36 protein-coding genes and 1 pseudogene (1 of these 37 only partly in view) are annotated in these 40,395 nt (G+C 69.3%); 21 read left to right on the plus strand and 16 right to left on the minus strand.

Annotated features, from left to right (window positions below; all coding sequences use genetic code 11):
- A protein-coding gene (locus QSK45_RS23170) for a lysozyme (protein WP_285559868.1) crosses the window boundary here: on the minus strand, positions 1-236 show its 5' portion. The gene continues 589 nt to the left of window position 1, outside the view; only the first 236 of its 825 coding nucleotides appear in the window; the start codon lies at positions 234-236; its stop codon lies beyond the left edge, outside the window.
- A 241-nt stretch (positions 237-477) separates the two neighbouring features.
- On the opposite strand from QSK45_RS23170, the gene QSK45_RS23175 reads away from it, so the two are divergent.
- Positions 478-969: a MarR family winged helix-turn-helix transcriptional regulator gene (locus QSK45_RS23175; protein ID WP_285559869.1), complete on the plus strand. Its 492-nt coding sequence runs from the start codon at positions 478-480 to the stop codon at positions 967-969.
- Positions 970-987: 18 nt separating this feature from the next.
- Here QSK45_RS23175 and QSK45_RS23180 read toward each other — a convergent pair whose 3' ends face one another.
- Positions 988-1,776, minus strand: a complete 789-nt coding sequence (locus tag QSK45_RS23180) for a hypothetical protein (RefSeq protein WP_285559871.1) — start codon at positions 1,774-1,776, stop codon at positions 988-990.
- 384 nt (positions 1,777-2,160) lie between these two features.
- On the opposite strand from QSK45_RS23180, the gene QSK45_RS23185 reads away from it, so the two are divergent.
- The 5 genes from QSK45_RS23185 to QSK45_RS23205 are packed head-to-tail and all read left to right on the plus strand — an operon-like array spanning position 2,161 to position 7,882.
- A complete protein-coding gene (locus QSK45_RS23185) occupies positions 2,161-5,064 on the plus strand; it encodes a sensor histidine kinase (RefSeq protein ID WP_490993603.1) in 2,904 nt (967 codons plus the stop codon).
- Positions 5,061-5,552 (plus strand): roadblock/LC7 domain-containing protein, encoded by a 492-nt coding sequence (locus QSK45_RS23190; protein ID WP_285559873.1) that lies wholly within the window; start codon positions 5,061-5,063, stop codon positions 5,550-5,552. The genes QSK45_RS23185 and QSK45_RS23190 overlap by 4 nt, the downstream gene beginning before the upstream one ends.
- Positions 5,549-5,965, plus strand: a complete 417-nt coding sequence (locus QSK45_RS23195; protein WP_285559876.1) for a DUF742 domain-containing protein — start codon at positions 5,549-5,551, stop codon at positions 5,963-5,965. Before QSK45_RS23190 ends, QSK45_RS23195 begins: the two co-directional genes overlap by 4 nt.
- Positions 5,946-6,605, plus strand: a complete 660-nt coding sequence (locus QSK45_RS23200) for a GTP-binding protein (protein WP_285559877.1) — start codon at positions 5,946-5,948, stop codon at positions 6,603-6,605. Before QSK45_RS23195 ends, QSK45_RS23200 begins: the two co-directional genes overlap by 20 nt.
- A 23-nt stretch (positions 6,606-6,628) precedes the next feature.
- Positions 6,629-7,882: a styrene monooxygenase/indole monooxygenase family protein gene (locus QSK45_RS23205; protein WP_285559878.1), complete on the plus strand. Its 1,254-nt coding sequence runs from the start codon at positions 6,629-6,631 to the stop codon at positions 7,880-7,882.
- A gap of 14 nt (positions 7,883-7,896) precedes the next feature.
- Here QSK45_RS23205 and QSK45_RS23210 read toward each other — a convergent pair whose 3' ends face one another.
- From QSK45_RS23210 to QSK45_RS23220, 3 genes are all read right to left on the minus strand, one after another.
- Positions 7,897-8,922: a C40 family peptidase gene (locus QSK45_RS23210; RefSeq protein WP_285559880.1), complete on the minus strand. Its 1,026-nt coding sequence runs from the start codon at positions 8,920-8,922 to the stop codon at positions 7,897-7,899.
- Between the two features lie 115 nt (positions 8,923-9,037).
- Positions 9,038-9,340 carry a DUF8847 domain-containing protein gene (locus QSK45_RS23215; RefSeq protein ID WP_490993606.1) on the minus strand — a complete coding sequence of 101 codons (303 nt, stop codon included), beginning with the start codon at positions 9,338-9,340 and terminating at the stop codon, positions 9,038-9,040.
- A 4-nt stretch (positions 9,341-9,344) separates the two neighbouring features.
- A complete protein-coding gene (locus QSK45_RS23220; RefSeq protein ID WP_285559884.1) occupies positions 9,345-10,004 on the minus strand; it encodes a TetR/AcrR family transcriptional regulator in 660 nt (219 codons plus the stop codon).
- 163 nt (positions 10,005-10,167) lie between these two features.
- On the opposite strand from QSK45_RS23220, the gene QSK45_RS23225 reads away from it, so the two are divergent.
- Together QSK45_RS23225 and QSK45_RS23230 are read left to right on the plus strand one after the other, a co-directional pair.
- Positions 10,168-10,743 carry a HutD/Ves family protein gene (locus QSK45_RS23225; RefSeq protein WP_285559886.1) on the plus strand — a complete coding sequence of 192 codons (576 nt, stop codon included), beginning with the start codon at positions 10,168-10,170 and terminating at the stop codon, positions 10,741-10,743.
- A 109-nt stretch (positions 10,744-10,852) separates the two neighbouring features.
- A complete protein-coding gene (locus tag QSK45_RS23230; protein WP_285559888.1) occupies positions 10,853-11,521 on the plus strand; it encodes a hypothetical protein in 669 nt (222 codons plus the stop codon).
- Between the two features lie 72 nt (positions 11,522-11,593).
- Here QSK45_RS23230 and QSK45_RS23235 read toward each other — a convergent pair whose 3' ends face one another.
- Positions 11,594-12,532 (minus strand): AurF N-oxygenase family protein, encoded by a 939-nt coding sequence (locus QSK45_RS23235; protein ID WP_285559890.1) that lies wholly within the window; start codon positions 12,530-12,532, stop codon positions 11,594-11,596.
- A gap of 124 nt (positions 12,533-12,656) precedes the next feature.
- On the opposite strand from QSK45_RS23235, the gene QSK45_RS23240 reads away from it, so the two are divergent.
- Complete coding sequence (locus tag QSK45_RS23240; protein WP_285559891.1) at positions 12,657-13,781, plus strand: ferritin-like domain-containing protein; 1,125 nt, start codon at positions 12,657-12,659, stop codon at positions 13,779-13,781.
- A gap of 113 nt (positions 13,782-13,894) precedes the next feature.
- The gene (locus tag QSK45_RS23245) at positions 13,895-14,809 is read left to right on the plus strand and encodes a hypothetical protein (RefSeq protein ID WP_285559950.1); all 915 of its coding nucleotides are present in this window, start codon (positions 13,895-13,897) and stop codon (positions 14,807-14,809) included.
- On the opposite strand, the gene QSK45_RS23250 is transcribed toward QSK45_RS23245, so the two are convergent.
- The 6 genes from QSK45_RS23250 to QSK45_RS23275 all read right to left on the minus strand — a co-directional run bounded on the left by QSK45_RS23250 (position 14,793) and on the right by QSK45_RS23275 (position 20,833).
- Positions 14,793-15,278, minus strand: a complete 486-nt coding sequence (locus tag QSK45_RS23250) for a DUF3291 domain-containing protein (protein ID WP_285559892.1) — start codon at positions 15,276-15,278, stop codon at positions 14,793-14,795. The two genes, QSK45_RS23245 and QSK45_RS23250, sit on opposite strands and share 17 nt — an antisense overlap.
- 43 nt (positions 15,279-15,321) lie before the next feature.
- Positions 15,322-16,779, minus strand: a complete 1,458-nt coding sequence (locus tag QSK45_RS23255; protein ID WP_285559952.1) for a penicillin-binding transpeptidase domain-containing protein — start codon at positions 16,777-16,779, stop codon at positions 15,322-15,324.
- Between the two features lie 41 nt (positions 16,780-16,820).
- Positions 16,821-18,182, minus strand: a complete 1,362-nt coding sequence (locus QSK45_RS23260; RefSeq protein WP_285559893.1) for an FtsW/RodA/SpoVE family cell cycle protein — start codon at positions 18,180-18,182, stop codon at positions 16,821-16,823.
- Between the two features lie 48 nt (positions 18,183-18,230).
- Complete coding sequence (locus QSK45_RS23265; RefSeq protein ID WP_285559894.1) at positions 18,231-19,481, minus strand: sensor histidine kinase; 1,251 nt, start codon at positions 19,479-19,481, stop codon at positions 18,231-18,233.
- Entirely contained in the window at positions 19,478-20,206 is a 729-nt protein-coding gene (locus tag QSK45_RS23270) for a hypothetical protein (RefSeq protein ID WP_285559896.1), read from the minus strand. Before QSK45_RS23270 ends, QSK45_RS23265 begins: the two co-directional genes overlap by 4 nt.
- Before the next feature lie 120 nt (positions 20,207-20,326).
- A complete protein-coding gene (locus QSK45_RS23275) occupies positions 20,327-20,833 on the minus strand; it encodes a protein-tyrosine phosphatase family protein (protein WP_285559898.1) in 507 nt (168 codons plus the stop codon).
- 99 nt (positions 20,834-20,932) lie between these two features.
- Here QSK45_RS23275 and QSK45_RS23280 point away from each other — a divergent pair, with 99 nt between their 5' ends.
- Positions 20,933-21,736 (plus strand): nuclease-related domain-containing protein, encoded by an 804-nt coding sequence (locus QSK45_RS23280; protein WP_285559899.1) that lies wholly within the window; start codon positions 20,933-20,935, stop codon positions 21,734-21,736.
- A gap of 12 nt (positions 21,737-21,748) precedes the next feature.
- Here the strand turns inward: QSK45_RS23280 and ligD are convergent, their stop codons facing one another.
- Positions 21,749-22,636: a non-homologous end-joining DNA ligase gene (ligD, locus tag QSK45_RS23285; RefSeq protein ID WP_285559901.1), complete on the minus strand. Its 888-nt coding sequence runs from the start codon at positions 22,634-22,636 to the stop codon at positions 21,749-21,751.
- A gap of 53 nt (positions 22,637-22,689) precedes the next feature.
- Between ligD and ku the strand changes: the two genes are divergently transcribed.
- Complete coding sequence (gene ku / locus QSK45_RS23290; protein ID WP_285559903.1) at positions 22,690-23,718, plus strand: non-homologous end joining protein Ku; 1,029 nt, start codon at positions 22,690-22,692, stop codon at positions 23,716-23,718.
- Between the two features lie 256 nt (positions 23,719-23,974).
- Here ku and QSK45_RS23295 read toward each other — a convergent pair whose 3' ends face one another.
- The 3 genes from QSK45_RS23295 to QSK45_RS23305 form a co-directional block, all read right to left on the minus strand.
- On the minus strand, positions 23,975-24,499 hold the full coding sequence (locus tag QSK45_RS23295; protein ID WP_490993604.1) for a YrdB family protein: 525 nt from the start codon (positions 24,497-24,499) through the stop codon (positions 23,975-23,977).
- 313 nt (positions 24,500-24,812) lie between these two features.
- Positions 24,813-26,384, minus strand: a complete 1,572-nt coding sequence (locus QSK45_RS23300; protein ID WP_285559906.1) for a M48 family metalloprotease — start codon at positions 26,382-26,384, stop codon at positions 24,813-24,815.
- A 9-nt stretch (positions 26,385-26,393) separates the two neighbouring features.
- A complete protein-coding gene (locus QSK45_RS23305) occupies positions 26,394-27,125 on the minus strand; it encodes a hypothetical protein (RefSeq protein WP_285559908.1) in 732 nt (243 codons plus the stop codon).
- A gap of 835 nt (positions 27,126-27,960) precedes the next feature.
- Between QSK45_RS23305 and QSK45_RS23310 the strand changes: the two genes are divergently transcribed.
- The 9 genes and pseudogenes from QSK45_RS23310 to QSK45_RS23350 all read left to right on the plus strand — a co-directional run bounded on the left by QSK45_RS23310 (position 27,961) and on the right by QSK45_RS23350 (position 39,703).
- Complete coding sequence (locus QSK45_RS23310) at positions 27,961-28,545, plus strand: hypothetical protein (protein ID WP_285559910.1); 585 nt, start codon at positions 27,961-27,963, stop codon at positions 28,543-28,545.
- A 23-nt stretch (positions 28,546-28,568) separates the two neighbouring features.
- A pseudogene (locus QSK45_RS23315) lies at positions 28,569-28,667 on the plus strand (NERD domain-containing protein); the annotation flags it as partial.
- Between the two features lie 204 nt (positions 28,668-28,871).
- The gene (locus QSK45_RS23320) at positions 28,872-29,294 is read left to right on the plus strand and encodes a hypothetical protein (protein ID WP_285559912.1); all 423 of its coding nucleotides are present in this window, start codon (positions 28,872-28,874) and stop codon (positions 29,292-29,294) included.
- 801 nt (positions 29,295-30,095) lie between these two features.
- Positions 30,096-31,841 (plus strand): type I restriction-modification system subunit M, encoded by a 1,746-nt coding sequence (locus tag QSK45_RS23325; RefSeq protein ID WP_285559914.1) that lies wholly within the window; start codon positions 30,096-30,098, stop codon positions 31,839-31,841.
- A complete protein-coding gene (locus QSK45_RS23330) occupies positions 31,838-33,037 on the plus strand; it encodes a restriction endonuclease subunit S (protein WP_285559917.1) in 1,200 nt (399 codons plus the stop codon). Before QSK45_RS23325 ends, QSK45_RS23330 begins: the two co-directional genes overlap by 4 nt.
- On the plus strand, positions 33,037-36,180 hold the full coding sequence (locus QSK45_RS23335; protein WP_285559919.1) for a type I restriction endonuclease subunit R: 3,144 nt from the start codon (positions 33,037-33,039) through the stop codon (positions 36,178-36,180). The genes QSK45_RS23330 and QSK45_RS23335 overlap by 1 nt, the downstream gene beginning before the upstream one ends.
- 840 nt (positions 36,181-37,020) lie before the next feature.
- Positions 37,021-37,806 (plus strand): endonuclease domain-containing protein, encoded by a 786-nt coding sequence (locus QSK45_RS23340; protein ID WP_285559920.1) that lies wholly within the window; start codon positions 37,021-37,023, stop codon positions 37,804-37,806.
- Positions 37,807-38,036: 230 nt separating this feature from the next.
- Positions 38,037-38,693 (plus strand): class I SAM-dependent methyltransferase, encoded by a 657-nt coding sequence (locus QSK45_RS23345; protein ID WP_285559921.1) that lies wholly within the window; start codon positions 38,037-38,039, stop codon positions 38,691-38,693.
- The gene (locus QSK45_RS23350) at positions 38,690-39,703 is read left to right on the plus strand and encodes an HNH endonuclease family protein (RefSeq protein WP_285559923.1); all 1,014 of its coding nucleotides are present in this window, start codon (positions 38,690-38,692) and stop codon (positions 39,701-39,703) included. Before QSK45_RS23345 ends, QSK45_RS23350 begins: the two co-directional genes overlap by 4 nt.
- The last annotated feature ends 692 nt before the right edge of the window (positions 39,704-40,395 follow it).

Here is a 40,395-nt window from a genome sequence, read left to right on the forward strand (position 1 = left end):
CCCTGGTAGCCGGAGACGTCCACGCCCTCGGTCTGGGTGGCGTCGGCGCCGGTGGGGGTGCCCTGTGTGCCGTCGTGGGCCGCGACGGTCTCGCCCATGTAGGCGGTGCCGCGGGCGGGCGTCGACGCGGCCTGGGCGGTGGACAGGGGGAGTGCGCAGGCCGCCGCCGCGAGCAGGGCCGTGACCAGGACGGCCAGGGGACGTGGGCGGAGTGAACGGGGTCTGGGCGCGGGCATGACGTGCCTCCGGGGAGGGTGGGGTGTGAGTGGGGGGACCATGGCAGTGACCTCGGAAGAGGCGCACTGTCGTGGGCATGTCATTCAATGCCTGACGAAAAAGCTACGCACGTAGACAGCGGCGTGGGAAGGGGGTCCGGCCGCCGCCGTTGGTCTACGCCTGCGAAATACTTACGGAGCTGCGGCGATGGCGGCGTCGGGCAGAAACTTTCAGGACCGCGAAACCGATCAGGGGTGTGACGTGCACGAGGACGGAAACGGCGCAGAGGCTCGCGTCGCCGGGCAGGTGACGCCCAGTGGTGCGGACCAGGAGTTCCTCGCGCTCGAACGGGAGTTGACCGTACTGCTGCGACGCGCCCGCGCCAACCAGGGCGAGATGGCCCGGGAGGTCCACCCCGACCTGGAGTCCTCCGCCTACGGACTGCTGATCCGGCTGAACGAGCACGGCGGCCGGCGGGCCACCGAACTCGCCGGCTACTTCGGCGTCGGCAAGGCCACCATGTCGCGCCAGCTGCGCGCCCTGGAGGAACTGGGGCTGATCACCCGCGAACCCGACCCCGCCGACGGCCGCGCCTGGCTCGTCACCCTCACCGAGGAGGGCCGCCGCCGCGTCGGCACGGTCCGCGAGGCCCGCCGCGCCCGGTACGTCAGCCAGCTCGCCCACTGGGACCGCCGGGAGGTGGCCGAGCTGGCCCGCCTGCTGCACCAGTTGAACGGGGTCATGGAGAAGTAGCCCGCGCCGTCCGGGGGATCACAGCTCGACGTACACCACCGTCGCGTCGTCGTGCGTCTTGCTCCGGCCCAGGAACGCCCGCTCCTCCCGGTCCGCCGTCTCCAGCCGGCGTACCCGCTCGACCAGTGACCGGGCGCCGTCCTTGGCCAGGACGCCGAACAGGTCCGTCCAGTCGCCCTGGCGGAACGTCTCCGTCCAGCGGGTCGCGCCGTCCGTCAGGGCGGCCAGCGCGCCGACCTCGCCGCGGGGCACGGCGCCGGTCACCGCGCGGGCCGCCACGGCCGGGTCCGCGGCGGCCGTGAAGAAGCCGCCCTCCTTGTTGCGCAGGTTCGCGTCCACCAGGGCGTCGGTAGCGAGGGCCGAGCGGGGGAGCCGGGCGAGCCGGTCGTCCAGGACCGGGGTGACCTCGCCGGCGGGCGAGCGCAGCAGCAGCACCGAGTCGGAGAGCACCAGGTACTCGACCGTCTCGGCGGACCAGCGCGCCAGCACCACGGTTGCCTGCGGGGTACGCGGGTGAGAAAGGTCACAGGTATCCGCGTGGGCGTGCGCGGTGCGCTCGATCGCCCGGGAAAGGATGCCGGCCGGCGTCAGATCTCGGCCGGAAACGGTCAGTTCGGTCAGCGCGCCGCCGAGCCGGGCCGTGAACCAGGGGACGGAATGCAGACAGCCCGTCTCCCCGGCGGGCGGCGTCACCCCGTCCAGCAAGATCACGCAACCGCCCTGTCCGGAGGCGGGTAGTCCGACATCCGCGAAGTCCTCGTTGGGTCGGGTCGCGTCACCGGGTTCCGAAACGAGATCAGTTCGCATCCAGCCAGTCTGCACGAGCCCTTCACGGCATCCCCCAAAGGCTGGCAATCGCCCTCGGAATGGCGCGCTCGCGCAGGTCAGGCGCCTGGTTTGGGCGGGAATGGGATACTCCGAAAAAGCGCGGTGGCGAATACTGCCAAACCCTGCCGCGCGCGTCCAACCGGCCCGCCGTACGACGGCCCCGCACACGCCGGAGGAACTTGCCCGTCAACTCCCCTCCGATGTTCACTCCTTCGGGTGGCGGGTCAGGTGATGCGCGACCACTGCCCACCGGCGCTGGGAGGGTCGGGAACCGTACGAACCGGGTGCACGCACCACTTGGCACCGAGCTGACGGGGCGCCACCCGGGCCCTTGGGTAGACGAGTTCAGGAATGCGAGCACCGGTGCAGATGAAGCGGCCTCGGCGCACAGGCAGGCAGACGGCCCCCGAGAAGGCCGTCCCCGAGACTCCCGTGGGCACCGGCCGGCCCACGCATGTGCGCACCCGGCTGATCGTCGCCGTAGCGGTCGTGGCCGCCGCGGTCGCGGGCGCCGGAGTCCCCTCCCTCCTCACCGCGTCCTCGGACGTCAGCGACTCCCAGGAACTGGTGACGCTGGCCACCCGAACCCAGGACGCCCTCGCCCTCGCCAACTCCCTGGCCGACGAGCGCGACGAGGTCACCTCCTACATCGCGGCCGGGCGCCCCGAGTCCAAGGCGCCCTCCGAGGACCGCAGCACCCGCGTCGACCGCCAGGTGGAGGACCTGCGCGCCGACAGCGGCACCCCCGCGGACCTGCGCGACGACCTCGACCGCATCGCGACCGTCCGGCGTGCCGCCCTCACCGGCAAGAGCACGGCGCTGGAGGCCCACCGGGCGTACTCGGCGACGATCACCGAACTGCACCGGGTCGCCGAGCAACTGGCCGAGCGGATGCCGCCGCGGGCCGGCTCCGGCGCGTACGCCCTCGCCGAACTGGACAGCGCCGTCCAGCAGTCCGCCGCCGCCCGCGGCCTGCTGCTCGCCGCGCTCGACGTCCCGGCCACCACCCAGACGGTGATCAACCCCGTCACCGGCCTGCCCACCACCACCTCCGTGCCCACCGAGGCCGGCCGCAAGCAGCGCGACGCGCTCACCGCCGCCGCCCAGCAGGCCCGGCTGCGCTCCGACGCGGCCCTCGCCGACTTCCGCGAGACGGCGCCCAAGGCGGCCGTCGACGCGTACGACTCCACGGTCACCGGCGCCGACGTCAACTCGGCCGAGAAGTACCTGGACACCTTCACCGCCCAGCCGGCCTTCCCCGACGGCGCGCCGGTCGCCAGCGCCGCCAAGCTGGACGCGGCCCTGTCCGGCCGCATCGACCTGATGCGCGGCGCGGAGTCGGCCCTCTACGAGCACCGCACCCAGGACCTGGAGAAGCTGCGCGACGACGACGTCACCGCGCTGGAGGTCCGCGTCGCCGCCCTCGGCGTGCTGATGCTGGTCGCCGTCGGCCTCGCCACCGCCATGGCCCGCACCCTGACCCGCCCGCTGTCGGTACTGCGCCGCGGCACCGCCCGGCTCGCCGAGCCCGGGGACGCGGCCACCCGCGAACCCATCGCCTTCACCGGCCGCAACGACGAGTTCGCGCAGGTCGTCCGCTCCGTCAACGCCCTGCACGCGCACGCCGTCGCCCTGCACGAGCGGGTCGCCACCCTGGAGACCGACCGCAAGCACCTGGTCGGGCAGCGCCAGAAGATGGCCGACGCCCGCGAGGAACTGCGCGCCGAACTCGCCGAGGCGTCGGCCGCGCTGGGCCGGGTGCGCGCGAGCATCGGCGGCACCTTCGTCAACCTGGCGCTGCGCACCCTCGGCCTGGTCGAGCGCCAGCTCGCCGTCATCGAGGGACTGGAGGACCGCGAGCAGGACCCGGAGCGCCTGTCCACCCTCTTCAAGCTGGACCACTTCGCCACGGTGATGCGCCGGCACAGCGAGAACCTGCTGGTCCTCGCGGGTACCGAGCATGTGCAGCAGCACCACGGACCGGTGCCGCTGGTCGACGTGGTGCGGGCCGCGGTCAGCGAGATCGAGCGGTACGAGCGGGTGCGCATCGCCGCGCTGCCGCCGCACGCGCACATCGCGGGCTTCGCCGCGGACGACCTCTCGCACCTGCTGGCGGAGCTGATGGAGAACGCCACCACGTTCTCCCCGCCGGAGGTGCCGGTCGAGGTCTCGGGCTGGCTGCTGGAGTCCGGCGAGGTCATGCTCTCCGTCCAGGACGAGGGCATCGGCATGGCCGAGGACCGCCTCACCCGGCTCAACGCGCGCCTCGCCGACTTCGACCCCGACTCCGCGTACGACCAGGAGGGCGACGACGGCCTCGGGCTCGGTCTGTACGTCGTGGCCCGCCTCGCCCACCGGCACGGGGTGCGGGTGCAGCTGCGCGAGCAGAAGCAGGGCGGGATCGCCGCGGTCGTGGTCCTGCCGGCCCCGCTCCTCCCCGAGGCCCCCGCCACCGCCGTACCCCCGCGGACCGCCACCTCCACCACCGGGACGTTCACGCTGCCGGGAGCCACCGCCGAGGCCAACTCCAACGTGCTGCCGACGCGGCCGAAGGACGGGGCCGAGCAGCAGGACCCGCTGGTGGCGCTGGCGGAGAAGGCGATGCGGGACGCAGGCGTGGAGCCCGCGCGGGAGGCGGCCCCGGGCGAGGACCCGGCGGCGGAGGAAGCGCCGGCCACGTCCGAGGAGGCGGCCGAGGCGGCCGAGGAAAGCGGGCACGAGTCCGCCGGCCGTCCCGCCGAGGAGACGACGCACGAGCAGGCGGGGCCCGGACCGGAGGAGACGGACGTCCGTCCGAAGGCCCCGGTGGAGACCTTCGCCGAGACCACGATGGAGCTGCTGCTCCCGCTCACGGACGAGCCGGCGGACGAGCCGGCGGGTGTGCCGACGGACGAGTCGGCGGCTTCGGAGTCCGGGGCCTCCGCGCCTTCCGCGGAGCCCACGGCGCGGACGAGCACCGAGCCCGCCGCCGAGCCCCCGGCCCCCGCCGCCGAGCCCGCCGGCCACGCGCGGCCGGAAGCCGAGGACGACGACGGCGAGGCCGAGGAGCGGGTCACCAGCAAGGGACTTCCCAAGCGCACGCCCAAGATCACCGCACCCGCACCCCCGCCCCGCCAGCGCAGCACAAGCGTCGACGCCGAGGCCCTGCGCCGCAGGCTCGGTGGGTTCCGCCGAGGAGCACAGGCCGGCTACCGCGACGTGGAGGCGGAGATCGCGGACCATTCCGAGGAAGCCACGGGGGGCCCTGTCGAGGAGGCAAGCAGTTGACCGCTCCCAGTACCTTCGGGCTGAGCACTGAGGCCCGCAATCTGCACTGGCTGCTGACCAACCTGGTCGAGGAGGTCCCCGGCATCCAGTCCGTCGCCGTGGTCTCCTCGGACGGTCTGCTGCTGCTGTCGTCCGACCCGGGCCACAGCCGGCAGGCCCAGCAGGCCCGGCCCGGCAAGGGACCCCGCGGTTCCGCCGCCGACCTCGCCACGATCGTCTCCGGCATCGGCAGCCTCACCGTCGGCGCCGCCAAGCTGATGACGTACGGCGGGGTGAAGCACACCATGGTCGCCATGGAGGAGGGCAGCCTGTTCGTGATGTCCATCAGCGACGGCTCGCTGCTCGGCGTGCACGGCTCCGCCGAGTGCGACATGAGCGTGGTCGCCTACCACATGGCGCTGTTCGTCGGCCGGGCCGGCCACGTCCTCACCCCGGAACTCCGCAGCGAGTTGCGCAAGTCCATGGAGTCGGCGGGGGGCGCGCTATGAGCGGCGCACCCAAGAAGCTCCCCGTGCGCGGGGGCGAGCGCAAACCCGCCCGCGTGCGCCCCTACTCGCTCACCAGCGGCCGTACCCGCTTCGGCCACGTCCTCCTCGTGGAGACGTTCGTGGCCAGCACCGCGGCCATCGAGGCACCCGAGGAACGCAAAGAGCTGACGAAGGGGTCCCTCGCCGGTGTCATGCCGGAGATGCGGGCCATCGTCGAACTGTGCCGCCGTATGCGCACGGTGGCCGAGATCGCCGCGCTGTTGAAGATGCCGCTCGGCGTGGTCCGCGTGCTCCTCAGCGACCTCGCGGACCAGGGAAAGATCCGTGTGTACGGCACCGGAACCGGTCACGGCACCGGCCGCCCGGACCGCGCTCTGCTGGAAAGGGTGCTGAGTGGACTTCGCCGTCTCTGACGCCACCGCCTCCCAAGGAGGCGCCGCCCCCCTCGTCGCCGGGTTCGCCGAGCCCGACGAGGACCTGAAGGCCTGGCAGACGGACCGGACGCGTGCCCCCGTCGCGACGAAGATCGTGGTGGCGGGCGGCTTCGGCGTCGGCAAGACCACGCTGGTCACGGCCGTCTCGGAGATCACGCCGTTGCAGACCGAGGCGCTGATGACCCAGGCGAGCGCGGGCACCGACGACCTCTCCGACACCCCGGACAAGGTCACCACCACCGTGGCCATGGACTTCGGCCGCATCACGCTCGACGACGACCTGGTGCTCTATCTCTTCGGCACCCCGGGCCAGCAGCGGTTCTGGTTCATGTGGGACGACCTGGTGCGTGGCGCGATCGGCGCGGTCGTCCTGGCTGACACCCGCCGCCTCAAGGACTGCTTCCCCGCCCTGGACTACTTCGAGAGCTGCGGGCTGCCGTACGTCGTCGCGGTCAACCACTTCGACGGCAGTGAGCGGTTCGACATCGAGGACGTGCGGGAGGCACTGACGATACCCGTGCACGTCCCTGTCATGATCATGGACGCGCGCCACCGGATTTCGGCCATCGAGACCCTCCTGGCCCTGGTCGGCCACGCGCTGGACGAAACCCCCGAGTAGTCCTGTTAGGAGCCCCCACCCGCATGCGCAAGATACTCGTCGTCGGAGCCGGCCAGTCCGGACTCCAGATCGCCCTCGGCCTGCAGTCGCACGGCTACGAGGTCACCCTGATGTCGAACCGGACCGCGGACGAGATCCGCTCCGGCCGCGTCATGTCGACGCAGTGCATGTTCCACACCGCGCTCCAGCACGAGCGCGACCTCCAGCTGAACTTCTGGGAGTCCCAGGCCCCGAGGATCCAGGGCCTCGGCGTCTCGGTCGCGGCCCCCGGCTCGCACGACCCGGGCCCCACCCAGCGCGCCGTCGACTGGGTCGGCAAGCTGGACGGCTACGCCCAGTCCGTCGACCAGCGCGTGAAGATGGCCGGCTGGATGGAGACCTTCGCCCAGCGCGGCGGCCAACTGGTCATCCACGGTGCGGCGGTGGGCGACCTCGACTACTTCTCGCGCACCTACGACCTCGTGCTGGTCGCCGCCGGCAAGGGCGAGCTGGTGTCCATGTTCGCCCGCGACCCGGAGCGCTCCCCGTACAGCGAGCCGCAGCGCGCGCTCGCGGTGGCGTACGTCCACGGCCTCGGCCCCCGCCCGGAGCACCCTGAGTTCGACGCGGTCCGCTGCAACCTGGTGCCGGGCGTCGGCGAGCTGTTCGTCATGCCGACGTACACCGTCTCCGGGCGCGCCGACATCCTGTTCTGGGAGGGCGTACCGGGCGGCCCGCTCGACGTCTTCAACGGCGTCAAGGACCCGGCCGAGCACCTCTCCCTGACCCTGGAACTCATGGAGCGGTTCACGCCCTGGGAGTACGCGCGGGCGACGAAGGTCGAACTCACGGACGCCGGGGGCACGTTGGCCGGCCGGTACGCGCCCACCGTGCGCAAGCCCATCGGCCGGCTGCCCTCGGGCGGGCTGGTGCTCGGCGTCGCCGACGTGGTCGTCGCCAACGACCCGATCACCGGGCAGGGCTCCAACTCCGCGTCCAAGTGCGCGGCGTCGTACCTCGCGTCGATCCTGGAGCGCGGCGACCAGCCGTTCGACGAGGCGTGGATGCGGGAGACGTTCGAGCGCTACTGGCAGACCGCGCGGCACGTCACCAAGTGGACGAACGCGATGCTGGCGCCGCCGCCGGAGCACGTCCTGAACCTCATCGGCGCGGCCGGTCAGCTCCAGCCCGTGGCGGATCGATTCGCCAACGGCTTCGACAACCCGGCCGACTTCGAGAACTTCTTCTTCGAGCCGGAGAAGGCGGGGGCGTACCTCACGTCCGTGGCGGGGGCGTAGTCGCCGTCGGGGCGTCATCCCGGGCGTACGGCTCCGAGGACCGGGTTGGACGCCAGGGGTGAGATCTTGATCCGTGCGCCCGGTCTCGGGGCCTGTACCACCTTCCCGCCGCCCACGTAGATGGCCACGTGAGTCGCCTCCGGGAAGTAGATGACCAGGTCTCCCGGGCGGAGCCGGCGCAGGGGCACCCTCTTCAGCCGGTGCCACTGTTCCTGGCTGGTCCGGGGGATCGGGGTGCCCGCGTGTCGCCAGGCCTGGGAGGTCAGGCCGGAGCAGTCGTAGGCCGAGGGGCCCTGGGCGCCCCAGACGTAGGGCTTGCCGAGCTGGTCCAGGGCGAAGCGGACGGCGCGTTCGCCCTGGTGGGAGGGCGGGCGGTCGTCGGAGAGGGAACCGGCGAGGGCCCGCTGGGCGGCGGTGACGCCCTGTTGTTCGAGGCGGTCGACGGCGGCCAGCTGGTCGGCGTCGAGGGTGGCCAGAAGGCGCTCCACGTCGGCGAGTCCGGCCCGGACGGCGTCGCGCTGTTTCCTCTGCTTCCCGGCCAGGGCCAGCTGGGTGTCGAGGGCCTTGCGCGCGGTGCGGGCGACGGCGTCCGAGTGCCGCTCGGCGCCGGTCAGCCGGGCCACGGTACGCGCGCGTTGGCGGGCCAGCTCACCGATGACGTGGCCCTCGTCCAGTGCGCGTTGCGGGTCCGGGGCGAGCAGCAGGCTGATGTAGGGGCCGAGGCCGCCGGAGGCACTCTGGTACTGCTGGCGTGCCAGCCGGCCGGCGTCGGCGCGGCTGTCCCGGAGGGCGAGCCGGGCGCGGCTCAGCTCCTTGTCGAGGCGGGCCACCTCGGCCTTCTGCCGCTTCAGCCGGTCGGCGGTGGCGTCGTAGGCCTCGGTGGCCTGCTCGGTCTGCCGGTACAGCGTCCGCAGGTCCGTCAGCAGCTGGGCGACGGTCCGCCGCTGCGGCTCGGGTGCGGCGGTGGCGGGCACGGGCGCGAGGACGGCCTGGGCCGCCACCGTGGCCGTACAGGCCAGGCGCACAAGCTTTCCTGACACGTCATCACCTCGGGTGCGGAAGGGGTGGGCGCATTGCCGTGCCCTATCGCACCGCGATAATCAGACGTATTTCGGTGGGGCGCGCGCCGCGTGTGCGCGGTTCGGCGCAACCCTGTCACCCGTGCGTGTCCTCCGAGTTGCCGGACGGCCTCGGGTGCGGCTTGGACCAGGGCAGGCGCGGGCGGCCCCCGGAGATGTCCTCGGGGTCGTACGCGTACTTCCACCCCTGGACCAGCCCCAGCCGCCTGCTGTGACCGCGCGGCACCCGCCGGTAGACGTACACCGCGGGCGGGCCGCCGTCAGGGTCGGGCACGGGGATGCGGTACGTCTTCGGGGGATGTCCGGTCGGCCCGAGCAGGACGGGCAGCACGCGTCCGTCCATGGGGCCGCCCTCGAACGGGGTGTCCTGGCTCTTCACGGTCTCAGTCTCGGACATCCCGGCCGAGGGTGCCCACGAGGGCGGCGGTCTGCTGGTCACGGGCCGCGGTGACCGAGAGGACGGCCATGAACTGGTCCACCAGCCAGTCGCGCAGCTCGTCGGCGGGCGGCTGCTTGTCCTCGTCCAGCCAGATCAGCGAGGCCGCCTCGACGGCCGTGATCCACATGCGGATCGTCATGCGCAGCCGGGGGCCGGGGTCGGTGGCGCCGAGGTGGCTGAGGATGTGCTCGGCGGCGGCCCGGCGCACCCCGTCCACGATGGCCGTGGTGCGCGAGGTCTCCACCACGCTGCCGCCCCGCAGCAGCGCGGCGAAGCCGGTGCCGTGCTCGTCCACGAAGGCCAGGTAGCGCTCCAGGGCGCGGCTCAGCCGGGCCAGCGGGGAGCCCGTGCGGGGCTCGTCGAAGCACTGCCGCAGTTCGTCCGCGGCCGACCCCAGCGCGGCCTCGTACAGCTGCTGCTTGCCGCCCGGGAAGTACCGGTACACCAACGGCCGCGACACCCCGGCCGCCTCCGCCACGTCGTCCAGCGACACGTCCTCCGGTGCCCGGTGCGCGAACAGCGACAGCGCGGCGTCGAGCAGCTGGCGCCGACGTTCCTCGACGCTGAGCCGGCGGTAGGCGGGGGTGGCCGTCTGGGGGGTCATGCCACGCAGCGTAACGTGCGCGCCCCGGAACGCGCCGCGTGCCGGTCGGCCCGCCTGACGGCGGTCCGCACCGCGGCGAGCCGCCCCGGCTCCCCCTGGCGACGCTCGACAGCGGGGCGGCTTCCCGGATACACACGGGGACACCGGAGCGGAGGGAGCGCGGATGACCGTGCGTGTGCCGAGGGCCGACGGACGTGCGGCGGCGCCGTGGAAGAACGGGGGCGGGCTGACCCGCGAGGTCGCCGCGGCCCCGGACGGAGCCGGGACGGCGGACTTCGCGTGGCGCGTCAGCCTCGCGGACGTGGCCCGGGAGGGTCCGTTCTCCCGCTTCGAGGGGGTCGACCGGGTCATCACCCTGGTCGACGGCCCCGGCATGGTGCTGACCGTCGACGGGAGCGCGCACACCGTGGCCGAGCGGTACGCCCCCTTCGCCTTCCCCGGGGACGCCGACACCGACTGCCGCCTGCTCGGGGGTCCGCTCGTCGACTTCAACGTGATGACGCGGCGCGGACGGGCCGGCGCGCGGGTGGAGATCCTGCGGGGGCGGGTCGCGCTCCCGGCTCCCGCCGGCGCCACGCTGCTCGTCGTCGTACTGGAGGGCTCCGCCCTCCTCGAAGCGGCGGCCACCGCCCTCGGCCGCTTCGACGCGGCCCTGATCACCGGCGCCCACGGCGAGGTCCTCGACACCACCGGCGTCGCCGCGCTCGTCACCCTCACCGGCGCGGCCGGGACGCTCTGAGGACGTCCGCGCTGTTACCAAGTGCGGACAGAACCGGGTGAACTCCTGCTGTCGGTACGTCATCTGACGGGACGTAGGGAACAGATGACACCCAAGGGGGACCTCGATCATGACCACGCGCAGCGCTCGCCGTACCGTCCGCACCGCCCGTTCCGCCGGCCTGGTGGCCCTCGCCGCCGCGGCGGCGCTCTCGCTGACCGCCTGTGGCGGGAGCAAGGACGCCGCGGCCGGTCCCGGGGTCACCGTCGCCGCCGCACACGCCGCCCCGAGCGGTACCAAGGCGGGAGCCGGGTCCCCGGCCGGCCTGCGGAACGAGACCCCCCTTTCGTTGCGCGCCGGCGCCTCGGCCGGCACGGCCAAGGGGTCGTCCCCGGTGCGCACCCAGACCCTGCCCGACGGCAGCAAGGCCGTGATCTACCGGCTCGGCGCCCAGCACTACCGGGCCAAGATCGTCAACCGGGGTGCGGTCCTGGCCACGCTGGAGGCGAACGGCCGGGACGCCGGGCTCGACGCCAACGACATGTTCATCGTGCTCACGCTGGACGGCCGGGTCCACTCCTGGATGGGCGGCGGCCACCAGGGGCCCGGCACCTTCAGGCTCGCGGGCGGCTGGAAGGCCGAGGTCACGAAGCTCGGCGAACTGCGGTACCGGGCGCGGATCATCGGCCACGACGGCGTGGCCGCCACGATGGAGACGCACCAGCACGACGCCGGGCTCGACGCCAACGGCATCTTCATCGTGCTCAGCGACGGCGGTGTGATCAGCGCCCACGCGTGAGGCCGGTTGCCGCCGGGTACGCCGAAGCTCCCGCCGGACCGGACGTGTTCCGCCGGCGGGAGCCCGGTGCCCCTACGCCAGCAGCCCCGAGGACCGCCACAGCCGCCGTCCGACGCCCCGCAGCACCCCGATCTCGTCCAGGAAGTCGGTCAGCCGCTTCGCGCCGGTCTGCATGACCTCGCGACGGTGGGCGCTTGCCCTGACCTGGGCCATGGCCTCGTGCTTGTCGAGGCCGACATTGGTGTAGACCTCGGGGTTGATGAAGGCGATGGAGAAGACGCGCGCGAACTCGCCGGAAGTGACCCGGGTGAACTCCTGGGACCAGCGCGGGGCGGTCACCATCTGGCGGCGCAACTCCTCACGGGCGTAGCGCACATGGCGGGCCTCCTCGACCACGTGGATGCGCGTCACGCCCCGGATCAGCGGCTGCACCCGCTCGTCCGGGAAGGTCAGCCGCTGCATCCAGTCCAGGACCTCCTCGCCCAGCAGGGTCGCCGTGAAGGAACCCGGGGTGGTGGAGATGGTCTTGAAGAGGCGGCCCAGGTTCTGGTGCACCCGGCCGACCGGGTACCAGGGGGCGCCGTTCCGCGCGATCAGGCGCGCGAACATCTTCGAGTGGCGGCACTCGTCCTCGATCTCGGTGAGGGCGTAGCGCACGTGCGCGCTCGTGGCGGACTTGTCGTAGACGTGCCGCACCAGCAGCTGCATCAGGATGAGTTCGAACCAGATGCCGAGCGAGGCCAGGGCCGCCGCCTCGTGCCGGGACAGCTCGATGCGCTGCTCCTCGCTCATCCGCCGCCACATCGGCGTCCCGTACAGCGAGACCAGTTCCGGCGGCCAGAACCACTTGCCCTCCTCGAAGGGCGCGTCCCAGTCGGGCTCCTTGTCGGGGTCGAAGGAGTGCTTGGCGGAGGAGACCAGCAGCCGTTCGGCCACCTGCTCCCGGTCCTTGAGCAGGCCGAGCGCGTCGCGCAGGCCGTCCAGCGCGTCCGCTTCCGTCAGGGTCGTCATGGCTCCCTCACCTCGTCACCCGGGGGTATGTCGTACACCAACTTATGAGACTGCCTGTCAGCAAGGCCGTCAATCCCCCGCGCACGACTTGTTGACCGCGTGTCTACGTGTGAGTCTGCGTGATATGTCCACCCATGAGCTGTACGCCAACGAACCCGGAGAGCCCGCCTGGCAGGTGCCCGCGTCCGGCGCGGCCAGGTTCAGCTGGGAGTACGACGACGGCCGCGATCGGCTGCTGGCCCTGTACCAGAAGGGCAAGGACAGACAGTGGGACGGGACCAAGCGCATCGACTGGGACCTGGAGGTCGATCCCTACGACGCGCTCGGCACCCCCGACGAGGCGACGGCCCTGTACGGGACGCCGTACTGGGACAGGATGAGCGAGCGCGAGCGGGGCGAGCTGCGCCGGCACTTCGCCTCCTGGCAGTTCAGCCAGTTCCTGCACGGCGAGCAGGGCGCCATGATCTGCGCGGCCCGGATCGTGGAGTCGGTGCCCGACCTGGACGCCAAGTTCTACTCCGCGACCCAGACCATGGACGAGGCCCGGCACGCCGAGATCTACGGCCGGTTCCTGCACGAGAAGATCGGGCTCGTCTACCCGATCGACGACAACCTCCAGTCGCTCCTCGGCGACACCCTGCGCGACAGCCGCTGGGACATGCCCTACCTCGGCATGCAGGTGCTCATCGAGGGGCTGGCGCTGGCCGCCTTCGGCATGATCCGGGACACCACCGACAAGCCGCTGCCACGGCAGATCCTCACGTACGTCATGCAGGACGAGGCCCGGCACGTGGCCTTCGGCCGGATGGCGCTGCGTGACTACTACGGGCAGCTCACCGACGCCGAACTGCGCGAGCGCGAGGAGTTCGTGGTCGAGGGCTGCTATCTGATGCGCGACCGGCTGCGCGGGGTGGAGGTGCTGGAGAACTTCGGCATCGCCCGCGCCGAGGGCGAGCGGCTCCTGGAACGCACCGAGTTCCTCCAGCTCTTCCGCAAGCTGCTGTTCAGCCGCATCGTGCCCTGCGTCAAGGACATCGGCCTGTGGGGCGAACGCCTTCGGCGGGCCTACGTGGACCTGGGCGTGCTGGAGCTGGGCGACTCCGATCTGGAGCGGCTGATGGCCCAGGACGAGGAACAGGCCGACCACCTGGACGCGCAGCGCTTCGCGCGGGAGGAGCGGGCGCGGGTGGCGGAGGTGAGGGAGGCGATCGAGGCGGGGGAGCGGGAGCCGGGCCCGGACGAGGGTTGAGAAGAGCGGCGAAGCGGGCCGCGGCGGCCGCGCGGAGGTGACGGGACGGGGCGGGCCCGGGGCGACTCGGTGCCCTCCCGTTCACCCGCGTGCAGTAGCGTGCTGGCGTGTCCATGCCTCCGTCGCCGCAGCAGCCGCCGTACCCGAACCAGCCCGGTTCCCCCTACGGCCAGCAGCCTCCTTCCGGCCAGCAGTCCCCCTACGGGCAGCAGCCTCCTTCCGGCCAGCAGTCCCCCTACGGCCAGCAGCAGCCCCCTTACGGGCAGCAGCCGCAGAACCCCGGTCCGTACGGCGGCTCGCCGTACCCCCAGCAGCCCCAGCCGGGGGCCGCCGCGCAGCAGCCGCCGTACCAGGGCTGGGGCGGGATGCCCCCGGTCGTGCCGCCGCCCCCGAAGAAGAGCCGGGTCGGCCTGATCCTCGGGATCGTCGGCGGTGCCGTCGTGCTGGTCGTGGGCGGCCTGGTCGCCCTCGGCGCGATCGGCTACAAGGCGGCGACCACCTTCCCCGACGCCAAGAACAAGCTCACGCTGCCGCAGACCCTGCTCGACGGGAAGTACGAGCTGGCCAAGGACCTCTCCGACACCGAGGGCAAGAAGATCGGGGACGAGGCGGACGGCGCCTGGGACGCCAAGGACACCCACGGTGTCGTCGGCAGCTACAGCCTGGGCGGCGACGACACCAAGGGCACCCTGGTGGTGTCCGGCATGTACGGCCGGTTCAAGAACACCGACGAGGCCCGCCGCAACATGATGAAGGGCGCCGCCGAGGGTAACGGCGCCAAGGTCGCCGTGCCGGCGAAGGACTTCGACCTCGGCGGCATCACGATCACCTGCGAGGTGCTGACCCAGGACTCGCTCGGCTCGAAGATCACGCTGCCCATGTGCGCCTGGGCCGACGACAACACCGGCGCCACCATCGCCGTCGTCGACACCCCGCACCTGTCCCAGGACCCCTCGCAGGTCGACCTGGCCGGGCTCGCCAAGCAGACCCTGCGGGTCCGCTCCGAGGCGGTCAAGCCGATCGGCTGACCGCCGTCTCGTCCCCGGGCGCGAACGGCGCCCGCAGCGTGAAGGCGTACGGCGTCGGGCCGTGCGCCCTCAGGTGCAGCAGCCGGTCCTCCGCCTCGGCGACCGTCGGGCGGTGGCCGGCCGGCACCCACCACAGCGCGGTCACCGCCTCGTCGAGACGCTCGAAGAACTCCCGGCGCCGGGCCAGCAACTCCCGGTGCTGCCCCCGGTACATGAACGCGGTGAGCGCGTCCTGGTCCCGCCACACGGACATGTTGACGATCATCCACTCGTCCCCGAGGACCGGTACGTCGGTCGCGTTGCCGGAGTCGCCCTCGAGTCGCCACACGAAGCCGTCCGAGGCGTCGGCGACCGCGTTCACCGGGTCGAGACCATCGACGAAGTCCTTCAGTTCCACTGAGTCCAAGGGGTGTTTGAGGCGGGCGATGTTGACCTGGGCGAGTTCGTACGCGGGTGCGGTATCCGTCATGGTCGAACCCTAAAGAGCACCCGGCTCCCCGGGGAGCCCCGTCTCACCGGCCGAGCACCGCCCGCATCACGTCCCGGGCGATCGGCGCCGCGTCGCCCCCGCCGCTGATCTCGCCCCGGTCCGCCGAGGCGTCCTCCACCACCACCGCGACCGCGACCGCCGGCTCCACCGCGTCCCGGTCCTGCGCCCAGGAGAGGAACCAGGCGTACGGCAGGCCGGTGTTGCCCACCCCGTGCTGGGCGGTGCCGGTCTTGCCGCCGACGACGGCGCCGGGGATGGCCGCCCGGGTGCCGGTGCCCTCCCGGACCACCCCGGTCATCAGCTCCTTCAACTGCTCGGCCGTGTACGGGTGCATCACCTGGCGCACCGGGTGCGTCCCGCTCCCGGAGACCGTCTCGCCGCCGTGCCGGGTCGTCCGCTCCACCAGGTACGGCGTGTGCAGCCGCCCGTCGTCGGCGACGGCCGCCGCGACCATCGCCATCTGCAACGGCGTCGCGCGGGTGTTGTACTGGCCGATCGAGGACAGCGCCAACTGGGCCTTGTCCACATGGGAGTCGAAGGTGCTGGGCGCGACCGGGAACGGGACGCGCACCCCGCTGTCGTTGAACCCGAACGCCTCCGCGGTGGCCTTCATGGCCGGCACCCCGACGTCCACGCCCAGCTTGGCGAAGACGGTGTTGCAGGACCACTCGAAGGCGTCCCGCAGCGAGGTGTCCGCACAGCCGTCCGCCTCGTTGGTCAGCCGGGTCCGGGTGCCGGGCAGCCGATAGGGGTCGGGGGAGTCGGTGCGCGCGTCCAGGTCGGTGATCACGCCCGCGTCCAGCGCCGCCGCCGCGGTGACCACCTTGAACGTCGATCCCGGCGGATAGGTCTGCCGCACCGCCCGGTTGAGCATCGGCTTGTCCGGGTCGCCGTTGAGCCGCGCCCACGCGGAGGCCGCCGCCGCGCCGTTGCCGGACAGCAGCGCCGGGTCGTACGACGGGCTGGTCACCAGCGCCAGGATGCGCCCGGTCGCCGGTTCGATCGCGGCCACCGCGCCCTTGCGGCCGCCGAGCCCCCGGTACGCCGCCTCCTGGGCCGCCCGGTTCAGGGTCGTCACGACGTCGCCGCCCGGATTCAGGCTCCGCGTCACGTCGTTCCACAGCGGCAGCGGCGCGAGCATCGGGTCGCTGCCGGAGAGCACCCCGTCCTCGGCGTGCTCCAGGAACGTGGTGCCGTACGACTGCGACGCGAAGCCGGTCACCGGGGCGTACAACGGACCGTCCGCGTAGGCGCGTTCGTAGCGCAGCTGCTCATGGGTGTCCACGGAGCCGGTGACCGGCTTGCCGCCCACCAGGATGTCGCCGCGCGGCTGCTGGTAACGGGCGATGGCCGCACGGCGGTTGGCGGGGTTGCCGGTGTAGTCGCCGGCCTGGACGAGCTGCACCCGGGCCGCGTTGACCAGCAGGGCCGCCAGCAGCAGGGTGCAGAAGGCGCAGGCGTGCCGGATGTACCGGGCCATCGGCCGGCCGCCCTCGCCGCCGCCCATCCCCGCGTACTCGCTCACGGCGCCTCCCTGCCGTCGTACTGACTGCGTGCCGAGTCGCTCACCCGGATCAGCAGGGCCACGATCGCCCAGTTGGTGACCACCGAGGAGCCGCCCTGGGCGAGGAACGGCATGGCCATGCCGGTCAGCGGGATCAGCCCGGTGACCCCGCCCGCGATCACGAACACCTGGAGGGCCAGGATCGAGGCGAGCCCCACCGCGAGCAGCCGCCCGAACGGCTCGCGCAGTGCGAGGCCCGCCCGGTAGCCGCGCTCCACCAGCAGCGCGTACAGCAGAATGATCGCCGCGAGGCCCGCGAGGCCCAGCTCCTCGCCCGCGGTGGCCAGGATGAAGTCCGACTTGGTGGCGAAGCCGATGAGCACCGAGTGCCCGAGTCCGAGGCCGGTGCCGAGCAGCCCTCCCGCGGCGAACGCGAACAGCGACTGGGACAGCTGGTTGGGGCCACGGCCCGCCTCGATGGTGGCGAACGGGTGCAGCCAGTCCGCGATCCGCGCGCCCACGTGCGGCTCCACCCGGCCCACGGCCACCGCGCCCAGCACCGCGAGCACCAGCCCCACCGCGATCCAGCCGGTGCGCCCGGTGGCGACGTACAGCAGCATGACGAACAGCCCGAAGAACAGCAGCGAGGTGCCGAGGTCGCGCTCCAGGACCAGCACGCCGACGCTGAGCAGCCAGATCGTCACGAGCGGGCCGAGCACCCGCCCGGTCGGGAACTGCATCCGCCAGATCCGGCGGCCGGTGTACGCGAGCGCGTTGCGGTTGGCGGCGAGGTACGCGGCGAAGAACACCGCCAGCAGCACCTTCGCGAACTCGCCCGGCTGGATGGAGAAGCCGGCGACGCGGATCCAGATCCGGGCGCCGTTGACCGCCGGGAAGAGGATCGGCGCCAGCAGCAGGACGAGCGCGGCGACCACGCAGACGTAGGAGTACCGCTGGAGCACCCGGTGGTCGCGCAACAGCAGGACGACGACGATGAACAGGGCCACCCCGAGCGTGGACCACACCAGTTGCGCGGGGGCCGCGTGGTCGCCCGGCGTCTCCAGGTCCAGCCGGTAGATCAGCACCAGACCGAGGCCGTTGAGCAGCACCCCGATCGGCAGCGGCAGCGGATCGGCGTACGGCGCCCGCAGCCGTACGGCGAGATGGGCGACGAGCGCGAGGACCCCGAGCCCGGCCCCGTACGCCAGCGCCCCCGGCGGCACGCGCCCGGCCCGTGCCAGGCCCACCGCGCAGTACCCGTACACGGACAGCGTCACGGCCAGCACGATCAGGGCCAGCTCGATGCCGCGGCGCCGGGGCAGCCGTACGTCGGCCACGGCCGTCGGGGCCGCCGCCGCGGCGGTTCCGGCGTTGCTCATGCCCGGAACCTACCCAAAACACACTATTTGTTCTTGCGTTGTGGGCCGTCAGCGCGGCGAAGCCACCGGCAGGACCAATGTCGCCACCGCGCCCCCGTCCACCGCGTTCCGGAACGACAGCCGCGCCCCGAGGACCTCCGCCTGCCCCACCGCGATGGTCAGCCCGAGCCCGTGCCCCTTCGCGCCGCCCTCGGTCCGAAACCTCTGCGGCCCGTGCGCGACCAGGTACTCCGGATACCCGCCCCCGTGGTCCCGCACCGTCACCACGGGCCCGTTCACCGTCAGCAGCACCGGCGACGCCCCGTGCTTGTGCGCGTTGGCCACCAGGTTCCCCAGCACCCGTTCGAGCCGCCGCCGGTCCGTCTCCACGAGGGCGTCCTGCACGACCCGTACCTCGGTGTCCGTCCCCGACGCCCGCACCACCCGCTTCGCGAGCGCCCCCAGCTCCTCGGCGTCGACGTCCAGCCGCTCCCGCCCGGTGTCCAGGCGGGAGATCTCCAGCAGGTCCTCGGTGAGCGTGCGCAGCGCCGCCACCCGGTCCCGCACCAGCTCCGTCGGCCGCCCCGGCGGCAGCAGTTCCGCCGCCGCGTGCAGCCCGGTGAGCGGCGTGCGCAGCTCGTGCGCCACGTCCGCGGTGAACCGCTGCTCGCTGAGCAGTTTGCCCTGGAGCGAGGACGCCATCGAGTCCAGCGCCGCGGCCACCGCGGCCACCTCGTCATGGGGCCGGGACGAATCCTTCGTCCGGGGGTCCTCCACGCGCGCGTCCAGGTCGCCCGCGCTGATCCGGCGGGCCACCCGAGCCGTGTCGTGCAGCCGCCGCGTCACCCGGGACACGGCGAACACGCCGACCAGCACGGTCGCGCCGATCGCGAGCACGGACGACCACAGGATCGAGGAGTCGAGCCCGGCGATGGTGCGCGACTGCTGCGAGTAGTCGATCTCCACGGCGAGCGCCCGGCGCCCCCGTACCGGGCCCGCCGCCCACATCGTCGGCCGCCCCCGGTGCGTGGACACCATGGTGCCGCGCTGCCCGGAGGCCGCGAGCCGCCGCAGCGAGCCGGGCAGGCCCTCGGGGTCAAGCCCGGCGTTCGGCATCAGCGCGTCCCCCGCCTCGTAGGCGCGGGTGGCGTCCGCGAGCCGGGACAGGGCGAGGCCGCGGGCCTGGCCGACGGTCTGGTTGGTCACCGAGACGTGCACGAGCACGCCGAGCAGCGCGGCCAGCGCGCAGCACATCACGGTGATGAACACGGCCGCCTTCACGGCGAGGGGCCCGGCCCAGCGGGTCAGCGGCAGCCTCATGACGCGCTCGGGGAGGCGGACGGTGACGCGGTGGGCTTGCGCGGGCCGCGGCCCGTGCCGGTGTGCAGGTACTCGTCCCGCGAGAACACCATCGCGCGCTGGCCGGGGTCCCACTCCCAGGTGGTGCGGTACTCGTAGCCCGAGATGTCGGCCGGGTTGCGCTCGATCAGCGCGCGCCCCGCCAGTTCCACGCCGAGGATCGCGTCGTTGTCGGCCAGCACCTGCACCAGGTGCCCGCCCTCGACGGTGTAGACCCGGACGGCCGTCTGGTTGGTCGGGTACAGCCGGAAGCCGAGCGTCAGATCGGGCCGGCCGTCCCCGGTCAGATCCCGGTAGTACGGCTTGAGCAGCGGGCACAGCGCCCGGTCGCCGCCCGGCCGGCACTCCTTCACCCGGTCCACGGTCGCGTGGTACGGCCCCTTGGACCCGTAGTCGTCCGGGTGCGCCTTCAGCTCCGCCTCGACGACGTCCACCGGATCGATCGCGCGGATGTCGTCGCCGCGGACGGTCAGCCCCTTGACGGTCTCGCGGGTCGCCACGTCGTACGGGTAGGCCGGGCTGGAGGCCGGGCGCAGGTCGGGCCAGAGCTTGGCGGGGCTGTCCGCGGCCTGGGTCGGCCCGGCGCTCTGGAGCTGGCCGGCGTCCCCACAGGCCGCCGCCGTCGCCGACAGCAGGGCGACGGCGGCCGCGGCGAGGGCGGTGCGCACAGGGCGACGGAAGGGCACGGTGCTCCTGGGACGGTGGTTTCGCAGGTCAGTAGGCCAGTATGCACATAGATTCCAAGGAAGCCCCTTTTCGTCCGTTCTGCACCCACGGGCTCCGGGCGCCGGGTGCCCCGACAGAGGCTACTCGGCCAGTTCCTCCAGCAGCCGCACGGTATGCAGCCCGGCCCGCAGATACGCCACGAACAGCTCGTTGTGCAGCGCCCACGCCGAGCGCCGGGACCGGATCAGCCGGATGGCCTCGTCCGCCGACCCGCCCTGCTGGACGAGCGCGTGCGCCACCACCAGACCCGAGCGGTTGTACCCGTGGTAGCAGCGCACCAGCACCCGGCGGCCCGCTTCCGACGCCTCGTTCGCCGCCCGCGCCAGCCGGATCACCCCGGCGAGCTGCGTGCCGTCCAGCGGTCCGTCCGGTATCGGCCACACATGGTGCTCGACGCCCGCGTCCGGGCCGTACCCCGGCAGCCGCAGCAGCGACTGCACCACGTCGAACTCGTCCCGTACGACGGCGACCTCCAGTCGCCCCGTACGCCCCCGGTACTCGTGTCCGCCCATCCACAGACCGGGCACGATCTCGCTCCACGGGTTCCGTGGAGCAGGCACGTCGGGCTGCATCCCGCGGGTCCGCACCGGCGCCTCCCCAACTCCCCTGCGCAGGGCCGCTCTCCACGGTAACCGGTCTTGCCCCGGAAGCACCCGGCCTGTTCCCATGGTCGAGGGGTGATGCGCATGAGCGGACTGCGCGTGGTGCCGGCCCACCGGCACGGCCGGGACCGGCTGTACGTCTGCCGCCCGGACGGCGGCAACATCGCCTGGTACGACCGGGACGCCGGCCGGGTCGACCTCCTCGTCGAGGACGAGCGGGAACAGGTACTCGAAGCCCTGAAGCCCTTCCTCAGCGGCCCGGTGACCGTGGGGCCGCCCCCGGTCCCCACACCCGCCGAACTCGCCCGGCTGTCCCTGCACCCGGACGACGACCTCGCGCCCAACCGCCCCGGCGAGGCGCTGCTGATCGCCCTCGACCGCGACCCCGGAGCCGGGCACCGGCTGCGTCCCGACCCGCGCCGGCGCGCCCTGCTGGCCGAGCGGACCGTCGGCGACACGCTCGACGGCCTGGAGGGCGCCGGCTGGCACACCCTGCACTCGCTGCCGCTGCCCGGCGGCGACCGCGTCCACCATCTGCTGATCGGCCCCGGCGGACTGTTCGCCGTGCACGCCCTGTACGCCCGCAGGGCGCGGGTGCGGGTCGCCGACCCGATGGTCACCGTGGGCCGGCACGCGCCCGAGCCCCTGCTGCGCCTGCTGCGCACCCGGGCCGACCGCGCCGCCTACGCCCTGACCGCCGAGGTGCGCCCGGTCCTCGCCCTGACCGACCCGGCCGGGGTGACCCTGACCGCCGCGGCGCGGGGCGTACGCATCCTGTCCGCCGCGGAGCTGACGGGACTGGCCCGGCTGGGCGGGGTGCTGAAACCGGGGGACGTGGAGGCGTTGCACGCGATGGCGCGGGACCGGCGGACGTGGGAGAAGGTCTAGGGGACCGGGTTCTCAGGGCAGGGTCGCGGCTCGTTTCCGGTCCAGCAGGGGTGCCAGCAGGTCGCCGTGCGCCCGCAGCCGTGGTGCGATGTCCTCGGCCTGGAACTCCAGGTGCCCCGCTGACCGGCACTCGGCGACCTCGTCCCAGGTCACGGGCGCGGAGACCAGCGGGGCGCGGCGGGCGCGCAGGGTGTAGGGGGAGGCGGTGGTCTTGCGGGCCGCGTTCTGGCTCCAGTCCACGAACACCTTCCCCGGCCGCAGGCTCTTGGTCATCCGGTGCACCACCAGGCGGGGCAGCGCCCGCTCCGCCTCCACCGCGAGCGCCCTGGCGTACTCGCTGGTCCGCTCCGAGGAGGCGCCGGACACCGCCGCCAGCAGGTGCAGCCCCTTGGACCCGGCCGTCTTCGGGTACGCCTCGATCCCGTCCGCCGCGAGCCGCTCGCGCAGCCACAGGGCGACCTCGCAGCACTGCACGATCGTCGCCGGTGCCCCGGGGTCGAGGTCGAACACCAGTCGGTCCGCCTCGTCCGGCGACCGCACCAGCCACTGGTGCGTGTGGAACTCGGTGACGAGGTTCGCCGCCCAGACGAGGCTCGGCAGATCCTGTACGACGACCATCCGGGCCGGGCTGTCCGCCGACGACCTCGGCACCTCGGCGGTCGTGACCCACTCGGGTGTACCCGGCGGCACGTTCTTGGTGAAGAACAGCTGGCCCCCGGGCCCGTCCGGATAGCGCAGGAACGACACCGCGCGGTCGCGCAGGTGCGGGAGCAGCACGTCGGCGATGGTCGCGTAGTAGTGCACCAGCTCCGCCTTGGTGAAGCCGGTCTCCGGATACAGCACCTTCTCCAGGTTGGTCAGCGGGACCCGCCGCCCCTCCACCTCTGTGATAGGCGTCATAGGATGACAATCCCAGACAAACCGGGACGAATGGGAAAGGAAGGGTGCGGCACGTGCGATCGATATGGAACGGCGCCATCTCCTTCGGGCTGGTCAGCATCCCGATCAAGCTGGTCAACGCGACCGAGAGCCACACGATCTCCTTCCGTCAGATCCACACCGAGGACAACGGCCGCATCCGCTACCGCAAGGTGTGCGAGGTGGAGGACCGCGAGGTCAGCCAGTCCGAGATCGGCAAGGGGTACGAGGACGCGGACGGCACCATCGTCCCGATCACCGACGAGGACCTGTCCCACCTGCCGATCCCGACGGCCCGCACGATCGACATCGTGGCCTTCGTGCCGGCCGAGAAGATCGATCCGCTCCAGATGGGCGCGGCGTACTACCTCGCCGCCAGCGGGGCCCCGGCCGCCAAGCCGTACACGCTCCTGCGCGAGGCCCTGAAGCGCAGCAACAAGGTGGCCATCGCCAAGTTCGCGCTGCGCGGGCGGGAGCGGCTCGGGATGCTCCGGGTGGTCGACGACGCGATCGCCATGCACGCGCTGTTGTGGCCGGACGAGGTACGGGCCCCCGAGGGCGTCGCCCCGGACGTGGACGTCACCATCCGCGACAAGGAACTCGACCTCGCGGACGCGCTGATGGACACCCTCGGCGAGGTCGAGATGGAGGAACTGCACGACGAGTACCGGGAGGCGCTGGAGGAGGTCATCGCCGCGAAGGCCGCCGGCGAGGCACCCCCTCAGGCCCCCGCGCCGGCGGCCGGCGGCAAGGTCCTCGACCTCATGGCCGCCCTGGAGAGCAGCGTCCGCGCCGCCCGCGAGTCCCGTGAGCCCGCATCCGCCGCCGGCGAGGCCGAGGTCAGACCGCTGTCGCGCCGCCGCTCCACCCCCAAGGAGACGGGTGCCAGGAAGTCCGCCTCCACGGCGAAGAAGACCGCCGAGAAGAAGACCACGGCGCGGAAGTCGACCGCCAGGTCGGCGGAACCGGCCGGGAAGAGCACGGCGAAGTCGTCCACGTCCAAGTCGTCCACGGCGAAGAAGACGACGGCGAAGAAGGCGGCCGCACGGAAACGCTCGGCCTGACCGGCGCGCGGCGTTGTCGGTGCCACCCCCTCCTCTTCCCTGCCAACCGCACCCGGTCGCGGGGGAGAGATACCAGCGGGTGGCAACGCAGGGCGGCGGACGGGCCCGTACCACCCGGATCCGGCGGCCGCGTTCCGCGCGGCCCAGGAGCGTGACCGAGCAACGGCTCGGACCGACACGACGGCCACCGGCACCGGCACCGCCCCGGCCGTCAGGCCGAGCACCAAGCCCTGACGAGCCGGGGCCACATCATGGATCAGTCGCGCGCCGGCCCGGCCGGCACCACGCTCGGCGGGGCGGCACGGAAGATCTCGGCCACCGCCGTGTTGACGACCGTCACCACCGCGACGGCACCTGCCGCGGCGGGATGACCCACGCCGTACAGAGCGGCGGCACCGCCGCCGAGCACCAGTGCCTTCACCACCAGGACCAGGGCGAGCCGCGGCCGCAGCCGGGCCCGGGGCGCGGCGAACAACCCCCAGACCACGACGGCCAGCAGAGGCGTTCCCACGCCGAGCAGGACGCGGAAAGCACCCTGGTGCCCCGCACCGAACCCCCACCAGCCCAGAAAACCCAGCGCCGCGAGTTCGAGCAGGAACGCCAGAACCTCGTTGGCGCCGTACCAGGGCCGCCCCCGAGCCCGGCCGCACCACCAGTGCCCCCCACCATCAGACCCTCCCGCTGTCCGGAGCGCCCAGCATGGCACGGTGGGGGGGCGGGACGTGGATGGAGCGGCGACGCCTGATGGGGGCTGTTCGATCCGGACAGGCGCACCGAGCATCGGCCGGCTTGCTCGGCACAGCGGCTTCCCGGTCTCTGGCCATGGCTGACGGCGCTCCCCGGTGACCGCACGCGGCGCGCACAAACGCGAAGACCCCGCACTCAGCGTTTCCGCTGGTGACGGGGTCTTTGGGCACCTGATCCATGGTGCGCCTGGCGGGGCACTCGGAGCTTGGGGACGGGCGGAACCGGTGGTCTCGACGGCGGACAGTTGATGATCGGGACGGTTGTCCGGCTGAACCGGTGGTCGGCGGCGATTGACCCGCGGGAAGCCGCCAGCTCGCCTGGTCACAGAGTCACCGTCGGCAAGCCGCTCAGCGGAATGCAAGGTCCGGTACGGGCAGGGCAAGGCTCAGGGTGACGACGACCACCAGGATCGCGATGACCCGCGGCTTCCCCCACACCCACCTGTCCGGATTCTCGGGCAGGGGAGTGCCGAATTTGCCACCCATCGCTGGGCTGAACGTCGTGAGCAACAGAAGGGCACCCGCCCCGTACCAAATCATTGAGCGCAGCGGATTCCATAGTTCGGGAAACTGTCGATTCGTCAGAACATACATAAAAAGCATCCATTGGGCTCCGAGTGTGAGGACAGTACTGAAAGGGGGCTGCCACCCGGCATAAGAAGGCAGCTTCAAGCGAGCCATGTCGTATCGCCTCTGCCAGTGCGGGTGGTGGTGCCACAGATGGTGCCACTGGCGTGCGAGGCTGCCTCCCTGGCGCCGCTCGGCGTCAGCGGCGCTCTCCCACACCTCCAGGGAGGCGCCCCACATCACGGCCCTCAGATCGGCGCAGTGCTCACGGCTACGTAGTACATCGGTGCGGGCAAGGCGGCCGACCAACAGCAGCGTGAGGGCGAGCAGTGCGGTACCGGCGGCCGTGTGCTCCAGAGCCCAGTAGTACCCATGTGTGCACCGGACCCAGATCCACTGCGCGGCGCACGGCGCGAAGACCAGAGCCAGCCATGTCCGCCACAGGGCTACTGTCGCGTAAGCGATGTCAACGTCCCTGTTACGCAGATGCGCCAGTTCGTGGAGGACTACGGCTTCGAACAGCTCGGGCCGTGCACGGCGCAGGGCGACCAGTCCCCAGTCCAGGCAGATGGTGTAGGAGCCGATGCGGCCGAACACGAGCGCGGAGGCGGTGGTGGCACTGGTGCTGATTACATATTCGGGCTCCAATGCCACACCGCACCGAGTTCGCAATCTTTCCAAGTCCGCGAATAGTCCGGCGTCGGCGGGCTGCGACGGTGATGGGTCGACGCGGCGGGCATACCGCGTGTGGAATCCGTCAGAGAACTGGTTGACAGTAAAGAGTGGCCGCCAGTCCTCGCTCTCCACCGCACGTAACCGAACTCGCTGCCAATACCGAACTCGCCGCGAATACTCGCTCTGACAGGATTCCAGCGGCTGTGGAGCGGCGAGCTCGGTTGCTTGCGGTGACTGGGAGACCTCTGCGGTGATGCGCGTTGTCCGGCGGGGGACAGGGAGCAGGTGACTCCGGCGTCGGCGCCAGGTGGGAAGGAACCAGTAGACGCCGAACGCAACGACAAGGACGACGACCATGCCAAGGATGGCCATGAAGGAGGAAGAGGCGTCAAGGCGTTCCTGGCAGGGCTGCCAGCGCTGCCAGTGGTGCCAGTTCCCGGTATGAGGCCAGGAGGGGTCGAGCACGGCAGCGGGATCGAAACGGCTGCTCGCATGTGCCTCGTAGGAGCGGATACAGGGCTCGTACGCGGCACGCCAGGTAAGCGTCTGCACCGCCGTGTTCAGGAGGAACAGGGCAGACGTCGTCAGTAGCAGCAGGAGAAGAAGGAATCGACGGTTCGTCCCCGCGCTGAGTACCCGGTAGTAGGCCTCCGGCCGGGACGCACGGGCAGGCCGCATGGCGCCGGCCTATTGGTTGCGGACGATGTGGCTGATCACACAGGAGGCGAGCCGGTCGGCTTCCTGCTCTCCCATACCAGTTTCTCGTGCCCGCTCCTTCACGATGCGGTGCAGCCTGTCGAGCTGTTCCCCGTCCAGTTGCGGCAGGACTGTGACAGCAGGCGGAGTTCGGCGCAGCAGCCGCTGCAGCCACGCATGGGCTCGCTGCGTGAGGGTGCGTGCCGAAGCCGCTGTGAGTTCCTGTGCGAACTGTTGGAGAACCATCCACACCAGCGGCGTGACCAGAACGGCGACCGCTCCCGTGCCGAATCCGAGCGGACTGACCTTCTGACGGTGGGCGAATGCTCGTGTCACTTCGTCGGCATCACGCGTGAGCAGTTCCTGGATGTCCTTCAGTTCGTCCGGGGCCCTCTCGGCCGCAACTGCCTGGACGACATGGTCAACCCGAGCACCACCCATGACCCTCTCCCCGTTCTCTGCCGCACCACAGGCGTAGACAGCCAGATCTGATCCAGCGTAGTAGCACTGGGTGACTGGGGCTTGGGGGTTATCCGAACCCGCAGAACTGACGGTGTCAGCTGATGTCGTCGGTGTCGGACCTGGGGGCGGATCCGCGTTGTGGAGGTTGTAGTCGACGAGTCCAGATTGTTCGACGGTGGAGGCGCAGCGCAGTGCCGCGCTGACGGTCAAGCCGAACAGATCGCAGGTCCGGCGAGGATCGCCTCGGGTGCGCGCGTTCACGGACCTGGCAGCGCAGGAGTTCATGAGTGACCTGGTCAGTCCAGTCGTCCGCCAGGGGTGGCGAAGTAGTAGTACGTCGCGCTCTTCTGTACGCGCAGCATCGCGGGGGCCGCCAGGAGCAGGCCGGGATCTGGCTCATCGCCTGTGTGCGGGCCTTGACGGCGCCGCGGCGGGCGATCCGCAGCCCCCGCACCGCCTCGACCACGCCGTCCCGGCTCTCGGGGATACCGGTGGCCCGGCTGGACAGCACAGCCGTCACGGCGGAGGAGGCGTCGATCGGGTCCGACCTCCCCTTCACCGCCGCGTCTTGCGGTCCGGACGGTCCACATCGACGACGGGGACGCCGACGGCGGTACCTGGGCGAGCTCGGCTCCGTAGCGCCGGTGCGCTCCACACCCACCGCGACCAGCGTGCCGTGCGTACGCATCCAGTCCAGCAGATCCCGGTCGCCGCGGATGGTGGCCGGAAGCTCCTGGTCGGCCAGGTGCCGGCCGATCGGGTCGATCACTACGGCGTGGTGGGTCACGCCGTGGGTGTTCGACTCCGCCGGTGATCTCCGGGCCGTCGTGCGTCATGCTGGTCATGTCCGTCCTTGTGGCGTGTCCGTTCCGAGGGCGGCACGCGTCGGTCGGGCGGGTGGACAAGACAGTGACGGGCTTCTGGACCAAGCTCCTTTGGCGCCTACCTGTGGCGATGCTCCGAACGGAGGGACGCGAGCTGAACCGCGTCGCTCGCCCTGCGGACTTATAACTCAGTGTCATGTTGTGGTTCGCTCCGGTCGGCTCAGCTGATAAGAGCTAGCTCGTGCCCCGTCTCGTGCCCCAAAATTCTCGGTGTGGCAGACACGGGACCTACCGAAGAAGAGACACCGGACGGGCTGCTGGGCTGGTGCCTGGTGGCCAACGTGGCGCGAGAAACCGCGCACGGCGAGAGCGGCCTCGACATCCAGCACGGCACGAAGCACTTCCGCGCAGGCGCCCTGCTGTGGATCCCGCCTGTCCGCTGGGACCCGGGCGACGGTCGCTGGCACGCTGTGGGCCGGCACCGGGGCAACAGCCGTCGGTACGTCAACATGGTCGTACGCGCGGATGACCTGGAGAACTTCCGGGTCAAGGGTGTCTACAGCGAAGCTCTGGTGCGCAGCCTCAACGGCTATGACCACGACCCGGCCGCCCCGCGGACCCTGCAGAACCCGTGGACCCGAGAGCGGGCCCAGGAATGGGCGGACGCCCGAAACCACTTCCGGGAGCCGGTATTCATAGAAGGCCACCGTTACGCCCACCCGCGGATCTCCGTTCCCAACCCTCCACCGGCAGAGCTACAGGTCGGCGGTGAAATCCTGCACCTAGCCCACTACGGCACCAGGGGAGCCCACTACAGCCGCATGCCCCCTCCCGTGGAATGGACCCCCGAGTTCTGAAAGGAACTTCGGAAGGTGCGTAGCTGCACGTCACGCGCTGGAAGCGGTACGGGCATGACCGTCTTTACGCCAATCCGCCTGATGGCACCGCGGTCGGTTGGGCGGACGTCACGACTGCCGACCAGGTGGAGCAGGTGTACGGCGTCGCTCGTCATCGCCAGGCTTGGAGCCGGGCCTGAACCGGCGCGTCTCAGCAAGGTGCCGGCCTTCCCTGTGGGACCTGCGAGCGGTCTCCAGGGTGTGACCGTCGTCGGGGCGGGGCCCTGTCAGTGCGGTCTCTTACGCTCCGCTCTTGAACATGCAGTTCGAATTGAGAGGGGACGCGGATGGGCGGCAACGCATGGACTCACACGGGCCCGTATCAGCGTGATCTGACGGCCGCGTTCCGGCAGGCCCAGGAAGACGAGTTGGCGCGGGACAACCACGGCTTCGAGGGACGGTCCGTCGAGGAGCTCTGGTGCGACCCGGAGTGGCATGAGTACATCTTCACCGGCGGCACGGGCTCCGTGCTGGACTTCCCTCTCATGATCGAGGCCGCGGACACCGACGACGGCCCGTTCATGCGCCCGCTGACCGATGACGAGGTGCGTGTGTGGGCTCCTCACGGCCGGCCCACCTACGAGGAGTGGGACGCCGCCCTCGATTCCGAGCGGTTGGACTTCCCAGACCGCGCCCGGGGGAACTGCACAGTGCTCTACCGCGACGGTAGGCCCGTGCAGATCGGCTACTGGGGGGTCACCGCCGACTAGGGGAGTCGGTACCGCCTTGCGCTGTGGCCCACACCTGTTCCGGGTCCGGGGCCACATCGTTTTGCGGGCTTACCTGGGAGAACCCTCCAAGATCCCCGTCCACAGACCCCGACATGCGCCCGCTTCGGGCCGCATACGCCTGCACAAACGCGAAGACCCCGGCCTCAGCGTTTCCGCTGGTGACGGGGTCTTTGGGCACCTCGTGCTGGGTGCCCCCGGCAGGATTCGAACCTGCGCACACGGCTCCGGAGGCCCTTTTGCCTCACAGACAAGGTGCTGGTTCCGAGGCTTGATCGAAGCGAACCAGCTGGTGCCTGTCCACGGATGGTCCACAGGGGTAGCCCTCCTCCGATGGGTCTTCAGGAAGGCCGGATACGCGTTTGCATGGTCCCGTTGCTCAAAGCAACCGTTCGCACGCTATTCTCGCGGAACCCACACATGTCAGGGGAGGGCATGCCGTGAGCGACACCTGGGTTGCCTTCGACTCCGAGGCCGCCGAGGCGCACGGGTGTCCGGTCGGGACCTTCCCGACCGAACCGCTGCCGGACGTGAAGCGCCACCTGGACGCTTGCGCCAAGCCTGGCCGTGACGGTTACGTCTTCCTCGGTCCCGTGGGCGGTCGGCTTCGGCGGACCCGCTTCCGGGATGACTGGATCAATGCCAGGAAGTCCGGAGGGAGACGGTGGTACAAGTCAACGCTTCAGCCCCTGGAGAGGGTCCCATAGCTGAAACCATGGGACGCTGGCTGCTGCCTCTGGCAAAGTGATCGTCACTGCTAGACGTTTCTCGTAAGGAACCTTTGTGAGCACGCTCGGTAGCTTCATCTGGTCAATCGCTGACCAGCTTCGGGGCCCCTATCGCCCCAACCAGTACGGGAGCGTGATCCTCCCGTTCACGATCCTGAGACGGCTCGACTGCGTACTCGAGCCGGACCGCGCGGCGGTACGGGAGCTGGCTGCGAAATACGAGAACCCGAACCGGCTCAAGGTCGAGGTCAAGAAGGCCACGGGACGGACGTTCTACAACACCTCCAACTACGAGTTCGCGAACTTGCTGGCCGATGCGGATGGGCTGGCGGACAACCTCGCTGACTACATCGACCGGTTCTCCCCCGACGTGGATGTGTTCGAGTACTTCGACTTCAAGAAGGAGATCCTTGCCCTGGAGAAGGCCGGGCTCCTTCGCGAGATCGTCAACTCCTTCGGCGCCGTCGATCTCCACCCCGATGTGGTGTCGAACTCCGACATGGGCGATGCCTTCGAGTACATCATCCGCAAGTTCAACGAGGCCGCGAATGAGACCTCCGGAGACCACTACACGCCGCGCGACGCGATCCGGCTGCTGGTCGACCTGCTCTTCGCCGAGAAGGACGTCGACCTCACCGAAGGCGGCATCATCCGCTCGCTGTACGATCCCACCGCCGGCACCGGCGGCATGCTCTCCCTGGCCGAGGAGCACCTGCTCGCGCAGAACCCCGAGGCGAAGCTGAGCCTGTACGGCCAGGAGTACAACCCGCAGTCGTACGCCATCTGCAAGTCCGACCTACTCGCGAAGGGCCACGACGCGACCAACATCGCCTTTGGCAATACGCTCACTGATGACGCCTTTAAGGGCCGCCAGTTCGACTACTGCATGTCCAACCCGCCCTACGGGGTGGACTGGAAGCAGTACGCCAAAGCGGTTAAGGCGGAGCGCGACTCAGCTGGCCCCTACGGCCGCTTCGCACCGGGACTGCCCGCAACCTCCGACGGCCAGATGCTCTTCCTGCTCCACCTGGTCCACAAAATGCGCTCCGCAGAGGACGGCGGCGGCCGCGTCGGTATTGTCATGAACGGATCCCCGCTGTTCAGCGGCGCTGCCGAATCCGGCCCCTCCAACATCCGTCGGTGGCTGCTGGAAAACGACCTCGTCGAGGCGATCGTCGCCCTGCCGACCAACATGTTCTTTAACACCGGTATCGCCACCTACATCTGGATTCTCGACAACACCAAGCACCGCAGTCGCCGGGGCAAGGTCCAACTCATCGACGGCACGTCGTTCTGGACCAAGATGCGCAAGAACCTCGGCTCCAAGGGGCGCGAGATAAGCGACGAGGACCGCACCAAGATTGTGCAGTTGTACGTCGACTTCGAGGACGCCGACCCCGAACTCTCCAAGGTCTTGCGTAACGACGAGTTCGGTTACTGGACCATCACTGTCGAGCGCCCCCTGCTCGATGAGGGCGGCAACCCTGTAGTCGATCGCAAGGGCAACCCGAAGCCCGACTCGAAGAAGCGCGAAACCGAGAACGTCCCCTTCACCTACGGCGGTTCGACCGCAGGTATGGCGGGAGAGCGCCAGGTCATCCAGGCCTACTTCGAAGCTGAGGTGAAGCCCCACGTCCCTGACGCCTGGATCGACTGGGCCAAGACCAAGACTGGCTATGAGATCCCCTTCACCCGACACTTCTACAAGTACGTTCCGCCCCGTCCGCTCGCAGAGATTGATGCCGACCTAGAGAAGCAGGTCGCCAAAATCCTCGAGCTGCTGCGAGAGGTGGAGCAGTGACGCGCTTCGGCCACGCGGTGGAGAAGATCGACGAGCGAATCCCCGGTATCGACCTTCCGCTCATGTCCGTGTCCCAGACACGAGGTGTCATTCGGCGAAGCGAGTTGACGGATGCTCCTCAGCGAGCTGAGTCCCTCGACAGCTACAAGGTGTGCCGGGCCAACGACATCGTCTTCAACAAGATGAGCATCCGCTCTGGCGCAATGGGTGTCGCAGCAGAAGATGGGTTGGTCACCTACCACTACGAGGTCATGCGTCCGCGTGAGGGGACAGATCCACACTTCATCACATACCTGATGAAGTCTTCGTGGTTCACAGAGGAGCTTATCAAGCGCGAGCGGGGAATCGGCGCAGGCAACCAAGCCAACGTTCGCACAACGGAAGTGCCATTCTCGGTCCTTAAGACGATCGACGCTTATATTCCCGACCACGCTGAGCAGCGGGCCATCGCCGACTACCTCAACCGTGAGACGGCCCGCATCGATACGCTCATCGACGAACAGCAGCGACTGATCGAGTTGCTCCGTGAGCGGAAGATGGCCGCTATGGCAAAGGCCACTGCCAGCGGGGAACCAGTCGTGTTTAGGCGCATCATCACCCGAATCCGCCAAGGGTGGAGCCCCAACTGCGAGCCCTGGCCTGCGGATGGAGTGACGGAGTGGGGGGTGCTAAAGGTCGGATGTTCAAACAGCGGGACGTTCGATGCGACGGAGAGTAAGCGGCTACCGGACGATATGACACCGAGGCCGGAGTTTGTCGTCGAACCTGGAGAGATCGTCATGTCTAGGGCGAACTCCAAGGAATTGGTTGGGGCGTCTTCTGTAGTGGATCGCGCATACCCGCGCTTGATGCTTAGCGATCTCAACTACGGGCTGACGGTTGTCAACGGTGTGGATCCTGAGTTCGTTTCCTACGCGCTCAGGTCTGGTCACGTCAAACACCAGATCAGTCTTGCATCCAAAGGGACCAGCCCGTCGATGCAGAAGATCTCACAGCGAGATATCAGAGATCTCATTTTGCAATTGCCATCGCTGGACGAACAGCGGCGGATCGTACTCCACCTGGATGAGCAAACAGCGAAGACGGACGCACTCATTGCCGAGTCGGAGCGGTTTATTGAGCTCGCTCGCGAGCGGCGATCGGCACTAATCACGGCGGCAGTGACGGGGCAGATCGACGTACGAGAGGCGGCGTGATGGCTGACCACAACGAGGTGGTCTTCGAAACAGAGATCTGCGAGTACCTGCGGGATCACGGCTGGCTGTACTCGAAGAATGACCACGATGGTGGCGAGTACGACCGGGAGCGGGCTCTGTTCCCGGCGGACCTGTTCGCATGGTTGGAGGCGACGCAGAAGCCGGCATACGAGAAGGCATTGAAGGCAGCTGGCTCGCAGGCGAAGTTCTTGGACGTGCTGACCGCGGCGCTCGACCGGCCGCTGGAGCACGGCGGTGGGACGCTGAACATCCTGCGCCACGGGGTGCAGTACATCGGCGGTGGCCGGTTGAAGATGGCGCAGTTCCGACCGGAAACGTCGCTCAACGAGACCACTACGACGCTCTACGAGGCGATGCGGGTGCGGGTGGTGCGGCAGGTGCACTTCTCGACCGCTGACCAACGCAGTATCGATCTGGTGTTCTTCATTAACGGGGTTCCGGTGGCCACGGTGGAGCTGAAGACCGACTTCACCCAGTCGCTGGACGAGGCAGTCAACCAGTACAAGCAGCATCGCAATCCGCTGACAAACGGGCGGCCGGAGCCGTTGCTGTCGTTCGGGCACCGGGCGCTGGTGCACTTCGCGGTCTCGAACAACCTGGCGGCGATGACCACGAGGCTGGAGGGGGAGAAGACCCACTTCCTGCCGTTCAACATGGGCTTCGACAGCGGAGCCGGTAACCCGCCCAGTGCGGACGGCCGGTCGTCGACGGCGTACCTGTGGGAGCGCGTCTGGGAGAAGCACGCCTGGCTGAACATCATCGGGCGGCTGATGATCGTGGAGACCAAGGAGGAGTGGGACGTCACTACCGGCACCTCGGTGCGGCGTACGAGCATGCTCTTCCCGCGGTTCCACCAGTGGGAGGCCGTCACGAACATCGTCGACGCGGTGAAGGAGGAGGGTGTCGGGCAGCGGTACCTGATTGAGCACTCGGCCGGTTCGGGGAAGACGAACACCATTGCCTGGACGGCTCACCGGCTGGCGCGGCTGCATGTCGACAATCAGAAGATCTTTGACTCGGTCATCGTGGTCGTGGACCGCACTGTGCTCGACTCCCAACTGCAGGATGCGATTCGGCAGATCGACGGCACCGACAAGATCGTCAGGACGATCAGCCCCGAGGACGTCCGCAAGGCCGGCCTGAAGTCGAAGTCGGGTCTGCTGGCGCAGGCGTTGAAGAACGGTGAGCTCATCATCGCGGTGACGGTGCAGACCTTCCCGCATGCGCTGAACGAGATCCGGAACAACGCCGGCCTGAAGGGCAAGCGGTTCGCTGTCATCGCCGATGAGGCGCACTCCTCCCAGTCGGGGCAGATCTCTTCGAAGCTGAAGCAGGTGCTGACGGCCGAGGAGGTCAAGGACATCGAGGAGGGCGGCGAGGTCGATGTGGAGTCGATCCTGGCCTCTGAGATGACCGAGCGGGCCGAGTCGGACAACATCTCCTACTTCGCCTTCACTGCGACGCCGAAGAACAAGACGCTGGAGCTGTTCGGCCGCAAGGGAGCCGACGGGAAGCCCCACGAGTTCCACCTGTACTCGATGAAGCAGGCGATCGAGGAGGGCTACATCCTCGACGTGCTCAGGGGCTACCAGCACTATGACACCGCGCTGAAAATCGCCGGCAAGGCCGAGATTGGCGACGGAGGGCAGGTCGAGGAGGCCACCGCCCGCAAGGGTCTGATGCGGTGGGTGAAGCTCCATCCAACGAACATTAGCCAGAAGGTGCAAATCATCGTCGAGCACTTCCACGCCAACGTCGCCTACCTGCTCGAAGGCAAGGCGAAGGCGATGGTGGTGACCGACTCGCGCAAGTCCGCGGTGAAGTACAAACTGGCCATCGACGCCTACATAGCCAAGCGCCGCGCCAAGGACGCCTCGTACAACTACCGCACGCTCGTCGCCTTCTCCTCCGGGGTCGCGATACCCGAGGACGAGACCTGGGACAACGCCTGGGGCCCGCAGCCGTCAAAGGATGACGAGTTCACCGAGGCCAACATGAACCCCGGTGCGGGGACTGATCTGGCGGCGTCGTTCAAGGGTGACACGTACAAAATCATGCTGGTCGCCAACAAGTTCCAGACTGGTTTCGACCAGCCTCTCCTCTCGGCGATGTACGTTGACAAGAAGCTGTCAGGGGTCGCCGCGGTGCAGACGCTCTCTCGGCTCAACCGCGTTCACCGCACTCCTGGTGGGGAGCAGAAGCGCAAGACGTTCATCATCGACTTCGCCAACAAGCCCGAGGACATCAAGGCCGCCTTCGAGCCGTACTTCAAGAACGCCAGCCTGGAGACCGAGACCGATCCGTACGTCGTCATTCACCTGGCCAATAAGCTTGCCCAGGTCGGGATCTATACCGAGGACGACGTCCGTAAGGTTGCCGAACTATGGGTGACCCGGAAGGGCAACAACGCACTCTCGGCGGCGATCAGCCCGGCGCAGCACGACTTCCGGCGCCGCTACGCTCGGGCGATCGAGGAGGAAGACAAGGTCGCCCTCAATTCGCTCGACCTGTTCCGCAAGGATGTCTCCACCTATGTGCGGCTCTATGACTTCATGTCACAGATCGTTGACTACGGCGACCCCTACATGGAAATGCTGTCGATCTTCCTGCGCCTGCTGGAGAAGGTCATCGCCGAGTCCGCCTGGGCGGCCGAAGTGGACCTTTCCGACGTGGTGCTGGTCGGGGTCAAGCACAGCAAGGCGAGCCGGGTCGACATCTCGCTCGCGGGCGACGGACAGCTGAAGGGCATCAGCGCTGCTGGCACGGGCACGAAGAAGGATCCGAAGTACGTCGCGCTCCAAGTCGTCATAGACAAATTGAACGACCTCTTCGGCGCCGAATCGTTCGCCGAGTACCAGGTTCGGGAGTTCGTACAGGGGCTCGTCCAGCGGTTGCTCGCCGACCCGAACTTGATCAACCAGACCAGGGTGAACACTAAGAAGCAGTTCTTGGAGTCACCAGACTTTCAAGCAGCCGTTACGGAGGCGGTCGCAGACAACCAGGACGCCCACAACACGATGGCTGACTACTTTTTCACCGACGGGCCGGCCATTAACTCGATCATCGTCGCCCTCGCGGATGCCTTCTACGAAGCAGCGATCGATCAGCAGGTGGATTCTTAGACACGGCAGCAGGCATGTCCGCCCAGCAGAGCACCCGCTGCGGAGGCGAGAGCAAGCAGGATCCACGGCCGCCATGAAGCAGGCCGAGTTGACCTCGGCCGACCAGCTCCACCGCTATGGATGGGACCAGCTGGAGGACGAGTGCGGTTTTCTGACAGGCTAGGCGATCGATCCTGAAGAGGATCCGCTGGAGGCGATCCCGGCCGAAGAGTTCCAGCGGGTCTGGATTCGGTGAGTGAGCGGGACAACCTCATTAGGAGAGAGGCTGGGTGATCTGCGGGCTGATCTGCGGATTCACCGGCCGAGGAAGTGAGCGGCTACTCGACCGTGGGGCACCGGTGTTGACCGCTGCTGACCCCTGTATCTGGCACGGCTGTGGCACGTGGCGTTTGGGTAGCCGCGGCGAGGCTCTTGCCGATCTCCGTGTGAGTGGGCACTCAGTTGGCGGGCTAAGCGCTTCAGTCGGTGACCCACGCGCCTGGGTACGTGGCGGTTGATCGTATGGGGCCGGAGATGACTCGGTCCTCTTCCTCAACCTTCCAGCGCCAGGGACGACCACTCAAGAGCGGTACTGCCACTGGGGATTGTGTACTAGGTAAGTGATTTTCGGCTTGACTTCGCCCGCATCCCTCTGCTCTGATGCTCGCCATGTCAAAGCTGTGCGAGTCCGGCGACGGTAGAGCCGCGACACGGATGGGTGGCACTAGATGTCAGGCCTGCTACCGCTACTACCGAAGGCATGGAACCTTCGAGAGGACTGGTCCCCGCCCCCCGATCAGCGTCGAAGTGGTGCTCCAAAACGTCGAGCCTACCGAGTCGGGATGCCTCGTCTGGAAGGGTATGACGGACAAAGACGGTCGGCCCTTGTATTACGACGGCGACCGGTACGCCGCAGGTGAGAACCCGCTCGTCTTCGTTCAACGCTGGGTATTCGAGCACTACTCCGACGAGCCACTCGCGCCGGGACAGACGGTCACGCGCAACTGCGAGAACAAGCTGCTTTGCGTTCATCACGAGCACGCCACTTTGTGGCGGCACCTGGGAAGCGGGGCGTTCGTGAACAGAAAGGGTGATCAGGCCGACAACGAAGCTGTTCCCTCTGACAAGTGCGCGAACGGACATGAGTTCGACGACGACAACATTCCCTACGTGAACCCAAAGTCGGGCGCCCGGAGTTGTCGGCGCTGCACGCGTGACTCGAAGCTACGCTCGCGCGGGATTGATCCAGAATCGGTGCCCTACGAGCCATACCGCAGAGGCAACACACACTGCCGGTCAGGTCACGAGTATGCGGTGTTCGGCTTCAAGCATCGAGGCGAAGGGCGTATCTGTAATGAATGCGTCCGCATTAAGAGCGCGAAGGGCAATCTGAAGAAATGTTATGGCTTGACGTTCGAGGACGTGGCCCAGATGCTCAAGAACCAAGACAACGCCTGCGCCACGTGTCTGACGCCCTTTACCAGGGCTGATCCAGACAACTTTCGGATGGGCGACGCCAATGTGGATCATTGTCACGCCCGTGGGCACAATCGGGGACTGCTCTGCATGGACTGCAACATCGCGCTCGGCAAGGTCAAGGACAACACTGAGACGCTGAGCAGGATGATCGATTACCTGAAGGCGTAAGAGTGCGCGCTCTCAGCTTGGAAGCTTGGGTGCTTCAGGGGCGGGAAGCTTGCTGACCCGCGGCGTAGCGCTGTCGACGCCTGACGTCCGCGGCTCGCATTCCTCGGTGTTCCCCGTGGCTTCCCGCACGACCTGGCACGGCTCTGGCACGTCTGCCGGGTGCCGAATGACTCCGCACCCTTCGTCTTCATGCGTCGGCCGTTGTCGGTGCGGTCCCGTAGCTTGAGGCCATGGATGGTACAGGCGAGAACTTTCCTCACCTCGGCGAGTCGTCGGCGGTGAGCCAGCCCGCTGCGGGGGTCCAGCCTTACTACGCGCAGCGCGCCGAATTGCTGGGGCAGAGGTACGGGAGCGTCACCTTCGAGGAAGTGCATGGCGGGGTGTTGGATCTGCTCCCGCCGGCGCCGGCGAAGGTGCTGGACGTAGGGGCTGGCGCTGGGCGGGACACCGTGGCACTCGCACGGCGCGGTTACCAGGTGGTCGCGGCGGAGCCGGTCCGTGAGCTTCGGGAGGTCGCGCAGAGCCTCAACCCGTGCGAAAACGTCCGTTGGGTCGAGGACTCGCTGCCCGCACTGTCCCACCTCGAAGGGCCTTTTGAGCTGGTGCTGCTGTCGGCTGTGTGGATGCACCTGGCGCCGGCCGAGCGTGGGCAGGCGATGGAGCGGCTGGCCACGCTGCTGGCTCCCTCGGGTCTACTGGTCGTCTCGCTTCGGCGCGGCGTCCCGCCGACAGACCGGGTGATGTTCGATGTGCCCGCGGAGGAGGTCGTGCGGGACGGGGAGCGGGCAGCGCTGTGGTTGGTGCGACTGGTAGAGGAGGGCGCAGACCGGCTCGGCCGTGCCGAGGTGTGGTGGCAGACGGTTGTCCTGCGCAAGGGGGGCGAGTGAGCGAACGCGAGTTCTACGCCCAGGATTCCTCGGCGCGGGCGTCGTGGCGGTTGGCAGTGCTGATGGGGGCCAACTCGCGCACCTACAAGTTCGCTCTCGGGCAGGCCCTGCTGGCGTTCGGGCGGACCGGGCGAGAGGAGATCTCCCTTGCCGAGCTCGCCGCTGCCTACAGCCTGGGCTTGGTGCAGCATTTGGCCCAGGACCCGCAGGCGCCGCAGACGGTGGAGCTGGGCGAGAAAGACTTCCTCACCGTCGCAGAGCAGGAGAGAGCGGCGACGCTGGAGGCCGGCCGGCCCACCGAGCGTCTGCTGGCAGCCGCAGTGCGTTCCATGCCGATGATGGTGATGCAGAAGTTCCACAATCTCCGTGGTGAAACTGCGGTGCCCCACACCTTCTATGAGCTGGCAGGGATGGGACGGCAGCGTGTCGTGCGCTTGACTCCTGACCTGCTGCGACTGGCGCAGTCGGAGCAAGCACCGTGCCTATCGGCCGAGTTGGGTGCGCGGTGGAGCATCGTGGAGAGCTCCTTCGCTGCCGGCGTCGGGCGCAGCCTCGTCGAGGAGGGTGTTACGGTCGACTGGGACACCCTTAAGATCACCGACAAACGCCGACGCCGCTCGGTGACCGGCATCGTTGACGCCACGGTCGGTTTTCAACACGGCCGCTGCCTGATCTGCGGCGACGTTCTGGCCACGGGGGAAGCCATAGTCGTCGACCACATTTTCCCGTTCTCCCTGATGCGTCGCTTCGACAGCGTCGGCTCCTGGCACGGTCCAGATCTGGACGCCCTGTGGAACCTTGCCCCCGCACATGCAACCTGCAACGGAGCCAAGAGCGACCGACTGCCCACCCCGGCCGAACTCGCCCGCCTCGCGGCCCGGAATGACGCAATCATGCGGTCCCCCCATCCCCTCCGCCGCACACTGCAACTCAGCCTGAAACACGCCCTGCCGGGCCAGAAGGCGCCCTCGTGGACCGAGTTCCTGGGAGCGATTCAGACAGCACTCTGAGTCCGGCCCTCGGAGTCCTGGGTCAATTACGGACGGCGTGCATGGCTCAGAAGTGATCGTGACGGATGAGCACCGCTTTAGGAGTTCGATCTTCCCTTGGCTTGGTCGGGGCTCGCCTCGCGAACCGGTGCCGTCGAGGGTTGCTGCAGGCCGCCGTCGTCCGGGGTCGTTGATGTCAGCGTTGGATGTCACCGGAACAGCTCCGGCACCGGACAGGCCTCCAAAGGCTCATCCGGCCGATCGGCCCAGCGCCACCAGACATGCCGACCAGTGCACCTCCATAGCGTCCGACACGTCCGCCGGCCATCGTCCTCCCGCTTGCAGAGGACGATGCCGCCGGACTTCATGGGCTGGCTGCACTCGGGACACGCCGGGGCGGCGTCGGTCATGCGGCGCACCCTAACGGAGCGACCGCTTCGTCCCGAAGCAACTTGGAGCGGCCGTTGTGCTTGGGGTGTAGTACCTGTCATCTGCGCTAATGGTCCGCTGACGTCCGCGGGTGTTCGCGGTTGTGCGTCGTGGTTGTCACGCAGTTAGACACTCAGTGTGCCTCGCCCGCATCGCTCTAAGCGATGTCCCGTAATTGACCTTGGATCTGCTTGCTGACCTGTGGCGTTCGTCGCTCAACCTGCGAGGGTGAGGTTGTGGAGGCGGGAGATGCCGAGCATGGCGTGGTGAACGCCGTCGCCCTT

It is taken from the genome of Streptomyces hygroscopicus subsp. hygroscopicus (assembly GCF_030269125.1).
Lineage (GTDB): Bacteria > Actinomycetota > Actinomycetes > Streptomycetales > Streptomycetaceae > Streptomyces > Streptomyces hygroscopicus_C.

Bases quoted from the DNA above. Each gene is read 5' to 3' on its own strand.
- QSK45_RS23345 (WP_285559921.1), top strand. From the start codon at position 38,037: ATGGATGGTACAGGCGAGAACTTTCCTCACCTCGGCGAGTCGTCGGCG.
- QSK45_RS23340 (WP_285559920.1), top strand. From the start codon at position 37,021: ATGACGGACAAAGACGGTCGGCCCTTGTATTACGACGGCGACCGGTAC.
- QSK45_RS23235 (WP_285559890.1), bottom strand. From the start codon at position 12,532: ATGACGACCCTGACGGAAGCGGACGCGCTGGACGGCCTGCGCGACGCG.
- QSK45_RS23260 (WP_285559893.1), bottom strand. From the start codon at position 18,182: ATGAGCAACGCCGGAACCGCCGCGGCGGCGGCCCCGACGGCCGTGGCC.
- QSK45_RS23245 (WP_285559950.1), top strand. From the start codon at position 13,895: ATGCCTCCGTCGCCGCAGCAGCCGCCGTACCCGAACCAGCCCGGTTCC.
- ligD (WP_285559901.1), bottom strand. From the start codon at position 22,636: ATGACGCCTATCACAGAGGTGGAGGGGCGGCGGGTCCCGCTGACCAAC.
- QSK45_RS23225 (WP_285559886.1), top strand. From the start codon at position 10,168: ATGACCGTGCGTGTGCCGAGGGCCGACGGACGTGCGGCGGCGCCGTGG.
- QSK45_RS23195 (WP_285559876.1), top strand. From the start codon at position 5,549: ATGAGCGGCGCACCCAAGAAGCTCCCCGTGCGCGGGGGCGAGCGCAAA.
- QSK45_RS23220 (WP_285559884.1), bottom strand. From the start codon at position 10,004: ATGACCCCCCAGACGGCCACCCCCGCCTACCGCCGGCTCAGCGTCGAG.
- QSK45_RS23335 (WP_285559919.1), top strand. From the start codon at position 33,037: ATGGCTGACCACAACGAGGTGGTCTTCGAAACAGAGATCTGCGAGTAC.
- QSK45_RS23265 (WP_285559894.1), bottom strand. From the start codon at position 19,481: ATGAGGCTGCCGCTGACCCGCTGGGCCGGGCCCCTCGCCGTGAAGGCG.
- QSK45_RS23255 (WP_285559952.1), bottom strand. From the start codon at position 16,779: ATGGCCCGGTACATCCGGCACGCCTGCGCCTTCTGCACCCTGCTGCTG.
- QSK45_RS23300 (WP_285559906.1), bottom strand. From the start codon at position 26,384: ATGCGGCCTGCCCGTGCGTCCCGGCCGGAGGCCTACTACCGGGTACTC.
- QSK45_RS23180 (WP_285559871.1), bottom strand. From the start codon at position 1,776: ATGCGAACTGATCTCGTTTCGGAACCCGGTGACGCGACCCGACCCAAC.
- QSK45_RS23250 (WP_285559892.1), bottom strand. From the start codon at position 15,278: ATGACGGATACCGCACCCGCGTACGAACTCGCCCAGGTCAACATCGCC.
- QSK45_RS23280 (WP_285559899.1), top strand. From the start codon at position 20,933: ATGAGCGGACTGCGCGTGGTGCCGGCCCACCGGCACGGCCGGGACCGG.
- QSK45_RS23240 (WP_285559891.1), top strand. From the start codon at position 12,657: ATGTCCACCCATGAGCTGTACGCCAACGAACCCGGAGAGCCCGCCTGG.
- QSK45_RS23230 (WP_285559888.1), top strand. From the start codon at position 10,853: ATGACCACGCGCAGCGCTCGCCGTACCGTCCGCACCGCCCGTTCCGCC.
- QSK45_RS23205 (WP_285559878.1), top strand. From the start codon at position 6,629: ATGCGCAAGATACTCGTCGTCGGAGCCGGCCAGTCCGGACTCCAGATC.
- QSK45_RS23295 (WP_490993604.1), bottom strand. From the start codon at position 24,499: ATGCTCGGTGCGCCTGTCCGGATCGAACAGCCCCCATCAGGCGTCGCC.
- QSK45_RS23320 (WP_285559912.1), top strand. From the start codon at position 28,872: ATGGGCGGCAACGCATGGACTCACACGGGCCCGTATCAGCGTGATCTG.